At 72.0% G+C, this 42719-nt stretch carries 41 protein-coding genes, 3 tRNA genes and 1 pseudogene; 25 read left to right on the forward strand and 20 right to left on the reverse strand.

Going from position 1 to position 42719, the window contains the following annotated elements; genetic code table 11:
- The first annotated feature begins 130 nt into the window (after nucleotides 1-130).
- Entirely contained in the window at nucleotides 131-553 is a 423-nt protein-coding gene (locus D7I43_RS29680) for a hypothetical protein (RefSeq protein ID WP_240033248.1), read from the forward strand.
- Here D7I43_RS29680 and D7I43_RS29685 read toward each other — a convergent pair.
- Nucleotides 543-1052, reverse strand: a complete 510-nt coding sequence (locus tag D7I43_RS29685; protein WP_240033250.1) for a DUF4326 domain-containing protein — start codon at nucleotides 1050-1052, stop codon at nucleotides 543-545. The two genes, D7I43_RS29680 and D7I43_RS29685, sit on opposite strands and share 11 nt — an antisense overlap.
- A 66-nt stretch (nucleotides 1053-1118) precedes the next feature.
- Nucleotides 1119-1194: transfer RNA gene (locus D7I43_RS29690), tRNA-Lys, on the reverse strand.
- 186 nt (nucleotides 1195-1380) lie between these two features.
- Between D7I43_RS29690 and D7I43_RS29695 the strand changes: the two genes are divergently transcribed.
- Both D7I43_RS29695 and D7I43_RS29700 read left to right on the forward strand, forming a co-directional pair.
- The gene (locus D7I43_RS29695) at nucleotides 1381-2637 is read left to right on the forward strand and encodes a L,D-transpeptidase (RefSeq protein WP_120331895.1); all 1257 of its coding nucleotides are present in this window, start codon (nucleotides 1381-1383) and stop codon (nucleotides 2635-2637) included.
- 317 nt (nucleotides 2638-2954) lie between these two features.
- Nucleotides 2955-4283: a L,D-transpeptidase gene (locus D7I43_RS29700; RefSeq protein WP_120331896.1), complete on the forward strand. Its 1329-nt coding sequence runs from the start codon at nucleotides 2955-2957 to the stop codon at nucleotides 4281-4283.
- 184 nt (nucleotides 4284-4467) lie between these two features.
- Here the strand turns inward: D7I43_RS29700 and D7I43_RS29705 are convergent, their stop codons facing one another.
- The 3 genes from D7I43_RS29705 to orn all read right to left on the reverse strand — a co-directional run bounded on the left by D7I43_RS29705 (nucleotide 4468) and on the right by orn (nucleotide 7004).
- Nucleotides 4468-5745: a Fic family protein gene (locus D7I43_RS29705; protein ID WP_120331897.1), complete on the reverse strand. Its 1278-nt coding sequence runs from the start codon at nucleotides 5743-5745 to the stop codon at nucleotides 4468-4470.
- Between the two features lie 296 nt (nucleotides 5746-6041).
- A tRNA-His gene (locus D7I43_RS29710) sits at nucleotides 6042-6114 on the reverse strand.
- A 293-nt stretch (nucleotides 6115-6407) separates the two neighbouring features.
- Nucleotides 6408-7004 carry an oligoribonuclease gene (orn, locus tag D7I43_RS29715; protein ID WP_120331898.1) on the reverse strand — a complete coding sequence of 199 codons (597 nt, stop codon included), beginning with the start codon at nucleotides 7002-7004 and terminating at the stop codon, nucleotides 6408-6410.
- A gap of 66 nt (nucleotides 7005-7070) precedes the next feature.
- Between orn and D7I43_RS29720 the strand changes: the two genes are divergently transcribed.
- A complete protein-coding gene (locus tag D7I43_RS29720) occupies nucleotides 7071-8486 on the forward strand; it encodes a glycosyltransferase 87 family protein (protein ID WP_120331899.1) in 1416 nt (471 codons plus the stop codon).
- A 509-nt stretch (nucleotides 8487-8995) separates the two neighbouring features.
- Here the strand turns inward: D7I43_RS29720 and D7I43_RS34295 are convergent.
- The 4 genes and pseudogenes from D7I43_RS34295 to D7I43_RS29740 form a co-directional block, all read right to left on the reverse strand.
- Nucleotides 8996-9356: pseudogene (locus D7I43_RS34295) on the reverse strand (hypothetical protein); the annotation flags it as partial.
- 673 nt (nucleotides 9357-10029) lie between these two features.
- Complete coding sequence (locus tag D7I43_RS29730; protein WP_120331901.1) at nucleotides 10030-10767, reverse strand: YcnI family copper-binding membrane protein; 738 nt, start codon at nucleotides 10765-10767, stop codon at nucleotides 10030-10032.
- 17 nt (nucleotides 10768-10784) lie between these two features.
- Nucleotides 10785-12437 (reverse strand): copper resistance CopC/CopD family protein, encoded by a 1653-nt coding sequence (locus D7I43_RS29735; protein ID WP_120331930.1) that lies wholly within the window; start codon nucleotides 12435-12437, stop codon nucleotides 10785-10787.
- 92 nt (nucleotides 12438-12529) lie between these two features.
- Nucleotides 12530-13174, reverse strand: coding sequence for a zf-HC2 domain-containing protein (locus D7I43_RS29740; protein WP_120331902.1), 645 nt, complete (start codon nucleotides 13172-13174; stop codon nucleotides 12530-12532).
- Between the two features lie 107 nt (nucleotides 13175-13281).
- On the opposite strand from D7I43_RS29740, the gene D7I43_RS29745 reads away from it, so the two are divergent.
- The 4 genes from D7I43_RS29745 to D7I43_RS29760 are packed head-to-tail and all read left to right on the forward strand — an operon-like array spanning nucleotide 13282 to nucleotide 16244.
- Nucleotides 13282-13866, forward strand: a complete 585-nt coding sequence (locus D7I43_RS29745) for a sigma-70 family RNA polymerase sigma factor (protein ID WP_120331903.1) — start codon at nucleotides 13282-13284, stop codon at nucleotides 13864-13866.
- A gap of 32 nt (nucleotides 13867-13898) precedes the next feature.
- The gene (locus D7I43_RS29750; RefSeq protein WP_120331904.1) at nucleotides 13899-14423 is read left to right on the forward strand and encodes a MauE/DoxX family redox-associated membrane protein; all 525 of its coding nucleotides are present in this window, start codon (nucleotides 13899-13901) and stop codon (nucleotides 14421-14423) included.
- Nucleotides 14416-15132 (forward strand): DsbA family protein, encoded by a 717-nt coding sequence (locus tag D7I43_RS29755; protein WP_120331905.1) that lies wholly within the window; start codon nucleotides 14416-14418, stop codon nucleotides 15130-15132. The genes D7I43_RS29750 and D7I43_RS29755 overlap by 8 nt, the downstream gene beginning before the upstream one ends.
- Nucleotides 15129-16244: a hypothetical protein gene (locus D7I43_RS29760; protein WP_240033252.1), complete on the forward strand. Its 1116-nt coding sequence runs from the start codon at nucleotides 15129-15131 to the stop codon at nucleotides 16242-16244. Before D7I43_RS29755 ends, D7I43_RS29760 begins: the two co-directional genes overlap by 4 nt.
- Nucleotides 16245-16342: 98 nt before the next feature.
- Here D7I43_RS29760 and D7I43_RS29770 read toward each other — a convergent pair whose 3' ends face one another.
- Genes D7I43_RS29770 through D7I43_RS29785 form a run of 4 tightly spaced genes read right to left on the reverse strand, consistent with a single transcriptional unit; the run spans nucleotide 16343 to nucleotide 19045 of the window.
- Nucleotides 16343-17116 (reverse strand): energy-coupling factor ABC transporter ATP-binding protein, encoded by a 774-nt coding sequence (locus D7I43_RS29770; protein WP_120331906.1) that lies wholly within the window; start codon nucleotides 17114-17116, stop codon nucleotides 16343-16345.
- Nucleotides 17113-17883 carry a cobalt ECF transporter T component CbiQ gene (cbiQ, locus tag D7I43_RS29775; RefSeq protein WP_120331907.1) on the reverse strand — a complete coding sequence of 257 codons (771 nt, stop codon included), beginning with the start codon at nucleotides 17881-17883 and terminating at the stop codon, nucleotides 17113-17115. The genes D7I43_RS29770 and cbiQ overlap by 4 nt, the downstream gene beginning before the upstream one ends.
- A 5-nt stretch (nucleotides 17884-17888) precedes the next feature.
- A complete protein-coding gene (locus tag D7I43_RS29780) occupies nucleotides 17889-18332 on the reverse strand; it encodes a PDGLE domain-containing protein (protein ID WP_120331908.1) in 444 nt (147 codons plus the stop codon).
- On the reverse strand, nucleotides 18329-19045 hold the full coding sequence (locus D7I43_RS29785; protein ID WP_120331909.1) for an energy-coupling factor ABC transporter permease: 717 nt from the start codon (nucleotides 19043-19045) through the stop codon (nucleotides 18329-18331). Before D7I43_RS29785 ends, D7I43_RS29780 begins: the two co-directional genes overlap by 4 nt.
- 166 nt (nucleotides 19046-19211) lie before the next feature.
- Between D7I43_RS29785 and bcp the strand changes: the two genes are divergently transcribed.
- The 4 genes from bcp (at nucleotide 19212) to D7I43_RS29805 (ending at nucleotide 20876) form a co-directional block, all read left to right on the forward strand.
- The gene (gene bcp, locus D7I43_RS29790) at nucleotides 19212-19682 is read left to right on the forward strand and encodes a thioredoxin-dependent thiol peroxidase (protein ID WP_120331931.1); all 471 of its coding nucleotides are present in this window, start codon (nucleotides 19212-19214) and stop codon (nucleotides 19680-19682) included.
- 70 nt (nucleotides 19683-19752) lie between these two features.
- Nucleotides 19753-19838 (forward strand) — tRNA-Leu (locus tag D7I43_RS29795).
- A gap of 65 nt (nucleotides 19839-19903) precedes the next feature.
- Entirely contained in the window at nucleotides 19904-20434 is a 531-nt protein-coding gene (locus tag D7I43_RS29800; protein ID WP_192902305.1) for a GNAT family N-acetyltransferase, read from the forward strand.
- Nucleotides 20435-20498: 64 nt separating this feature from the next.
- On the forward strand, nucleotides 20499-20876 hold the full coding sequence (locus D7I43_RS29805; protein WP_120331911.1) for a nuclear transport factor 2 family protein: 378 nt from the start codon (nucleotides 20499-20501) through the stop codon (nucleotides 20874-20876).
- Between the two features lie 50 nt (nucleotides 20877-20926).
- On the opposite strand, the gene D7I43_RS29810 is transcribed toward D7I43_RS29805, so the two are convergent.
- The 3 genes from D7I43_RS29810 to D7I43_RS29820 are packed head-to-tail and all read right to left on the reverse strand — an operon-like array spanning nucleotide 20927 to nucleotide 22977.
- A complete protein-coding gene (locus D7I43_RS29810) occupies nucleotides 20927-21253 on the reverse strand; it encodes a hypothetical protein (protein WP_192902306.1) in 327 nt (108 codons plus the stop codon).
- A 19-nt stretch (nucleotides 21254-21272) separates the two neighbouring features.
- On the reverse strand, nucleotides 21273-22127 hold the full coding sequence (locus D7I43_RS29815; protein ID WP_120331912.1) for an MOSC domain-containing protein: 855 nt from the start codon (nucleotides 22125-22127) through the stop codon (nucleotides 21273-21275).
- Nucleotides 22128-22131: 4 nt separating this feature from the next.
- Nucleotides 22132-22977, reverse strand: coding sequence for an O-methyltransferase (locus tag D7I43_RS29820; RefSeq protein ID WP_240033253.1), 846 nt, complete (start codon nucleotides 22975-22977; stop codon nucleotides 22132-22134).
- A 129-nt stretch (nucleotides 22978-23106) separates the two neighbouring features.
- On the opposite strand from D7I43_RS29820, the gene D7I43_RS29825 reads away from it, so the two are divergent.
- Both D7I43_RS29825 and D7I43_RS29830 read left to right on the forward strand, forming a co-directional pair.
- A complete protein-coding gene (locus D7I43_RS29825; protein ID WP_120331913.1) occupies nucleotides 23107-24174 on the forward strand; it encodes an LCP family protein in 1068 nt (355 codons plus the stop codon).
- A 110-nt stretch (nucleotides 24175-24284) separates the two neighbouring features.
- On the forward strand, nucleotides 24285-25835 hold the full coding sequence (locus D7I43_RS29830; RefSeq protein ID WP_120331914.1) for a sugar transferase: 1551 nt from the start codon (nucleotides 24285-24287) through the stop codon (nucleotides 25833-25835).
- 34 nt (nucleotides 25836-25869) lie between these two features.
- On the opposite strand, the gene rfbD is transcribed toward D7I43_RS29830, so the two are convergent.
- Nucleotides 25870-26739: a dTDP-4-dehydrorhamnose reductase gene (gene rfbD / locus D7I43_RS29835; RefSeq protein WP_120331915.1), complete on the reverse strand. Its 870-nt coding sequence runs from the start codon at nucleotides 26737-26739 to the stop codon at nucleotides 25870-25872.
- Nucleotides 26736-27749: a dTDP-glucose 4,6-dehydratase gene (gene rfbB / locus D7I43_RS29840; RefSeq protein WP_120331916.1), complete on the reverse strand. Its 1014-nt coding sequence runs from the start codon at nucleotides 27747-27749 to the stop codon at nucleotides 26736-26738. The genes rfbD and rfbB overlap by 4 nt, the downstream gene beginning before the upstream one ends.
- A gap of 83 nt (nucleotides 27750-27832) precedes the next feature.
- On the opposite strand from rfbB, the gene rfbA reads away from it, so the two are divergent.
- Together rfbA and D7I43_RS29850 are read left to right on the forward strand one after the other, a co-directional pair.
- A complete protein-coding gene (gene rfbA / locus D7I43_RS29845) occupies nucleotides 27833-28729 on the forward strand; it encodes a glucose-1-phosphate thymidylyltransferase RfbA (protein WP_120331917.1) in 897 nt (298 codons plus the stop codon).
- Nucleotides 28716-29354, forward strand: coding sequence for a dTDP-4-dehydrorhamnose 3,5-epimerase family protein (locus D7I43_RS29850; RefSeq protein WP_120331918.1), 639 nt, complete (start codon nucleotides 28716-28718; stop codon nucleotides 29352-29354). The genes rfbA and D7I43_RS29850 overlap by 14 nt, the downstream gene beginning before the upstream one ends.
- Nucleotides 29355-29475: 121 nt before the next feature.
- Here D7I43_RS29850 and D7I43_RS29855 read toward each other — a convergent pair whose 3' ends face one another.
- Entirely contained in the window at nucleotides 29476-30195 is a 720-nt protein-coding gene (locus tag D7I43_RS29855; protein ID WP_120331919.1) for a YveK family protein, read from the reverse strand.
- Between the two features lie 273 nt (nucleotides 30196-30468).
- Here D7I43_RS29855 and D7I43_RS29860 point away from each other — a divergent pair, with 273 nt between their 5' ends.
- The 7 genes from D7I43_RS29860 to D7I43_RS29890 all read left to right on the forward strand — a co-directional run bounded on the left by D7I43_RS29860 (nucleotide 30469) and on the right by D7I43_RS29890 (nucleotide 38559).
- Complete coding sequence (locus tag D7I43_RS29860) at nucleotides 30469-31665, forward strand: polysaccharide biosynthesis protein (RefSeq protein ID WP_120331920.1); 1197 nt, start codon at nucleotides 30469-30471, stop codon at nucleotides 31663-31665.
- Nucleotides 31666-31685: 20 nt separating this feature from the next.
- Nucleotides 31686-32519, forward strand: a complete 834-nt coding sequence (locus D7I43_RS29865; protein ID WP_240033255.1) for a glycosyltransferase family 2 protein — start codon at nucleotides 31686-31688, stop codon at nucleotides 32517-32519.
- Nucleotides 32516-33610 carry a glycosyltransferase family 4 protein gene (locus D7I43_RS29870; RefSeq protein WP_120331922.1) on the forward strand — a complete coding sequence of 365 codons (1095 nt, stop codon included), beginning with the start codon at nucleotides 32516-32518 and terminating at the stop codon, nucleotides 33608-33610. Before D7I43_RS29865 ends, D7I43_RS29870 begins: the two co-directional genes overlap by 4 nt.
- On the forward strand, nucleotides 33597-34973 hold the full coding sequence (locus tag D7I43_RS29875) for a hypothetical protein (RefSeq protein WP_120331923.1): 1377 nt from the start codon (nucleotides 33597-33599) through the stop codon (nucleotides 34971-34973). The genes D7I43_RS29870 and D7I43_RS29875 overlap by 14 nt, the downstream gene beginning before the upstream one ends.
- Nucleotides 34970-35896 carry a glycosyltransferase family 2 protein gene (locus tag D7I43_RS29880; RefSeq protein ID WP_120331924.1) on the forward strand — a complete coding sequence of 309 codons (927 nt, stop codon included), beginning with the start codon at nucleotides 34970-34972 and terminating at the stop codon, nucleotides 35894-35896. Before D7I43_RS29875 ends, D7I43_RS29880 begins: the two co-directional genes overlap by 4 nt.
- Complete coding sequence (locus D7I43_RS29885; protein WP_120331925.1) at nucleotides 35896-36765, forward strand: glycosyltransferase family 2 protein; 870 nt, start codon at nucleotides 35896-35898, stop codon at nucleotides 36763-36765. The genes D7I43_RS29880 and D7I43_RS29885 overlap by 1 nt, the downstream gene beginning before the upstream one ends.
- A 228-nt stretch (nucleotides 36766-36993) precedes the next feature.
- Nucleotides 36994-38559 (forward strand): glycosyltransferase family 39 protein, encoded by a 1566-nt coding sequence (locus tag D7I43_RS29890; protein WP_120331926.1) that lies wholly within the window; start codon nucleotides 36994-36996, stop codon nucleotides 38557-38559.
- A 93-nt stretch (nucleotides 38560-38652) separates the two neighbouring features.
- Here D7I43_RS29890 and D7I43_RS29895 read toward each other — a convergent pair whose 3' ends face one another.
- Nucleotides 38653-39927 carry a hypothetical protein gene (locus D7I43_RS29895; protein ID WP_120331927.1) on the reverse strand — a complete coding sequence of 425 codons (1275 nt, stop codon included), beginning with the start codon at nucleotides 39925-39927 and terminating at the stop codon, nucleotides 38653-38655.
- A 152-nt stretch (nucleotides 39928-40079) separates the two neighbouring features.
- Here D7I43_RS29895 and D7I43_RS29900 point away from each other — a divergent pair, with 152 nt between their 5' ends.
- Entirely contained in the window at nucleotides 40080-40940 is an 861-nt protein-coding gene (locus D7I43_RS29900) for a MurR/RpiR family transcriptional regulator (RefSeq protein ID WP_120331928.1), read from the forward strand.
- Nucleotides 40941-40952: 12 nt separating this feature from the next.
- Nucleotides 40953-42608 carry a urocanate hydratase gene (hutU, locus tag D7I43_RS29905; protein ID WP_120331929.1) on the forward strand — a complete coding sequence of 552 codons (1656 nt, stop codon included), beginning with the start codon at nucleotides 40953-40955 and terminating at the stop codon, nucleotides 42606-42608.
- The last annotated feature ends 111 nt before the right edge of the window (nucleotides 42609-42719 follow it).

Here is a 42719-nt window from a genome sequence, read left to right on the forward strand (position 1 = left end):
ATCCCGACGGGCCTCGACCGCCAACCGGGTCGCACGCTCACGCAGCTCATCGTTGTACTTCTTCGGTGCAGGCATCGCTGGTGTTCCTCCCAGGTTTCGATGTCTCCATCAAACCCGGGGCGGGACACGCGTGGCTGACATCTCGGCTCTTCAAGTGAAGCGACATCCCGGCTGGTCGGCGGAGGATCGCAGGAAAATCGCTGGCTACCTCAACCAGCTCGACCTACTGGAACGGGCCAAGCGCAGCCCGCTTCAAGCACCCCGTTTCACCGCCGCTTACCGCTACCGGTGCGCAGACCGTCATTGCCGCGGTCATCAGCAGACTCTCTGGGACTGGGAGTTCGTTGCCCTACAACGCCGTCTGGGCCAGCTCACCGACGCGGAGGCCGCGGAGCAGTTGAGACACAAGTTCCTCACCCAACTTTGCGCCGCTGACCGCGACGTCGCCTTCTACGTAGGTAACCAAGCGGCAAGGCCGCAGTCCTTCAGCATCGGCGGTGTCTACGCACCGAGACGGCCCACTGCTCGGTACCGGCCGCGCGTCAACCGATGATGTCCGCCAGCACGTCGGCATGGCACGCATCCTCGACGCGGCACCAGCACGCCAACTGCTTCCCCGTGAGTTCCCGCCGCGCCCGGTCAACAAGGGCCGGCTGCCCCACAAGCCACTGCCGATAGAGACGTAACGCCTCAGCCCGATCGTGCTTTCGCAGGCTAAACGGATTGGCCCAGGGAGAACGCCGCAACCCGAACCCCTGCCGCCCCACATATACGGCACCGGGCGGCACCACCGGGTGATAGAGATCCCCCTGCACACGAATCCGAGGCTGTCCCCCCACGCCGCCAGCGTAATCGCCAACGACCGGCTCGGGCGTGGCTGCCCGAAGGAAGCCCGTTGCCCCGTGCGAGCGGATGCGCCAATGACCCCCAAGGGCCCGATGCGGGCCGGCCACCTCAGAAATGACGATGAGCGCAGGCGTCCACGGAACAACGATATGTCCCAGCAACGCCGGCCCGGTCCAACGGCTTCCGAGCACCCACCGAGCGACCATCCACCAGCGGCGTACACGAAAAAGGCTCCGGCCGGGTGGAAACCACCAGGCCAGAGCCCTTATTGCTGGTGCGCCGCCAGGGACTCGAACCCCGAACCCGCGGATTAAGAGTCCGCTGCTCTGCCAGTTGAGCTAGCGGCGCTCGTTGGCAACGGGGAGAACCTTAGCACGGCCGCCGAGCGGGGTTCCAATCCGATACCGGGCTCCACCCTTCGGGCGAGCTTAACGCGCAATCCGGTCAAACCGCCCATTCGCTCGAGCTTCGGGTCCTGCCCGAGCGCCAGGATGATGCACGATGTGCGCCAGGCACGCGAGAACAGAGGTGGGGATGGGCAGGTTCACGCGGTCCGGGGCGGTGGTGGGCACCCTGGCCCTGGTGGCGTCGCTGGCGCTGACGGCGTGCGGCGACGAGCAGCAGAAGCCGGCGTTCGTCACGCCGAGTGCGAGCACGAGCGTCGACGCGGCGTCCGGCACGGCCGCGCCGGCCACCCCGTCCGGGCCGCCGCTGCCGGTCAGCCCGGCGGACGGGGCGAAGAACCGGCCGGTCAGCACCGAGATCAGCGCGGACCTGCCCGAGGGCGCCACGGTGTCGGAGGTCACGCTGACCGCCGCGGGCGGCGCCACGGTCGCGGGCAAGATGCGCACCGACGGCTCGTCGTGGGTGCCGAACAGCCCGTTGAAGTACGGCACCACGTACACCGCCACCGTCACCGCCAAGGGCCCCGACGGCGCGACCCGCACGGGCACCAGCACCTTCACCACCATGAAGAAGCCGCGCTCGACGATCGGCTCCGGCCTCTACCTCTTCGACGACAAGACGTACGGCGTGGCCATGCCCGTCGTCGCCGAGTTCCATCCGGGCATCCCGAAGAAGGACCGGGCCGCCGTGCAGAAGCGGATGTTCGTCCGGACGGACCCGCCGCAGCCCGGCGCCTGGCACTGGGTCAGCAACGGCACCCAGGCGTACTACCGGGCGCCGGAGTACTGGAAGCCGGGCACCACGCTCAGCGTCCGGATCGCCCTGGCCGGCATCCCCCTGAGCAACGGCCGGTACGGCGACGTGGACCGGAAGGCCACCGCCAAGATCGGACGCGCCTTCGTCATGAAGGTGGACAACGCCGACAAGCAGATGAAGGTGTACGAGGACGGCAAGCTCGTCCGGACGATGCCGGTGAGCCTCGGCAAGAAGAGCACCCCCTCCTCCAGCGGCACGATGGTCGTGATGGAGAAGAAGGAGAAGACCGTCTTCGACACCCGGGACGACCCCGATCCGGCGAATCGCTACGTCACCGACATCGAGTTCGCCCAGCGGTTGACCTGGGGTGGCGAGTACATCCACGCGGCGCCCTGGTCGGAGCACGTGCAGGGCCGGCAGAACGTCTCGCACGGCTGCGTGAACGTCTCCACGGCCAACGCGCGGTGGCTCTTCGAGCGTACGAAGATCGGCGACCCGATCACCGTCAAGGGCACGGAGCGTAGGCTGGCCGCCGGCAACGGTTGGACGGCGTGGAGCCTGAGCTGGTCGGAGTTCGTCAAGGGCAGCGCGCTACCGGTGCCCAAGAACGGGTCCGGCCCCCTGCTCTAACCCACCCGCCCAACCCCCTCCTCCCCCGGCCCCTCTCCTCCCCGGCTGGCACTCAGCCCGGTGATCATGAAGTTATTGCCGACAAATCGGATGCGGATCGGCAGTAACTTCATGATCACCGGCGCAAGCGCGGCCGACCCGGGGCGGACCCGGCGGGGTGGGTGGGACTGGTGAGGTGGATTCGCAAAACGCGAATTCTAGCAACAATCCGACAAGTTGTCGCCGGGTGTTTCGTTTCACCCCTGGCAACGGGTACCAGTTCTGGTGCGTCTGTGAGAGACGATGGCTTGTGCGGGGACCACGACTGTGAGGGAAACATGCGAGCTGACCAGGACCAGCTGACCCGGCGCCGCGGTGGGCGCGCCGGTGTGCGGCGCCGCGCTCTCGCCGCGGGGGTGATCGCGGCCGCCCTGGCGCTGACGTCCGCGTGCACGAGCGGAGGCGGCGACAAGCCGTCCTCGTGGCGGGGCGGTACGGAGACCCCGCCGCCGAAGGCCGCGGCCACGATCAGTGAGCCGCAGGCCGACGCCAAGGACGTACCGGCCTCCACCGCCATCACCTTCAGCACGAAGGAGGCCGTGGAGACCACCGTCCAGTTGAAGGACTCGGCCGGCGAGACGGTCGAGGGCACGCTGGCCGCGGACGGCAAGAGCTGGTTGCCGTCCGGCGCGTTGAAGTACGGCGAGACGTACACGGCCACGGTGACCGCGACCGGCGACGACGGCCGCCCCGCGACGGCGACCAGCACGTTCACCACCATGGCGAAGCCCACCAAGCAGATCCGGGTGAGCAGTTTCCTCGGCGACGGCCAGACGGTCGGCGTCGGCATGCCGCTGATCGTCAAGTTCAGCCGGGCCGTTCCCGAGGACTACCGCGACGACGTGCAGCGCCGGATGACGGTGACCTCCGTGCCGGCCCAGGAGGGCATCTGGCACTGGATCAGCCCCACCGAGATCCACTACCGCCCGAAGCAGTTCTGGAAGGCGGGCAGCAAGGTCAAGTACCGGGTGCAGGCCGGCGGCCTGCCGATGGGCGATGGCTGGTACGGCCGGGCCGACCTCACCGTGGACATCAACATCGGCCCGGCGCTGATCATGACGGTCGACAACAAGACCAAGCGGATGACCGTGACCCGCAACGGCAAGGTGGTCAAGACCATCCCGGTGAGCCTCGGCAAGAAGAGCACCCCGTCGTCGAGCGGCACGATGGTCGTCATCGAGAAGCTGCGCAAGACGGTCTTCGACACCTTCGAGGAGCTGGGCCCCGAGGAGGGCTACCGGACGAAGATCGACTACGCCCAGCGGCTCACGTGGGGTGGCGAGTTCATCCACGCCGCCCCCTGGTCCGAGGGGCAGCAGGGCAGCGTCAACGTCTCGCACGGCTGCGTGAACGTCTCGATGGCCAACGGTGCCTGGCTGTTCAGCAACACCCGCATCGGTGACCCGATCACCGTGAAGGGCACCGAGCGCAAGCTCCAGAACGGCAACGGCTGGACCGACTGGAACATGAGCTGGGAGGAGTACGTCAAGGGCAGCGCCCTGCCGTACGACCCGGACGCCGGTACCGACGCGGACGCGGACACCGACGCCGGGACCGACGCCACGCCGGACCCGGACGCCAGCGCGAGCACCGGCACGACCGACTGACGAGCCCGGAACGACGAAGGCCCCCCTCCGCGAGGAGGGGGCCTTCGTGTGTGGGGTGACTGATGGGAATTGAAGCCGAATAGACCTCAAGATCAGGAGCCCGTCAGCGCTATGACCAGCAGGTGAGGGGCATGGTCGGGTGTCAACGGGTACGGCCGGGCATCCCGATTCCCCTAGATTTGCCCTAGATTTGCCCTAGAGATGATCCAGAGGTGGGCAAGTCCGGCTCGGCCGGCGGTCGGCGATGATTCATCACTTCTTCGACCGCCGATCGCCATCTCCCGTCGACCGGTGGCATCTCTGCCAGGGCTGCCGCCTCTGTCGCGAGCGCCACGGGCATTCCCGGGTAAGGATCTTCGATGGGGCGCCGCCGCTCGCGGGTGCGCCGGCGAACGTCGTTCAGCGCCGGACCCGCGACATAGTGCCGACCGCGCCTTTCACCGCGCGCCTCGAGCAGACCTTGTTCGGTCAGGCGGGCAAGGTCGCGGGTGGCGGTCCGCTCCTCGACCTCCGCGAGCTTGATGTACAGGGGGCGACGGACCCGGTATCCGAGGACGGCCTCGTAGAGCAGCCCTGTGACCCGTTCGGGCAGCTTCTCGTCCGCCACAAGCGCGTCCAGCTCCGACCAGATGGCAGAAGCCTCCTGGAAGCGCCTTGCGACGGTCTGGGCCTGCATGTGGTGGGCGCGCAGGTTGAACGACACCCACAGGTGCGCCGAACCTTCTGGGTTCCACCGCCCTCTGCCCGTAATAGCCAGCACCCGGTAGTAGTCCTCGGTGTTGCTGCCCAGCCACTCCTCGATGCTGGAGAACGCCGGCTCAACGATGGCGTCCCGGGACAGCACGAGGGTCTGCAGGGCACGAGCCATGCGGCCGTTGCCGTCCCGGAAGGGATGGATCATGACGAGGTTGAGATGCGCCATCGCACCCTTGACCACCGGATCGATCGGCTCGTCCGACCGCAGGTGGGCCGCCAGCTCCTCCATCAGATCGGGGACGTCGTCGGCGTCCGCGCCCTCGTACACCCGCCGGTCGGTCCGCTCGTCGTGCACATAAATCGGTCCGGTCCGGTACTGCCCTGGGCTCTTGGAGAGGTCGTGCGACAGCATCATGTAGTGCATGCCGCGGATGATCGACGTGTCGAAGCGGAAGTATGGGTCGCCAGCGCTCTGCAGTACGTACCCGAGCGCCTGGCGGTAGCCGCGGATCTCGGCGAAGGTCCGCTCATCAGCACTCAGCGGCTCCTCGTCGTCGAGGGCGGCAGCGGCGTCGTCCTCGGCCACGACGTAACCCTCGATGCTGTTCGATCCGAGGATCGCCCGCGCGAGCATCGTCTTGCGTAGTCCGCCCGTCCACCGCCGGGGGGTCCGAAGCACGTCAACCAGGGAGTTTCTCATCTGATAGATCTCGGCTAGGACAGACCGGTCATGGCTGGTCAGTTCGGGTGCTATGTAGATGCCCATCGCTGTCCTTATGTCTCTTTGAATGAGACAACGGTAGCGGCCGGGCGGGGTTTGTCGCAAATAAAGAGACAAAGAGACACGGAAACAGGAGGAAACCACGGAAGATGGCTCCCGCTGCACTCCCCCTCACTGAAGGGCTTGCCACGAAGAAGCCAAGATCAGTTACCCAGACGCTGTCGCGTCGCGGACAACGCCGAGTCCTCCCACGCCTAACCTTTCCCCTACCACGCCCCTAAACGGCTCAGGCCCCCTCCGGAGAGGGGGCCTGAGCTGCGGTGGAGTAGATCCACTAGTCGGGTGACTGATGGGAATTGAACCCACGACAACCGGGACCACAACCCGGTGCTCTGCCAACTGAGCTACAGCCACCACGCCGCCGCGCCCGGTCGAACGCCCCGGGCGGGGTGCGGACCAATAATAGCCCCCTACCCGGCGACCGCGTCCAGCGGGTTGCGGGCCACCGCGAGGCGCGCTCACCGCCGACCCGTACGCCGGAGACCGCCCGCCCGCCAGGGCCGCCGCCGGCCGCGCAGGCCGGAGACCGCCCGCCATGGCCGCCGCCGATCACGTATGCCGGAGACCGCCCGCCCGGCCAGCGCCGCCGACCGCGCGGCACGCCGCGCCACGGCCGCCGCCCGTCCCCGGGCCGGTACCCCGCGCCCTCAGAGTTCCGCGGCGATCGCCTTCGCGCTCTCCACGTCGGGACCGGGCAGCGGCACGAAGATCGTCCGCCGGTAGTACTCGAGTTCCCGGATGCTCTCCCGGATGTCCGCGAGCGCCCGGTGCGCCAGCCCCTTGGCCGGCTGCCCGAAGTACACGCGCGGGTACCACCGCCGGCACAGCTCCTTGATGGAGGACACGTCGATCATGCGGTAGTGCAGGTGGTTGTCGAGGCGGGGCATGTCTCGGGCGATGAAGCCCCGGTCGGTGGCGATCGAGTTGCCGCACAGCGGAGCGGTGCGCGGGTCCTTCACGAAGGTGGTGACGTAGTCCATCACCATGTCCTCCGCCTCGGCCAGCGTGACGGTGGAGCGGCGGACCTCCTCGGTCAGCCCGGACTTCGCGTGCATCGTGGTGACGATCTCCGGCATGGCGTCCAGCGCCGCGTCGTCCGCGTGGATCACCACGTCGACACCGTCACCGAGCACGTTGAGATCGGGGTCGGTGACCAGAGCCGCCACCTCGATCAGCTTGTCCCTGCCGAGGTCCAACCCGGTCATCTCACAGTCGATCCAGACAAGGAGATCAGCCACCGGCACAGACTACGCGCAGCCCACGAGCCGCGGCTGCGGGCTCCACGCGCACCAGCCCGCTAGGGTTTCCCCGTGCCAGCCGAACCCGTCGCACCACCCGCCGTCACCGACGACGATCCCGGTGGCCGTACGGTCCGCCGTCTCGTCACGGTGGTGGCGCTGGCCGCGGTGCTCCCGGCGCTCTACCTGCCCGGGCGGGTGCACGACTTCTTCGACCTGAAGATCTACATGCGGGCCATGCGGTGGTGGGCCGACGGGAACCCGCTGTACGACTACGTCCAGCCCGACCGGGTCCAGGGCGAGCTGTATTTCACGTACCCCCCGTTCAGCGGCCTGCTGCTGCGGCCGTTCGCCCTGATTCCCCTCGGCGCCACCGTGACGGTCTTCACGGTCCTCACCGGCGTGGCCGTGGTGGTGACCACCTGGTGGCTGGTCCGCCCGCTGGCCGACCGGCACGGGCTGCCGCGCGTGTTCACGGTGACCGTGGCGGTGCTGCTGGTGCTCGCCGTGGAGAGCACGCGGGAGACCATCACGTTCGGCCAGATCAACATGTTCCTCGTCGTGCTGATCCTCGCCGACCTGCTGTTCGCGGTGCCGGGGTCGCGGCGGTGGGCCGGGGTGGGCGTGGGGCTGGCGACCGCGCTGAAGCTCTTTCCCGGCATCTTCATCGTCTACCTGCTGGCGAGCCGACGCTGGTGGGCGGCGGCGGTGGCCAGCGCGACGGCCGCGGCGGCCACGCTGCTCGCCGCGGCGGTGGCTCCGGGGGACTCGTGGCGCTTCTGGACCCATGAGCTCTGGGCCACCGACCGGGTGGGGCGCACCGACTACACCGGCAACCAGTCGTTGTTCGGGCTGCTCAGCCGCATCACCGCCCCGGAGAAGCCGGACCGGCTGCTCTGGCTGGCGCTCGTCGCGGTGGTGGCGGCGTACGGGCTGTGGCGGGCCGCGGTGGCGGCGCGTGCGGGGGACCACCTCGCCGGTCTCACCCTCACCGGGCTGGTCGGCGGCCTGGTCAGCCCGATCACCTGGACCCACCACCTGTACTGGTTCATCCCCGCCGTGGTGGTGCTGGCCGACGCCGCCCTGGGCGCCCGCCGCCCGGCCGTGGCCGTCCCGCCCGCCACGGGGACGTCCGCCGGGGCGACGCCCGCCGGGGTGGCGTCCGCCGGGGTGGCCGGACCGGGCAGCCCGGCCGGCGACGACGGTACGTCCACCCTCGACAGCGTGGCGCGGCGGCGCTGGTTCGCGGTGCTGGCGGTCGCCACGACCGCCGTGATCATCTACGGGGTGGTCACGTTCCACGACTGGGGCGTCGCGCCGGTCCGGACGCAGACGCCCGACCAGTTCCTGGTCCGCAACACGTACGTCCTGCTCAGCCTGCTGCTGCTGGCCGCCCTGCCGGTCCGGCGCCCGGCGAGGCCGGCCCCGACGACCCGGCCGACCGCCCCGCGCGAGAAATTGCACCAAATGGACAGAGGCCCCGAGTAGCGACCATCACCGCTAATCTGACCTCACCTACCTCACGGGCATCTCGGGTAGCGGCACCGATCCCCCGGTGAGAGTGGCCCTCCGCGTCGGCAGCGCGGAGGGCCACTCGCCGCAAGGCCCCCGCCCCCTCTCCCCGCCCCCGGCCCATCCCCGACCCGGCGCGCCCCCCGCGCGCGCCTCCGTCCGGTGATCATGAGGTTGACGGGGACGAACTAGGCAATTCGCCCCGTCAACCTCATGATCACCGGATGACACCGGCGGAGCGCCGGCGGGCGCCGGCGGGGTGCCGGCGGGGGGTCACCGGTCGGGGTTCGGGTTGGCAGCGCGTCGCTGTAACGGGCGGCCGCGACCGTCCACGGGGACCGGTCGCGCCGTGCGCTCCGGCTCGACGGCCGGCCAGGCCAGGGTGAGCGTCACCGGCGGCCGGGACGCCCGCTGACCGCTCGGCCGGCGCTCCGCGTCCGCGCCTCCCGCCGATCGGACGGACGCGGGAACCGGGTCGAAGTCCACACTCTCCGCGTCGACGACATCGGCGAGGCTCGCCGGCCGGCGGGCGGGCACCGCCGGGATGGCCGACGGCGCGGCTGGGGAGCCCACCGCGGCGAGCTGCCGCTGGGCCACCACCAGCCGGTCCCCGGCCACCGCGGGTCGGGCGCCCAGGCCGCTCAGCGACGTCACCCCAAGGCGTCCGGCGAGCACCGGCACCTGATCCGGCTCCACCACGAAGACCACCTCCCGGGGCCGCACCGGGCGGAACAGCAGCAGCACGGCGAACGTCACGAGCAGCACGCCGCCCGCGAGCAGACCCCAGGTGGCGGCCGCCGTCCAGCCCACCCGCAGCTCGGCCCGCAGGTCCAGGGTCAGGTCCGCCCGGGCGTCCGGGCGCATCACGACGAGACTCAGCGAGCGCCCGGCCAGGTCGCCGGGCGTCCACTCCAGCGCGCCGATCCCGTCGCGTACCCAGATCGACGCACCGACGGGGTTCGGCGCGACGGTCGGCCGCGCGGCCGTCGGCGCGGCCCCCGCCGCGTCCAGCCACACCGGCAGCGGCCCGCGGGCCGGCGCCACCCGCCGTACCGTCGCGTGCGGCACGGCCTCCAACCAGCGGCGCACCTCCTCGGTCGGCGCCAGGCCGAGGAACGCGGGGCCGTCGGGGGTCCGGGCCTCGATCCGCAGCCCCGCCTGCCCGACCCGGGCGAACGGCACGTCCCTGCGCAGCAGCCGGTCGACGTCCGCGACGACCACCGCGTGACCGGCGGTCTGCACCGTCTCGAACCGCGCGGTGAACGCGCCGCTCGGGTCGGCGTGCCGGGTGACCAGCCAGAGCCCCCCGCCGGCGAGCAGCGCCGGCAGGCCGACGACCAGCAGCAGCAATCCGGCGAACGCGCGTACGAACCGCATCCGTCCCGTCCCCCTCCGTAGCCAGATACCCGGCCGACCTTACCGACGCCGACCCGTCGATCAGGGGATATCCACGGCACGCGGTCAGGGGAAAAGCGCGGGGCCCGCCGGCGGACCGGCGGGCCCCGCACAGGCGTACCCGTCAGGCCTTCGCGGCCGGCTCCCGGCGGGTGCGGGAGTACGCGAGCCCGCCGAGCACCAGACCGCCGAGCCCGGCCACCAGCCCGGCGATGCCGAGCCCGGTGGCGAGGCCGTTGCCCTCGGCCTCGTCGTCGTCATCGTCGGCGGGCGCGGCGTCGGCGGCGACCGGAGCGGCCGAGGCCGACGGCGACGCCGCCGTCAGGGTGAGCACCGGCGCGGGGTTCTCGGGCTCCTCCCCGCCCGGCGTCGGCTCCTCGATCCACCGCGACACGTTGCCGTCCGAGTAGGTCTGGAGCGTCTTGAAGACCATCCGGTCGACCTGCGGCAGCGGCCCGAGGGAGACCGGGAACTCCTGGAACTGCCCGGGCTTGATCCCCGCGTCGCCGCTCGCCGTCCACGTCAGCTTCGACACCGCCTCGGTGATCTGGCTGCCGTGCACCTCGATCGGCGGGTCCACCTTCCGCTTCTCCACGGCCACCGTCCAGCCCGGCACCGGCATGGTGGAGACGGACCCGACCGGCGCGTTCTCCGGCAGCACCACCTCCAGCTTCGTGGTGGACGCGGTGTCGCTCTCGTTCGGCACGCGGAACGCGATCCGGCTGTAGCCGCCCTGCGTCGCGTCCTTCGGGTTCACGGTCACGTGGGCCGACGCGGGCGCCGCGAAGCCGAGGACGGCGGTGGCGACGGCACCGACGGCCAGGGCGGAGGCGCCCGCCAGCGAGCGGCGGATACGGGTCATGGATTCGGGACCTCTCTCTAACGGATCGGCACGGTGGCGGTCACCGTGGCCTGGTCGATGTCGGACGTACGGGCGGTGACCTTCAGCTGCCAGTCCCCGGACGCGGGCAGGTTCACCTCACCCGTGGCGTGGTTGTCGGTCAGCGGCAGCAGCGGAATCTCGATCGGCTCGATACCGGCCGACGGCAGCGCCGCCGTGGCCTTCCACTCCACGACCGGCTGCGGCCGGTTGTCCTTGGTGTACGCGTACAGGTGCAGCGAGTTGTTGCCCCGCTCGGCCGGGTCGAGCTCGACCTGCACGGAGAGGAGCGAGCTGGTGAGGGTGGTGCTGAAGTAGCCGGGAACGGAGTCGGCCACCTCGCTGGCGGTGCGGGCCGGTGGGGTCTGCACCAGGGTCGCGGAGACGCCGAGCACCACGGCGATGATCGCCAGCTCCGCGACGATCGCCCGGCGGATCCGGCTCGGCCGCGGCTCGGCGACCCGCCGGCGCACGAGCTGCCGGGAGTACGCGGCGACGCCGAGCACGAGCCCGAACAGCCCGATCTTGGCGAGCAGCAGCCGGCCGTAGGTGGTGTCGACGAGAGCGCCGGGTGTGCCCATCTCGATGAGTCCCTGCACCACCCCGGCGAGCAGCAGCGCGGAGACCGCCAGCGCGGCCCAGCGGGACCAGATCGGCATGATGGCGCCCAGTTCCCGCTCGTCGGCGCGGGGCAGCAGGAACGCGGCGAGCATCAGCAGGCCGCCCAGCCAGACGGCCATGCTGCCCAGGTGCACGGTGTCGACGACCACGGAGACGGCCGGGGCCGGCGAGGCCGCCGGGTGCCCGGCGAGTGGCCACGTCACGAGCGCGGCCACGCCGAGCACCGTGAGGATGATCGCGTCGGTCCGGCCGACCGGCCCGGCGAACAGCGGGCGGAGCAGGAAGGCGGCCGCCGCCAGCAGGCCGAGCCGGACCAGGTGCGCGGCCCCGAACGTGCTGCCCAGGACGCTGCTCAGCCCCTCACCGGACACGTCGAACAACCCGCCGCCGCCGGTGTAGGGCACCTGCAACCACAGGTCGGCGAGGGTCGCGACGGCGACCAGGCCGAGGCCCGTCCACGCCAACCGGGCCGGGCCGCGCCGGTCCAGCCGCCGGGGCCAGAGCGCCGCGAGCACCAGGGCCGGCCCGACCAGCAGCGCGAGGCCGGCGTACCCGAGGTACTTGGCGACCTTCACGGCGTTGTCGACGACCGGGTTGGCGCGTCCGGTGTCGCCGCTGTCCGTGGGAGGCGCCGACGGGGCGCCGACGGAGTAGGTGAACGCGCCGGACACCGGGTGGCTGTCGGCCGAGATCACCCGGTAGCTGACGAGGTACGTCCCCTGGCCCCCGGCCGGGTCCACCGGGATCCGCACGATCGTGCCGTCGAAGGTCGGCTCACCGCGGTCCGCGCGGGAGCCGTCCGGGGCGATGACGCGGACCTTGTCGGGCACCTTGCGGACCGACTCGCTGAAGGTCAGCACCACCTCCTCCGGTCCGCTCGGCACCACGGCCGAGGCGGCCGGGCTGGAGCTGACCAGCACGGCGTGCGCGCTCGCGGGAGCGGCCGGTGCGATCAGGAGGGCGACGGCGGTGACCAGCAGGCCGGCGGTGGCGCAGAGCCGGGCGAACCAGCGACGAGGGGCGGCAGTCATGCGGATCATGCTCGCCGACCCGAGCGCCCGGCGGCCACCCCGCGGCGGCAGCCCTTCCGTGTCGGCGCCCACCCGCGCCGCGTCGCCGTGACTCATCCGCGCCCCGGCGCCAGCGCCCGCGCCGCCGGCCGGTCGGCGTCCCCGTCGACCCGGCCCAGCGCCCACAGCAGCCCCGCCTGCACGACGGCGGCCAGGTGACCGACCTCGTGCACCAGCGCGGTCGTCGAGTTCGCGATGTCCACCACGCTCGTACCGGCCAGGCACACCGCGAGCACGAGCGCGACCGGCACGAACGCGCGGGCCCGTTCCGGCCGCCAGGCGGCCAGCACGAAACCGACCGCCAGCGCCACGTCGAACGAGGCCATCTCCCGGCTGGTGTGCGGGTCGACGCTCACCCCCGTGCCGGCGAGCAGGATCGGCAGGGCGATGGCGAGCTGCGCCACGGCGGCCACCGCCACCGCGACCCGCAGCACCTGCCGCCGGCCGCGCCGCGCCGCTGCCCGGGCCTGCTCGGCGGCCCGCTCCTCGGCGGCCACGGCCGCCAGGACCGGGGCGGTCAGGTCCGGCACCTCCACCGCCTGGAGCCGGACCAGGCGGGTCACCTCCTCGGCGCGGGCCGACCAGGCCCGACACCCCGGGCAACCCAGCAGGTGCGCCTCCAGCACCACCGGCGCCGCCTGCGGATCCTCCCCGTCGAGCCGTGCCGACAGCGCCGCGCGTACGTCGTCGCATGTCATGACGGGGTAGTCGGGCGGGAGGCGCGGAAAGTTCCCACCGTGGTGCGGACCATGGACAGGTCCAACGACCCTCGCGGCCCGCCGCACGCCGCGTACGCTGGTGTGTCGTGATCCCCGCCCCGCGCGACGCCACCACCGGCCGGCCCGAGAGGGCCGGGGCTGGCCGGGATCCGGCCACCGAGTGGGCGCTGGCGGCGCGCGGCGGCGACCCCGCTGCCCAGGCCGCGTTCGTGCGGCTCACGCAGGTGGAGGTGTGGCGCTTCACCGCGGCGTTGGTGGATCCGGACACCGCCGACGACCTGACCCAGGAGACCTACCTGCGGGCGTTCCGGGCGCTGCCGACCTTCGAGGGCCGATCCAGCGCGCGCACCTGGCTGCTCGGGATCGCCCGCCGGACCTGCGCCGACCACCTGCGCACGGTGGTGCGCCGCCGGCGGCTCGACGCCCGCCTGGCCGTGAACGCGCACACCGACCGGCCGCACCCCGACCCCGCCGGGCAGCTCGGCGCGGCCGACCTGGTACGCCGGCTCCCCGCCGAACGCCGCGGCGCGTTCGTGCTCACCCAGCTGCTCGGCCTCTCCTACGCGGAGGCGGCCGCCGTGGAGGGGGTGCCCGTGGGCACCATCCGCTCCCGGGTGGCGCGGGCGCGCGACGAGTTGATCGAGGCGGTCGGAGACGCCCTCGCCGGGTGACGGCGGAACTTCCGGCGGAGGCGGAACGACTAATGACCGTGACAGCACCGAGCATCCGGGGCCTGCGCTGGCCCGCCGTCCGGCCGTGGCTCGGCACGGCTGCCCGGCTCGGCCTGGCCGCCGTCTGGCTGCTGGCCGGCGCGTCGAAGGTCGACGACCTGGCCGCCTCCGGCCGGGCGGTGAACGCCTACCAGATCCTCCCGTACGACGTGTCGACGGTGGTCGGCGCGGCGCTGCCGTTCGTCGAGCTGGCGCTGGGCGTCCTGCTGCTGCTCGGCCTCGCGACGCGGCTGACGGCGGCCGTCTCGGCGGCCCTGCTGGTGGTCTTCATCGCGGGGATCGCCTCCGCGTGGGCGCGCGGGCTCTCGATCGACTGCGGTTGCTTCGGCAGCGGTGGCCAGCTCGCCGAGGGGCAGGCTCCCAGCTACCTCCCGGAGATCCTCCGGGACCTGGGGTTCCTGGTGCTGGCGGGATTCCTGCTGATCTGGCCGCGTACGCCCGTCTCGGTGGACGGCTGGCTGACGGGCGAACCCGTCGTGGAGGACGAGGATGAGTAGTCGCAAGGGGCAGAAGGGCGCGGCCCGGGTCGTCCGGCAGCAGCTGGCGCGGGAACGGCGGCGCCGGCGCACGCTGTGGGTGTCGGCGGCCGCGGTGGCCGTGCTGGTCATCGCCGGCCTGATCGGCTGGGGTGTGTGGTCCAGCCAGAAGTCGGACGAGTTCACCGCGCCGAAGAACGCCGCCGAGGGAGGCGCCGGTGTGGTGGTCGGCTCCGGCCCGGTGACCGTCGACATCTACGAGGACTTCCTCTGCCCGGTGTGCAAGCAGTTCCAGGACACCAGCGGCGCCACCGTCGACCAGCTGATCAGCGAGGGGAAGATCCGGGTCGTCTACCACCCGGTGGCCTACCTGAACCGCTTCTCCACCACCGAGTACTCCACCCGGTCGTCCGCCGCCTCCGGCTGCGCCGCCGACCAGGGCAGGTTCGCCGAGTACGCCAAGGCGCTCTACGACCGGCAGCCGCCGGAGGGCAGCGCGGGGCTCACCGACGACGAACTGATCGACATCGGCGCCGGCGTCGGGCTGGACCGGGACGCGTTCGGCTCCTGCGTCCGCGACGGCACCTTCAAGCCGTGGACCGAGCACGTGACCGACACCGCCAGCCGCAACAACATCACCGGCACGCCCACCGTGGTCGTCGACGGCCAGCAACTGGCCGACCGCAGCCCCGAGGGCATCCGGGCGGCGGTGGAGGCGGCCGGCAAGTGATCCGCGCACTCCTGGCCCGCGCCGGGCTGGTGGCCGCCGCCGCGGTCACCGCCACGCTCGCCACCGCCGCCCCGGCCGCCGCCCACGGGGCGGACGCGCCCGACGGCACCGACTACCGGACGGTCGTGACCGGGCTCACCCCGGCACGGGACGGGCTGGAGGTGCGGGCCGTCGAGGCGGGCGCCCGGCTCGAACTGACCAACCGCACCGGCCGTCCCGTCGAGGTGATCGGCTACTCCGGTGAGCCGTACCTGCGCGTCGGCCCGGACGCCGTGTACGAGAACACGCGCTCCCCCGCCACCTACCTCAACCGCACCATCGCCGGGGACACCGCCCTGCCGCCGGAGGCCGACCCGGCCGCCGAGCCGTCCTGGCGGCGGGTGGCCGACGGGTCGAGCGTCCGCTGGCACGACCAGCGCGCCCTGTACCGGGAGTCCGCCCCGCCGGCCGCCGTCCGGGCCGCCCCGGACCGGGAGCACCGGGTCCGGGACTGGACGATCCCGCTGCGCGACGGCGGGTCGGAGCCGATGGAGATCCACGGCACCCTCGACTGGGTGCCGCCGCCGGACGCGTACACCTGGTGGGCGGTGTCGATCGTCGGGCTGCTCGCGGTCGGCGCGCTCGGGCTGCTGCCGGCCGCGTCCGTGCCCGGCGGGCGGGCGCTCGCCGGGCTGGGCGGGCTGCTGGTCGTCGGCGGGGCGGCCGGTGTCGCGTACGCCGTGGGTCGGGAGCTGGACGCCGGCGCCGAAGGGCTGGGCGGGGTGCTGCTGGCCCTGCTCACCGGGCAGCTGTGGATGCTGCTGACCGGGCTCGGCGCGATGGCGGCGGGCGCGTACGCGCTGGCCCGCCGGCCCGCCGCCGACTTCGCCGTGGCGCTGGCCGGCACGTGCCTCGCGCTGTTCGCCGGGGTGGCGAACGCCGCCGTCTTCTCCCGCGCGGTCGCGCCGGCGCCCTGGGCGGCCACCTGGGCGCGGGTGCTGGTCGCGGTCATCCTGATCGTCGGGGTGGGTGGCCTGGCCGCCGGCGCCCTCCGCCTGCACGCCACCCGCACCCAAACCCCCACCCCCGGCACCCCCAAAACCCCCCGCGCCGCGACGCCCTCCCCCGCCTGACCCACCGCGATCTTGCAGTTCGTGCCCCTGAGATGCGGCATTAGTCGTATTTGCCGGGGCAGAAAGTGCAAGATCGCGGGGAGGCCCCGCGCGGGGGGTTACGCGCGGGTGGTGGCGCGGGGGTTGAAGCCGTACGGGAGTTCCAGGCGGTGCCGCGCCAGCAGGTCGGCGTCGGTGAGCACGTCGACGGTGGGGCCGTCGGCCACGATCCGGCCACCGTCGAGGATCACCGAGCGGTCGCACAGCTCGGCGGCGTACGGCAGGTCGTGGGTCACCATGAGCAGCGTCACGGGCAGCCCGCGGAGGATCTCGGCCAACTCGCGCCGGGAGGCCGGGTCGAGGTTCGACGACGGCTCGTCGAGCACCAGGATCTCCGGGTGCATGGCGAGCACGGTGGCCACCGCCACCCGGCGGCGCTGCCCGAACGACAGGTGGTGCGGGGCGCGGTCCCGGTGCTCCGACATGCCCACCGCGGCGAGCGCCTCGTCGACCCGGGCGGCCAGCTCCGGCCCCCGCAGCCCCAGGTTCGCCGGGCCGAACGCCACGTCCTCGGCGACCGTCGGGAGGAAGAGCTGGTCGTCCGGGTCCTGGAAGACGATGCCCACCCGCCGTCGCACCTCACCGAGGGTCGCCCGGTCCGGCGTGACGGTCAGCCCGCCGACGCTCACCGTCCCCTCGGTCGGGGTGAGGATGCCGTTGAGGTGCAGCACCAGCGTGGTCTTGCCCGCCCCGTTCGGCCCGAGCAGGGCCACCCGCCCACCGCGCGGGACGGTGAGGTCCACCCCGTGCAGGGCCACGTGCCCGTCGGGGTACGCGTAGCGGACCCCACGGACGTCCAGGCTGGGTGTCGTCGGCTGCACGTCCCCGATCATGTCAGGACGACGGCGGTGGCGGCGATGGCGGCCGCCACCACGGGAACGGTGGCCGCGGCGAGCCACTGCCCGGTCGTGGCCGCGCCCGCGCCCTGCCACACGGCCGGCATCCGCCCGGTGTAGCCGCGCGAGAGCATCGCGAGGTACACCCGCTCGCCGCGCTCGAAGGCGCGGAGGAACAGCGCGCCGACGCCGGCCGCGAAGCCGCGCAGCTGCCAGAGGAAGCGCGGGTCGTCACCCCGCGAGATCCGCGCCACCCGCATCCGCCGCGCCTCGCCGATCAGCACGTCGAGGTAGCGCAGCATGAACGTGGCGATCTGGGTGAGCACCTGGGGGCAGCGCAGCCGGTCCAGGCCGACGATCAGGTCGCGGCTGGTGGTGGTCGCGGCGAGCAGCAGCGAGGCGAGGACCCCGAGCGTGCCCTTGGCCAGGATGTTCCAGCTGCCGTACAGCCCCTCGACGGACAGGTGCAGCCCCGCGACGGCGACCCGCTCCCCCGTGCCCAGGAACGGCAGCGCCACCGCGAAGAGCACGAACGGCAGTTCGATCATCGCCCGGCGGAGCAGCCAGCCCGGACCGACCCGGGCCAGCGCCGCGACCGCCGCCACCAGCAGCGCGTACCCCCCGAAGGCCCAGAAGGCCTCCCGGGGGGTGGCCACCACCGCGACGGTGAAGACCACCATCGCCACGATCTTGACCTCGGGCGGCAGCCGGTGCACCGGCGAGGCGCTCTCGCGGTACAGCACGTGCCCGTGACCGGCGCCCACCGCCGTCAGCTCCGGGTCGCCGGGCCGCCGGCCGCCGGCGCCGCGTCGGGCGCCGTACCCGCGCCCGCGGTCGTGGCGGCGTCGGTCGTCGTGCCCCCACCCGCGGTCGCCGCGGCGCCCCGGCGGCGGAGCAGCCAGAAGGCGCCGGCGCCCACGGCGAAGGTGAGCAGCACGCCGAGCACCCCGGAGAGCCCGGTGGAGAGGAAGGCGTTGTCGATGCCGCGTACGCCGTAGTCGGCCAGCGGGCTGTCGGCCAGCTCGTGGTCCCTGGCCTGCTGCGCGGGGCAGCTGCCGCCGGTGATGTTGTGGTCGGCGTCGACCGTGCAGCCCTTGAGCAGGGAGGAGTCCAGCCCGTCCGGGTGGGAGGAGGCGTAGTTGCTCACCACCCCGGCGAGCAGCAGGGCGACCAGCAGGCCGCCGACGACGAACGCCCAGGGACGCTTGTTCACCGGACACCTCCGACGGCCGGGACGGCGGGCGCGGCGGCGGGACGCAGCCCGCGCAGCGCGTAGACGAGGTCGGGACGCACCTTGGCGACGGTGACCACCGTGGTCGCGGTGATCAGACCCTCACCGATGCCGATCAGCAGGTGGGCGCCGGCCATGGTGCCGGCCAGGCCCACCAGGTTGCCGCCGAGGTCCGCGGTGCCGCCCAGCCAGTACTGCACGATGAAGCCCTGCGAGGCGACCAGCACGCTGAGCACGGAGGACACGAACGCGGTCACCGCGAGGCCCGCGGGCGTACGCGGCAGCACGCGCAGCAGCAGGGCGATGAGCAGGTACGCCGCCGCGGTGCCGAGCAGCGCCATGTTGGTGATGTTCAGCCCGAGCATGGCCACGCCGCCGTCGCCGAAGACGAGGGCCTGCACGACGAGCACCACGGCGACGCAGAGGGCGCCGACCCAGGGGCCGACCAGCAGTGCGGCCAGCGCGCCGCCGAGCAGGTGGCCGCTCACGCCGGCCGTGAAGATCGGGAAGTTGAGCATCTGCACGGCGAAGATGAACGCCGCGACGAGTCCGGCCATCGGGGCGAGCCGGTCGTCCAGGTCCCGCCGGCCGCGCAGCACGCAGACGGTCAGGGCGGCCAGGGCGAGCGCCGCGAAGACCGCGGCCACGGGACCGTTGATGATCCCGTTCGAGATGTGCATCGCAAGGGTTTCCACGCGACCTCCCAGAGCGGCGGGCTCGTCCTCGCCGGCGGCATCAGACTATTTCCCGTGCCTTTTAGTTGCCAAGGGTTGGCAACAAGGCATGCGCTTGATCACGGCGTCGGCGCGGCCGGGGTTCGCCGGCGACCGGACGACCGCGCCCGGCGGTAGGGTCGGGGCCATGACCGACCGCCTCGCCCCGGGTGACCCGGCGCCCGACTTCACCCTCCCCACCGACACCGGCGACACGCTCTCCCTGGCGGACCTGCGCGGCCGCCGCGTGATCCTCTACGCCTACCCGGCCGCCATGACCCCCGGCTGCACGAAGCAGGCCTGCGACTTCCGCGACTCCCTCGCCTCGTTGCAGGCCGCCGGTTACGAGGTGGTGGGCATCTCCCCCGACAAGCCGGAGAAGCTGGCCACGTTCCGCGAGCGCGACGCCATCACCTTCCCGCTCGTCTCCGACACCGACAAGTCGGTGCTGACCGCCTACGGCGCGTACGGCGAGAAGCAGCTCTACGGCAAGACGGTGACCGGGGTGATCCGCTCCACGTTCGTCATCGACCCGGACGGCAAGATCGAGCGGGCGCTCTACAACGTCAAGGCCACCGGGCACGTCGCCAAGCTCCGCCGCGACCTCGGCCTCGACTGAGCCCGGGCGCTCCCTGGGCCGAGGCCGGACTCCGTCCGGCGGTGCGCGGCACCTAGACTCAGCAGCGCACGCGGGAGTGGCGTAACGGCAGCCGCGGTAGGTTTAGGTCCTATTGTCCGAAAGGACGTGGGGGTTCGAATCCCCCCTCCCGCACCAGCGCGCGATGTCGCCCGCGTCACGATCATGGCCGCGCCCCGGACGCGGCCGTCAGGATGGCGGACGTGACCCTGCGCTTCGTCCTCGACCCCGAGCTGACCCCGGACCTGCGCGAGCGGATCGTCGCGCTCTGGGTCGACGTCAGCAACGCCGGCGGCGCCGTCGGCTTCGTGCCGCCGGTGACCGCCGCCGACGTCCGCACCATCGCCGACCCGACGTTCGCCGCGATCGCCGAGGGGCCGGACCGGCTGCTGCTGGGCTACGCCGGTGACCGGCTCGTCGCCGCGCTGGTCTTCGCCGACAACCGGTTCGCCCTCAAGGCGCACTGGTGCGTGCTGAAGCGGGTGATGGTCCACCCCGACACGCAGGGCAACGGGTACGGGCTGGCGCTGATGCGCGAGGCCGAACGGATCGGCCGCGAGATGGGTCTGTCCGCGCTGCACGTGACCCTGCGCGACGGGCTCGGCCTCGACCGGTTCTACCGCCGGCTCGGCTACCGGGAGATCGGGCGGCTGCCCGGCGCGCTGCGGGTGGCCCCGGGCGACGACCGGGACGAGGTGCTCATGTGGCTCGACCTCACCCCGGAGCACGCCTAGCCGCCCGCTCCGCCTGACAGAATCAGGCGGCGGAGGACGTCGACGGAGGGCCGGGAGGCGGCACATGCCGGACAGCGAACTCGAGGCGGAGCTGCTGGTCGCGGAGCGCCGGCTCCAGGCCGCGCAACGCGCCGGCGACGTCGCCGCGCTCGACGACCTGCTCGACGACCACCTGATCGCCGTCGGCCCGGACGGCGGGAGGTACGCGAAGCAGGACGACCTGGCGGCCCACCGCGACCGGACGTCGGTGATCGACGAGCTGGTCGAGGAGCAGCTGGAACTGCTCGTGGAGGGTGGCACCGGGGTGACGTTCCTCGTGGCCCGGGTGGCGGGCAGGTTCGGCGGGTCCCCCTTCGCGGCGCGGCTGCGGTACACCCGCACGTGGATCCACGACGACGACCGCGGCTGGCGGATCCTCGCGGCGCACATCAGCCCGGCCTGACACCGCCGTCGCAGGCGGCGGCGCCCGACGGCCACGACCATGCGCGGCGGCTACGACCGGGACGCCGGACCGGCACGCCGGCGCAGGAGGCCGGCGGCTATCTCGCTGAGCGACTCCAACGGCTCCGCGAGCGCCGGCCGGCGGCGTAGCTCGTCCTCGAGGCGTACCCGCCACCGGCCGACCTCGAGGAGGCCGGACTGCGGGTCCACCGCCCCGCGCAACCGCTCACGCGTCTGGTCGAGGTCCGCCTGGCAGGAGACGCCGAGCAGGTCACCGACCTCGGCGCTGAGCCACCCGTACAGGTCGTCGTCGCGGACCGATCCGACGAACACCCGGGCCGCGTTCCACGCCACCCGGGGCTGGTGGAGCACTCTCATCACGCCACCTCCGGGACCATCATCGATCCGCCGGTCCGGGCCGGACAAGGGGACCGTCGGCCGGCACGACCACCGCGTCACCGACGGCCAGCGGGCCGGTGTCCAGGGGAACGAGGTGGAGTCCGAAGAGGAGCTTCTGCCGGACGTTGCGGTGACGGCCGAGCGTGCGCAGCGGTTCGCGGCCGCGTACCCCGGTCTCCTGGTCGGTGGTGGTCACCACGCAGCGGTCGCACGCTCCGGCGGCGCGCATCCGCACACCGCCGACGCGCAGCGGCCGGCCCACCCAGCCGTCCTCGGCCCACGCGGGAGCGCCCTCCACGACCAGGTTGGGTCGGAAGCGGTCCATCGGCACCGCGTCCTCGCCCGCCTCCGCGAGCCGGTCGTTGAGCGCCGCCAGCGACGCCGCGTTCGTCAGGAGCAGCGGGTACGCGTCCGCGAAGGCGACCTGGTCGCCGGTGTCGTGTTCCCGCTCGTCGGCGGCGAGGTGGCGGGTGGGCTCGGCGAGGAACACCAGCCGGACCGGCCGGCCGAGCAGCGCACCGAGCCACCGGTCGGCGGCCGGCCCGGCGGGCAGCGCCGGCACCGGCAGCTTCCGGCTGCGGAAGGTGCGCACCCGCACCGGCTCGCCGCCGACCGGCTCCGGCACGTCCAGGTCGGGTCGCCCGGCGGCGCGCAGCACGAGACCGCCGTCGCGGGTCGTGGCGTGCAGGGCGACCAGCCGGCTGGTCTCCCGCTGGGTGACGCCGACACCGTCGGCGTCCACCACCATCCAGCGCCGGTCGCCGGCCAGACCCCACGGCAGCACGTGCGCGCCGTCGTGGTCGAGCCGATGGCACCCCTTGACGGGGTACGTGTGGATCGCGCTCAGCCGCATCCGCTCACCATGCCACCCCGATGCCGTCGCCCGGGTACCAGTGGTTGGCCGGGGTCTCCCGGTAGGCGAGGAAGCGCCGGCCGGTGCGTTCGGCGTGCTCGGCGAGGACGTTGGTGGCGGTGACGTTGTCGGTGAGCAGGATCGCGCCGGGGGCCAGCTTGGCCTCCACCGCCGCGAACTCGCGCTTCTCGTGCACCCGGCTGTGGTCGCTGTCGTGCAGGAAGAGGTCGACCGGCCGGTCGAGCGCGCCGATCGAGGCGATCGAGTCGCCGATCACCAGGTCGACGACCTCGGACCAGGGCGCGACCCGGGCCAGGTATCCGGCCTCGGGGTTGATGTCGAGCGAGGTGAGCCGCCCCGGGTGCCCCTCCTGCGCGTTGCGCAGCAGCGCCGCGGCCAGGACGCAGCTGCCGAGTCCCTTGTCCACTCCGGTCTCCACCACGTGGGCCGGGCGGGTGGCGCGGACGAAGGCGTACCAGCCGATCCGGCGCGCGTAGCGGACCTGCCGGTCGGCGAGGCCCCGGCGGGCGGCGCCCGCGGTCGCCTGCTCGATGTGCCGCCGCAGCGCGTCGTCCGACTCGATCTCGGCGAAGTAGCCGCGCACCTGCTTCACGGGCAGGTCGCAGACGACGCTGACGAACCACGCCAGGTGGTGACGGCTGAGCTTCGTCAGGTCGTACGTGTAGTTGTGGTGCTCGCGGGAGGTGACCAGCCACCGGGCCGACGTGCGCAGCACCTTCGCGTCGTGGCGGGCGACCCGGGCCAGGCGCTTGGGGAAGGCGGCCACGGGTGCGAGCGGGGTGCGGGCGATGGCCCGCCGGAGCTTCGTTGCGTCCACGGCTGCGTTCATACCAGGTGATGATGACCAATGGCTGGGAGGTTCGTCCGGCGCGGACGGAAGGACATCGACCCGGGCGGTCACCGATCGTGACCGGACGAGGGGTACGCGAGCCGGGATCGGACTCAGTAGCATCGCGCCATGCGCCATCGCCAGGAGTACGCCGAGCCCGCGACCCAGATCCTCGAGGGGCTGCCGACACCGGACCCGGCCGGACCGGAGGAGTCGCGCCCTCGGCGCCGCCGGTGGCGGAAGGTCCTCCTCATCAGCTTCATCGTGGTGGCGCTGCTCGGCGGCGCCGCCCTGGTCGGCGGTGGCCTCTACGTCCGCTCGATCAACTCGGGCATCGAACGGGTGGACGCGTTCGACGGCGTTCCGGAGGAGTCCCGCCCGCAGGTCGTGGCCAAGGGCGCCATGAACATCATGATCCTGGGCAGCGACTCCCGCGACCCCGAGAACACCGGCGGCTCACGGAGCGACACGATCATCCTGGCCCACCTGCCGGCGGACCGGTCGAGTGCCCAGCTCATCTCGATCCCGCGGGACACCTGGGTGTCGGTGCCGAAGTCGAAGGACGGCCGGGGCGGTCGGGACGCGAAGATCAACGCAGCGTACGCATGGGGTGGCGTTCCGCTGATGGTGCAAACGGTGGAACAGTTCACCGGCGTCCGTATCGACCACGTCTCGATGGTCGACTTCGCCGGCTTCAAGGAGATCGTCGACGCCCTCGGCGGCGTCGAGGTGAACGTGGAGAAGGGCTTCACCACGGCGTACGCGCTCAACGGCAAGCGCACGTTCAACAAGGGCCCGCAGACCATGGACGGGGCGGCCGCGCTCGACTACGCCCGCGAGCGGCACGCCTTCGCCGACGGCGACTTCGCCCGGATCCGCCACCAGCAGCAGGTCATCAAGGCCATCCTGGACAAGGCCGCCTCCGGCGGCACGCTGGCCAGCCCCGGCAAGCTGAACTCGTTCGTCAGGGCCACGGCGGACGCGGTGGCGGTGGACCGGGAACTTTCCCTCGTGGATCTGGCGATGGAACTGCGTGGTCTGCGCAGCGGCAACCTCACGTTCTTCACCTGCCCCACGAAGGGGACGGGTCGCGTCGGCAGCGAGAGCGTCGTGTTCGCCGACAACGCGAAGGCCAAGGTGCTCTTCGACGCGGTCCGCCGCGACGCCGTCCCGGAGATCTTGGCTGCCGGAAAGTAGGATGCCGAAGTGTGCCGTGGGCTCTGGTTTAGCAGCTGACGTGGCCATATCCTTCGATCGCCCATGAGCCGGCACACCCGGCTGGGGGCTTTCACGGGGGAGGACCGACCATGTCAGGCCAATCGGCGATCAGTGATCCGGCTGCCGTGGCTCCGCGCCACACCGACGAGCGGTCGGATCTGGAGGCACCGGACGAGCGAACGGCCGATCCGGGAAGCGTCCCGGCGGTTCGCTCGACCCAGCCAGCGGACGGGCCGCCGGCCGAGGCCGGGAGCCGCAGCGGCCTCGACACGACCGCGGTGCTGCCGTACGCCGGCTCCCGCGCCTCGACGCGCACGCGGTGGCTGCGCTCGTGGATGCTGACCGCTCCCGTCGACGTCGTCGCGCTCCTGGCGCCGCTGCTGCTGACCCAGAACTACTGGCGCGGCACGCTGGCCAACGCGGCGCTCACGGTGGCCATCTTCGCGACCGGAGGGCTCTACGGGCCCCGCCGGCACATCGGCATCCTCGACGAGTTGCCGAGCATCTGCGGGCGGCTGCTGGCGTCCGCCGCCGTCGTGGCGATCATCGCGGCCGAGCGCCACGACTCGGTGGCGTACGTCGGCGGCTTCATGCGCGGCGTGGCCATCTCCGCCGGGCTGGTCATCGTCGGCCGCGCGTTCAGCCGGATGTTCGCGAACCTGGCGCGCAAGCGCCGCTGGGTGGAGCACAACGCCATCATCATCGGCAGCGGCCCGATCGGCGTCGAACTCGCGCGGCTCCTGCGGCGCTACCCGCAGTACGGCCTGCGGTTCGTGGGCTGCGTCGACGCTCCCTCGCGGCAGGGCACGGCCGCCGTTCCGCTGATCGGCACCCTCGACGACCTCGAGAAGCTCACCACGATGCTGGAGTGCGACGTCCTGGTCATCGCCGACCCGGACTGTCCCGAGTCCACCCTCATGGAGATCCTGCTGGCGCCGGCCACGTCCCGCTGCGACCTGTGGGCGGTGCCGCGCCTGTGGGGGTCCCGCTCCCTCGGTCGGTACCCCGACCACATCGGAGCCATCCCCATCGTGAAGATCGGCGACACCACGCTCTCCGGCCCCCGGTGGGCGGTGAAGCGGGCCTCCGACGCGCTGTTCGCCCTGGTGGCGTTGATCGTGCTGAGCCCCGTGCTGCTGCTCTGCGCCATCGCGACGTTCCTCGAAGGGGGCCGGGGCATTTTCTTCTACCAGGAGCGGATCGGCCGGTACGGCAAGCCGTTCAAGGTCATCAAGTTCCGCTCCATGCGCCCGGTCAACGAGCACGAGTCGCAGACGAACTGGTCGATCGCGCACGACCGGCGCGTCGGGCCCGTCGGTCGGTTCATGCGCCGCACCTCGCTGGACGAGCTGCCGCAGCTCTGGAACATCCTCCGCGGCGAGATGAGCGTGGTGGGCCCGCGCCCGGAGCGCCCGTACTTCGTGGAGAAGTTCTCGGCCGAGTACCCCAACTACGCCATGCGTCACCGGGTGCCCGTCGGGCTCACCGGGCTCGCGCAGGTCAGTGGCCTGCGGGGAGACACGCCGATCTCCGACCGGGCCAGGTTCGACAACTACTACATCGAGAACTGGTCGCTCTGGCTCGACATCAAGGTCGTGCTGCGTACCGTCGCGGAGGTGTTCCGCGGCGGCGGTCGGTGACCGGGCGCGGGCGACACCGGGCCGGACCGGCCAGCTAGCCGGCGAAGCCGGAGGCCAGGGCCCGGGCCAGCGCCGATTCCCAGTCACCCATGGGCGGCAGGCCCGCGGCCGCCCACCGCTCGTGCGCCAGGACGCTGTACGCGGGACGCGGCGCCGGGCGGCGGAAGCGGTCGCTGGTGGTCGGGCGGATCCGGTCGGGGTCGAGCCCCCGGAGCGTGAACACCGCGCGGGCGAGGCCGTACCAGGTGGTCTCGCCCGACGCGGTGCCGTGGTAGACGCCGGGGGCGGCCCTCCCGGCGAGCACCGCGTCGGCCAGCGCGACGAGCCGTTCCGCCAGCGCGTACGACCAGGTCGGCTGCCCCCGCTGGTCGTCGACGACGTCGAGCCACTCCCGCTCCCCCGCCAGCCGCAGCATGGTGGCCACGAAGTTGGGACCGTGCTCGCCGTACAACCAGGCGGTGCGCACGATGTGGCCGCCGTCCGGCAACAGCCGGGTCACCGCGACCTCCCCGGCCAGCTTGCTGCGCCCGTACGCGTTCACCGGCGACGGGACGGCGTCCTCCGGGTACGGTTCGGCGGCGTCGCCCCGGAACACGTAGTCGGTCGACACGTGGATCATCCGGGCGCCGGCTGCCGCGCACGCGCCGGCCAGGTGGGCGACGGCGTCCCCGTTGACGGCGGTGGCCGCCGCCTCCTGGGTCTCGGCGCCGTCCACATCGGTCCACGCCGCCGCGTTGATGACGAGGTCGTGCCCGGCGACGGCGGCCCGCACCGCCTCCGGGTCGGTGACGTCGAGTTCGGCGCGCGTCGCGGCCGTGACCGACAGGTCACCCCGTGCGCGCAGGACCGCCAGGAGATCCCGGCCCAGCATCCCGCCGGCGCCGGTGACCAGCAGGCGGCTCACGCGCCGGCCTGGGCCGCGGAGGAGGTCTTCAGCGGTTCCCACCAGGCGCGGTTCTCGCGGTACCACCGCACCGTCTCGGCGAGGCCCTGCTCCAGGTCGACGCTCGGCGCGTACCCCAGCTCCTGGCTGATCTTGGTGATGTCCAGCGAGTAGCGGCGGTCGTGGCCCTTGCGGTCGGCGACCGGCACGACCCGGTCCCAGCCGGCGCCGCAGGCCTCCAGCAGGCGGCCGGTCAGCTCCTTGTTCGTCAGCTCCGTGCCGCCGCCGATGTTGTAGACCTCACCGGCGCGGCCCTTCTGCTGCACCAGCGCGATGCCCCGGCAGTGGTCGTGCACGTGCAGCCAGTCCCGCACGTTGCCGCCGTCGCCGTAGAGCGGCACGGTGCCGCCGTCGAGCAGGTTGGTGACGAACAGCGGGATGACCTTCTCGGGGAACTGGTACGGCCCGTAGTTGTTGGAGCAGCGGGTGACGACGACGTCCAGCCCGTGGGTGCGGTGGTAGGCCAGGACGAGCAGGTCGGAGGCCGCCTTCGAGGCCGAGTACGGCGAGTTCGGCGACAACGGCCAGGTCTCCGTCCACGAGCCGGTCTCGATCGAGCCGTACACCTCGTCGGTCGACACGTGCACGAACCGCGAGGTGCCGTGGCGCAGCGCGGCGTCGAGCAGGGTCTGGGTACCCACGACGTTGGTGGTGACGAACGGCGCCGCCCCGGCGATCGAGCGGTCGACGTGCGATTCCGCCGCGAAGTGCACGATGACGTCGTGACCGGCGACGACCTCGTCGACGAGGGCGGCGTCGCGGATGTCGCCGCGCACGAACCGCAGCCGGGGGTCGTCGGCCACCGGTGCGAGGTTGGCCATGTTGCCCGAGTAGGTCAGGGCGTCGAGCACCGTGACACCGGTCGGGTCGAGCGCCGGCACGTCCGCCGCACTGCCGCCGGGGGCTCCGAGGAGCATGCGGACGTACTCCGACCCGATGAATCCGGCTCCGCCGGTGACGAGGATCCTCACGAGTCAAGAAGTGTACGCAGACCAGCCTCGTCGCAAAGGTGACCCGGACCTCGGATTCGCGCTGCTGCCGGTAGCCTCCCCGTGTGCGCGGAATCCTTCTCGCTGGCGGCACCGGCTCACGGCTCTGGCCGGTCACCCGGGCGGTGTCCAAACAGCTGATGCCGGTCTTCGACAAACCGATGATCTACTACCCGCTCTCCACGCTCGTGATGGCCGGGGTGCGGGAGATCCTGGTGATCACCACCCCCGAGGACCAGGCCCAGTTCCGGCGACTGCTCGGTGACGGCAGCCAGTGGGGCCTGCGACTGGAGTACGCGACGCAGGCCCGCCCGGAGGGCATCGCCCAGGCCTTCCTGCTGGGCGCGGACTTCATCGGCGACGAGTCGGTGGCGCTCATCCTGGGCGACAACATCTTCTACGGCGTCGGCCTGGGTCGGCAGCTCGCCGCCGAGGGCGACCCGGTCGGCGGGCGGGTGTTCGCGTACCCGGTGGCCGACCCGACGGCGTACGGCGTCGTCGAGTTCGACGCCGACGGCCGGGTGCTCTCGATCGAGGAGAAGCCGGAGAAGCCGAAGTCCCGGTACGCGGTGCCGGGCCTGTACTTCTACGACAACCGGGTCGTCGACATCGCCCGGGGCCTGAAGCCCAGCGACCGGGGCGAGCTGGAGATCACCGCGGTGAACGAGGCGTACCTGGCCACCGGCGAACTGGCGGTGACCGTGCTGGACCGCGGCACCGCCTGGCTGGACACCGGCACGTTCACGGCGATGATGCAGGCCGCCGAGTTCGTGCGGGTGATCGAGGAACGCCAGGGCCTGAAGATCGGCTGCGTCGAGGAGGTCGTCTGGCGGGCCGGCCTCATCGACGACGAGCGGTTGCGCGAGCTGGCCCGACCGCTGGTCAAGAGCGGGTACGGCGACTACCTGCTCAACCTGCTGGACGATGCGCATGGGAAGCCGGTGGCGCGTGAAGCTGCGTGAGTTGGGCGTCGAGGGCGCCTGGGAGATCACGCCCCAGCAGCACGGCGACCCGCGCGGGCTGTTCATGGAGTGGTACCGCTTCGACCACCTCGCGGCGGCGGTCGGCCACCCGCTCCGGCTCGCCCAGGGCAACCTCTCGGTCTCCGCGCAGGGGGTCGTCCGGGGCATCCACTTCGCCGACGTCCCGCCCGGCCAGGCCAAGTACGTCACCTGCGTACGCGGGGCGGTCCTCGACGTGATCGTGGACATCCGGGTGGGGTCGCCGACGTTCGGCCGCTGGGAGGCGGTCCGCCTGGACGACGTCGACCGCCGGGCGGTCTACCTGAGCGAGGGTCTGGGGCACGGCTTCTGCGCCCTGACCGACGACGCCACCCTGACCTACCTCTGTTCCACCACGTACAACCCGACGGCCGAGCACGCCGTGCACCCGCTCGACCCGGAGCTGGCGATCGACTGGCCTGCGGAGACGCCGCAGTTGTCAGCCCGGGACGCCGCCGCGCCGAGTCTGGCCGAGGCGCGGAAATCGGGGCTGCTTCCGGACTACGAGACCTGTCAGTCGTTCACGGCCAGCCTACGTTCGGGCATCGCCTCCGCCCGTGCGGGCGGCCCTGCCTCCGCCCCGTGACGGCTGGTCGGCACCGGAACCCACCAGGGGGAAGGTGCCGGAGGGCACAACGGTCAGGAGGCCCGTCCGATTGCGGCCGACGCCGCTCAGAGCTGCGCCAGGGACCGGAGCAGGCCACTGTTCAGCCGGCAGATGCAGCGGTCTCCGCCTCGTCGGCACCGCCCTCCGACCGCTGCGACGAGCGCCACCGTTCCCGGGCAGCCTTCCAGACCGTTCTCACGTCGGCTTGGACCGGCGTGCCGTCCCGCCGGTAGGAACGGGCGAGGGCCACACCGACCCCGATCAACAACCCACCGAGCACCCCGCCGGCCACGTGCAGCGGCCAGGGCACTGCCTCAGGCCGGTCGGGAACGGCAGGAGGCTGGACCACCGATGCCTTCGCCTTGGCGCCGAGGCCGGCGGGCGCCAGGTCGCGGTCGGCGATCCGCTGCAGCTCGACGGCGAGCGCCTCGGCGATCGCCGCGGTGGTCTGTGCGTCGCGGTACGTGACGCTGACGTCGATCGCCAGGCTGTCCAACGGTGACGACGCCACGATGGCGTCGGCCAACTGCGCCGGGGTGTCCGGTAGGCCGAGCGATTCGATCACGGGAACCGTCAACCGGGGCGTGTTCATCATGCTGGCGTAACTCTTCACCCGCCGCTGCATCAGCTTGCCCGCGTCGGGTGGCGGAGAACTCGCGGCTTCCCCCGCACCGTCCGCCACGAACGTGACGAGCAACTGCACCTCGGACCGGTAGCTCGGAGGCTGACGTGCGGCCAGGACGCCGGTCGCGACCCCACCCAGCAGCGCGAGCAGGACGACGGTGATCCAATACGCGCCGAGGTTGCGGGCGAGGTACATGCGGCTCCATGTCGATCGGTCACCGAAGAGCGCCAGCCTACCTCTCCGCTCTCCCGGCTCGGGCGGGCCACGGGCGGTTCACGTCGCACGCCACCTCGGCCTTACGGTCGATTGCGGTGACGAACACGGTTCGGGTAGAAAGTGCCAGCGACGGGGGACTCGTCGTACCCGCACATCTACCACATTTCGGGGGAGACGAGTGGAAGGCGTGTCGCTGGTCGGCGCTGCTCGGTCATGGTCAGGCTCTGACCCGGTGGGCGCTCGGGACAGCGGGTGCTGAGTCTGGTTCGGGGGCTCGTCTCACCCGAACGTCTGTACATCGCCGCACTCGGCCTGACCGGCCTCGCCGCGCTCGTGTCGGTGACGCTGCCGGCCGCGGAGCGCGGCGAACTCGCCGCCAACATGGTGAGTGCCACGATGGGTGCGGCGCTCGGTGGTCTGTCCCTCGACACGTTCCTGCTCTCCCGTCCCGCCGGTTGGGTCTTTTCCCGGGGGCGGTTGTGGATCCTCACCATCCTCGGAGTCTCGCTCGGGTTGACGGCCGCCACGGCGGCGCTACTCACGGCGTTCGCCGGCATCGGTAGCTACGCCGTCGGCATCGGCGCGGGTTGCGCCCTCACCGTGTTCAACACGGCCGCGTCGCTGGGTCTGCGGCTGAAGAAGTTCTGGTTCGTGTACTCGATGCGCGCGGCAGGAGGCGCGGTGCTCGTGGCCGGCTACGCCATCCTCTTTGTGCGTGGCAAGGTCGACGGGAGCCTCTGGAGCGTGCTCTGGCTCCTCGTGCAGCTCGCCACCGCGGCCGTCCTGGCCATGACGGTCCTGGTCTGGGCGCGACGGTTCCGGCCACTGCCAGCGGGAACGGCCGGTCGCGCCGAGTACCGCGCGGACGCCGTCGCCGTCGGGCAACTGCACGTCGGTGTCTGCGCCCAGATGCTGACCTACCGGTTGAGCCAGATCCTCGTCGCCCGGTTCGCCGGCGCGGGCCCGCTCGGCGTCTACGCCCTGGCCGTGGCCGCGCTCGAGTTCGCTCAGTCGGGCGCGGTGGTCAGAGCTCAGCGGATCCTCGCCGAGCGGGACCCCGACGCGATCCAGGACCAGAGCCGGGCGGTGGTGAGGACGGCGCTGCCGGTGGCGTCCCTGGCTGTGATCGGGCTCGCTGCCCTCGGCCTTCTGGCTCCCGACTACGGCCAAGCGTGGATCTTCGGCCTGCTTCTGCTGCCAGGAACGCTGGCGCTCTCGGCTGGCAAGACCTGGAGTGCGGCCCTCCTCAAGCGCAGCGGCGAGCGGGCGACCACCGCGGTCGCCCTCGTGACGATGTCCGTCTCGGTCGTCCTGTACTTTCTCCTCATCCCATGGGCCGGCGCAATCGGCGCCGCCCTGGCGTCGTCGATGGCGTACGGCGTGTACGCGTTCCGAACCCGGCAGAGCCTGCAGCGATCGTCGCACCTACTCCTCAATCGGATGGCATAGCGGTGGATGTCTCAATCGTCGTGTTGACCTGGGAAGACTTTGAGCGCACCAACGGTTGCGTCAAATCGCTGCCCCCCGACGCGGAGATCATCGTCGTGGACAACGGCAGTGCTGCGGAGATCAGTGCGGCGCTGCGCGCGATGTGCGACGAGACCGGCGCCCGTTACGTCCGGTCCGAGACGAACCTGGGCTACGCCAAGGGTATGAACCTCGGCGTACGGCACAGCACCCGCTCGCGGGTGATCTTGTCGAACAACGACATCGTCGTCCAGCCCGGCGCCATCGAGAAACTGCTTGCGCGACTCGACGACCCGGCGGTAGGGGCCGCCTTCCCGAAGGTGCTGGATGTCACCGGGAAGGATCAGACGGCGGCGGGACGATTCCTGACGGTGGCCACGGGCCTCGGGCACGCCACTGGACTCAGCGTGTTGTTTCCCCGCCTGCGGATCGTTTCGACGCCGGAGCACGGTGACTGGCTTTCCGGGCCGTTCGTCGCCATCCGTCGACAGACGCTCGACGAGATCGGTGGCGTCGACGAGTCGTCCTTCTTCTATTCAGAGGATCTGCGTCTCTGCTGGGCGATCCGGCGGCGAGGGCTGCGGCTGGCCTACGTTCCGGAGGCCGTCGTGACGCACGAGGACGACGCGAGCGCCAAGGTCCGATGGGGGGCGGAGGAGATCTCCCGCCGGCAGACCCGCGAGTTCATCCGGGCCAGCCGGGAGCTGGCCGGCTGGCGCGGCACGATCGCCTGCTCCGCCTACACGTTCGGAGTACTCCTGCGCGCGGTGGTCGGTGGCGGTCCCGCCCGGCGAGCGGTAGCCAGAGGCGCCCTCGAAGGGATGAGCACCCGATGAGGATCCTGTTCGTGTGCACGACGGGCGGCTCTGGACGGCGGCAGCTCGGCGGCGCCGAGCGCTTCCTCATCGAGATGCTCCCGGCGTTGTCCGAGCAGGGCGTGCAGGTCGTCGCCGCGACCCCTGACGACGAGGTGGCCGAATCGCTACGCGCGTCGGGTGTCCCGTGGTTCCCACTGGGTGCCCGACGGCGGATCGACCTGGCGTACGCGCGGGAGATCCGGCGCCTCGTGACCGAGGTCGAGCCGGACGTCGTGAGCGCCCATCTGCTGTCGGCGGCGATGCACGTGCGAGCGGGGCTGGGCATCCAGGGGCGGAGGACACCGCTGGTAGTGGCGCTGCACAACAGTCTGTGGCAGTACCGTGATGCCGCGGAGTCACTGCGGGCGAAGGCCGCGGTACAGGCGAACATCACCACGGACCTGCTCTCCCGCCGGCTCCGGCCGCACGCGACCGTCGCGGTCTCCGCCTTCGAGGCAGAAGAGCTGAGGGTACGCGGACACGTCCGTGACGTTCATGTCATCAACAACCCGCTGCCCGCGGTGTGGCCGAGCGTGGACGACGCAGCGGACCTCCGTACCGGGGAACCTGTCCGGGTCGGATTCCTCGGCCGGATCGAGAAGGAGAAGGGCGCCGACCTCCTGGGGGACATCGCTACCGCGCTACCCGAGATCGAGTTCCTGGTCGCAGGCGCGGGAACCGTTCCCCTGCCGCCGCTTCCGAATCTCGAGCTCGTCGGTCGGGTGGACGCGGCGGCCTTCCTGCAGAAGATCGACTGCCTGCTCGTGCCGTCCCGAGTGGAGTCCTTCGGACGCAGCGCCCTGGAAGCGATGTCCCTGGGGGTACCGGTCGTGCACTCCGGCGTCGGCGGACTGGCCGAGATCACCCGGCGGGCCACCGGCGTTCTCGCGTATCAAGCGGACATGACGGCACCGGCGATGGTGGCGGCCATCCGGATGGCGACGACGAGCTCCGCCTACACCGACCAACGCCGTGAACTGGCGCGCGAGTACGCACTGGAGTACTCGTTCCAGCGATGCGTACAGAACTGGCTCCAGCTGTACCGAGCGGTCGCCGATGACCGCCGCTGAGAAGCGGCTCTGGTCCGTCGGCACACCCGTCGTCGCCGGTGTGCTCCTCCTCCTCGGCACACAGAACGCTGGCGTCGCGGTCACGTTCGGGCTCACGGTGGCTGCCCTCTGGGCCGCCCGGCGGCGCATGTGGGCGCTCGCCGCCTGCGCGGCCGCCTGGAGCGCCGCCTTCCTCGCCGTACTGGCCCTGCCCGGGCCGTACGACTCCTGGGCCGGCAGCGCCGTGCTGCCCGTTCTCGCCGGATACGTAACGATCTTTCTTGTCGCGTGGTCCGTCGGGAGGCGGGTGAGCGGCTCGTCGTTCTCCGTCGTCGCGCCGCCTCGGCCCCGCCTCTCCTGGCCGTCCGAACGGCGACTGCTCACGTACCTCGCCGTGCTGCTCGCCATCGCGGTCGTGACGGCGGCGGTGCGGTATCGGGGTGTGGTTCCGCCCCTTCTCGCCGACAACCCCGACGCCGCGCGGCAAGTGCTGCGGCAGCAGTCGAACGTCGTCGTCGGGCTGCTGTCCGAGGCGTGGACGCTCGGCATGGCAATCTCCCTCCTGCGCGCTCTGACCGGGAGCCTGCGAGGATCGCTCATTTACTACGCGCTCGCCGGCGTGTTCACCGTCGGAGCGGCCCTCGGGGCGAGCAAGAACTCGGTGCTGGTCGGCATCGCGCCCGCCCTCATCACCGCCCTGTCGGTACGTCGTCCACCGTGGCGGGCAGCGAAGCTCCTTCCGGCCAGACTCCTCCCAGCGAAGCTCCTTCCGCGGAAGTCCGTCCCGAGAACGGCCGCCGTCCTCCTCATCGGCGCCGTGGCTCTCGGAGCCGCGGTCTACCTCGGTGGTCAGCGCACCCTCGCGGGCACGGGCACCTTCGAGACCGAGTTCCGGTCCCGGTACGGCAACAACGCCCTGGCCAGCAGCGCTGGCTCGCTCGACCTGTCGCTCAGCTCCTCGACAGAGACGTTCGGCCGGCTCTGGTCGCAGCGAGAGCACCTGGAGCCGGCGTACGGCGCCTATTCGCTGACCTTCCTGGGTTCCCGGGTGCAGCCACTCGTCGGCGAGGTCGACCTGTACGGCGTGACGGCGCAGCTCAGTCAGCCGTACTTCATGAACACCGCGACGTTCGCGGCCATCCCCCTACTCGACTACGGTCCGGTCGGCGCTCTGTTCTTCTTCGCCGCGCTGGGGCTGGCCGTCGGGGCGAGCGAGCGCTGGTTCGAGTTCTCGACTCAACCGGCGGAGCAGTTGGGACGGGGCTTCATCGTGTACTTCGCCCTGTTCGGCATATACGAGCTCTATCCGCTCATCTATCCGACCTGGCTGAGCCTGGTGCCCGGGCTCTGGGTCCTGTATCGGCTGGGGAGACCCGCGAGATGAATGCCTCGCCCGTCACGGGCCTCACGATCGTCACCGTCCTCTACCGGTCCGGCGAGATGCTGGCGCAGACGCTGCCGACGTGGGTACGCAGTGCCCGTGAGCTGCCGGTGCACTTCATCTTTGCCGACAACTGGCCGGAGGACGGGTGCGAGAAGCTCATCGCCGAGCACCTGGATGACGGGCGGTACCTGTACCTCCCGGACTCGTCGAATCCCGGCTTCGCGGCAGGCTGCAACCGGGCGGTCACGGCCGCGACCACGAGCCACGTGCTGCTGCTGAACCCGGATGTCTGGCTGCCCGACGACGCGCTCGGCCGGATCTTCGCAGCCGTCGCGGACCACCCGGCCGAACCCGTCGCGGTCGGGCTCGCCATGCACGGGGGCGAGTACGTGGGCATCGACATCAACCCCATCTCGCTCTTCATCGACCGGCCCGCGACGTCCGCACGTCGACCGCTCGGCCCGTCGGGCGGCGCCGCCGTATTCCCCACCGAGCTCTTCCAACGCTTCGGCGGGTTCTACGAGCACCTCTTCGCCTGGGGCGAGGACGCCGACCTCGCCTTCCGCCTCCACGCCTCCGGATCCCGCACCCGGGAACTCGATCTCGTGCTCCCGCACGCCGGCGGTCACAGCGTCGAGGGCGACAACAAGCTCCAGGGCTTCCGCGCCTTCCTCCTGGCCCGCAACCGGCTCCTGGTAGCGGCCCGGACCTTCACCTGGCCGCTGATGCTCGTGGCGATTCCCGTACTCGCGGTGGCGCACCTCGCACTGGCAGCCCGCCGTGCCCGCCAGGGCCTGCTACGGCCGTTCCTCCGCGGCGTGGGGCGCGGCCTCCTCGACGCGCCAGCCGCCCGGCGGCAGTGGAAGGGCAAGCGGTTCGGCTTCGCATCCCTGTACAGCTACCTGACAGTTCGGAGAGCCTGATGGCAGGACATCGCTGGAGCGTCGTGACGGTCACCTACAACTCGGCCGACACCCTGCGCCGATGCTGGCACGACGAGGCCAAGCCGTACGAGTGGATCGTCGTCGACAACGCCTCGTCGGACGACTCCGCCACGGTGGCCAAGGAGTTGGGCGCCCAGGTCATCCGGCTCCCGGAGAACGTCGGCTTCTCCCGTGCGAACAATGTCGGGCTTCGCCAGGCGGCTGGAGACTACCTCCTGTTCGCGAACCCGGATCTGGAGATACACCCAAGCGGCTTCGACGTGCTGGCGGGGCACCTTGACATGCACGGTGGGCTGGCGGCGCCCCAACTACTCTCGTCGGACGGCGTCGCCCAGCCCAACGGCCGCGGCTTCCCCTATGCCACCGCGAAGGTGGGCAACCGCAAGGTCTGGCCGTTGTCCCGACTGCACGCCTCGTACCGTCTCACCGCCGGGCCGGGTGAGGCCCTGTGGGTGGCCTGGGTGATGGGCGCGGCCGTCGCCGCACGGACGGCGGATTTCGTGGAACTGGGCGGGTGGAACGAACGGTTCTTCCTCTACTACGAGGACCATGAGCTCGGCCTGCGGGCATGGCGCAGGGGACTGCCCGTCGCCCTGATCGGCGACGTCCGGTGGATCCACCACTGGGGAAGGGCCACGAACTCCTTCCGGTGGTCGCGCGCGCACACGCTGGAGCTGCAGAGCGCCCGGACGTTCTTCGGGATGTTCCCCGAGTTCCTGGTGGGCCTCCCGCCGGCTTCCCGGCGCCACCGGCACGCGGCCCGCATGATCGGTTCACCGGTGCCGCCCACCCCAGCCGCCGTGCCACGCGACCCGGTGCCCGCGCCTCCGCGGCCCGCGGCTGACTGAGCCGTGTTCGTCGTCGCCCGTGCCCGCAGACGGGATGCTCGTCTGACCGCTGAGGACCCTTGGTAGCGTCGCGCCGTGTCCGAGTCGCGCCCGCCTTGGGCCCTAACAACTTCCACACCCGCGGTGGGCGCACGGCAGCCGGTCGCAGCTCCGCTGTCTGAGCGCCCAGCTCCTCCAGCGCCGGAACCCGGGACGCCCGCGCCAGCGGCGCAGAGCTCGCCGGCCCCGATGCCGTACTGGCCGTTCGCCGGCCTGATCATCGCACTCGGCGCCGTACTGAGGATCCGCCAGTGGTCGTTCGCGCGCAGCTTCTGGGGCGACGAACTCTATCTGGTGCACAACCTCCGTGACCGGGGCTACCTCGACCTGCTTGAACCGCTGGCGTTCAGCCAGACGGCACCGCCGGGGTGGTTGTGGCTGGAACGGCTCGCACTGCAGCTCTTCGGTGCCACGGAACGGTCGCTGCGGCTCGTACCCCTGCTGTTCGGGCTGGCGCTGCTACCCCTCGTCGCGTACCTCGGGCGCCGCCTCATGCCGGCACCGTCGGCGCTCGCGGCGCTGCTGCTCGTCGCCATTGCGCCGTTCTTGGTCGGTTACTCGAACGAACTCAAGCAGTACAGCGCCGACGCGTTCTGCGTGACGCTGCTCGTAGGGATCACCCTCCTGCTCACCCGTCAAGCGCTGACATGGCGTGCTGGTCTGGTGTTCTGGGCGACGTCGCTGGTCACACTGGTGCTGAGCACGTTGGCCATTCCGGTCGTCATCGCCCTCGCTGCGTTGCTCACCGTGGATGTTCTGGCACGTCCACGCCGCCCCTCTGGAGAGCGGTGGCAGGAGTTGGCGCGCTTCGCTGCGCCCGCGCCAGTCTGGATCCTCGGTGCGGTCCTGGTGTACGTCCACCTGTTGGCGCCAGGGCTGCGCGATCCGCAGCTAAAGGCCTACTGGCGGGGTAAGTCCATCTATCCGGAACACTCGCTGGGCGACCTACCGGCCACCCTGGACTGGATCGGCGCGACCTACCGGACCTTGGCCTCCGTGCCGTTCGTGATCTGGTCGGCATGGGTCGTCGTGCCGTTGCTGATCATCGGTGCGGTCCTGTGCTGGCGCCGGCTGAATCCTGTTGCCGTGTTCATCCTGCTCGCCCCGCTGGCCGTCGGTCTCGGCGGCGCCGCCCTCTCGATCTACCCCTTCAACGGCCGCTTGGCGCTCTACGCGGTGCCGTCCTGGTTGATGCTGATCGGCTTCGCGCTCGCGTCGCCGCGCGCCCGGCAGGTGGTTCTCGGTTGGATCGGCTGGGCCACGGGGGCGGCTCTGGTGGTCGCGCTGGCGGTGCCGCAGCTGGCGATGGATGTGGTCGTCACCGCGAATCCGGCGCGGGCCTTCAAGCAGGGCGGCGGCGCCAACGTGGCGGACTACCGGTCCGCACTGCGTTACCTGAGCGCCGAGATGCGCCCCGGCGACGTGGTCCTCGCAACCCCCGTGTCGTGGAACGCCCAGGCCCACTACGGCCCTCCGGCCGATGGCTACGTGGTCCCGGCCGAGCCGACCGGCTGCTCGAGACAGCCGGTGTCGACTCTGCTGGCGGGGCGGTCGCGGGTGTGGCTCTTCCAGGCCACCGACTGGGACGAGCTGCAGAACCGGGACCTCATCGTCCGGCTCGGAAGTGGCGGAGCGGCCGTCACCGAGCGGGCCTTCCAGGGTGCCCGTGTCGTGCGGTTCGACCTCACCGGCACCGGGCCCGTCGGCAGCGACGTTTGCCTGGTGCCGCCGCCGAGAGGCGGAGTCGTGCGCTAGCCGGCGATGGACATCGCCCGGCGCACGGGCAGGACCGGTTCCGGTCGCGCCGAGGAGGAGCCGTCGGCCACGGACGTCACGTCGTCCGCCGCGTCAGCTGGTCCGCTGCCACACGTCGCGCAGCGCGTCCCAGTTGCCGGCGATCCCCGCCGCGCACGGAGTCTCGAAGTAGACAGCGGTCATACTGTCGTCGCGGTCCCACCAGATCCCGCAGACTGGCCGTCCGTCGTGCCCGTTGCCCGCGTACTCGACGTAGTTTCCGGGGGCCTTGCTGACCCCGCCCGTTGCCTGCGACGCCTCGCGCAGCCCCGGCGCGAGCGCGCGGTTGACGACACCCATCTCCTGCCGGTAGGCACGCGCAGCGTTCTTCTTGTCCGGCGACTCGTAGAGGGCAAAGTGCACGGACAGGCTGAGGTACCGGCAGAAGACATGCCGCTTCTCGCCCTCCGGCAGCTTCGGGCCGCCGACCTCGGTGTCGATCGCGCATCCGCCGACCTCGGGTAGCCAAGGCTCCGCGATCGGCATGAAGTCGGCATCGAACTTCGCCTTGTTCAGCGAATGCTGCGTGGCCTCGTACAGCGGCGGCGCCGCGCTGGCCGCCGGGCTGGTCGGTTCGTCGTCGCCGAGCGCGCCACCCGCGAGGAACCCGGCGCCGCCAGCCAGGACGGCGGCCAGGATGACCGCTCCGATCCACAGACCGGTCCGGTTGCGTGGCGGTCGCTCGACCGGGGTGATCCGTCGCCCGCCGGAGGTGTCGAACGGGTCCGGAGCGGCAGGGGCCGCGGGCGCGGGGGGAACGGACTGGATCACCGGTAGGTGGACCGTGCTGTCGGCGGGCGGCACCGACGTCACGGGCGCGGCGGTTGGCGACGGCACGGTGGGCGGAGCCGGGACGGAGGGCGCGGACGGCGACACCGGCTCGGGCGGCACGGTAGGCAGCGGGCCGGCGTGCAGAGCCCAGGGAGCACCCGGCCCGCCCGACGTCGGTGCCCCGGAGACCGGCGGGCTCGAAACCTGCTGCGGCACCCCGGACGCCGGCCTTCCGTCCTCATTGGTCGGTGCCGGCTCGAACTCCTGCCCGAGCGCACGGAACAACATCTCCGCGCGCGGGCCGGCCTCGGCCGGATAGGCCACCCACGGCTCCGCCGCGGAGAAGTCGGCGTACGTGTAGGCCCGACCTCCCAGCATCTGAGACATATTGTTGGCGGCGCCGGCGAAAGCCTCCCGCCAACCGGGAGTGTTCGCCGCGGTGGCGTCGAGTACGGCAACCGTGACGAGCCGGCCCTGCCCGTCGATGGCGGCCCAGGCCTTGCCGACTGGACAGCTGCCCAGCGCGTGGGTGAACCGGTACGGGCCAACCGACTGCATGCTCGCTCCCTCTGCTCTACCGCCTCGGGGATCCTACAGAGGTGGCGCTCGTGCGGTCGCCCGCCGGTCGGCCGCCCGACAGCCCGTGGGAGGTGATCGCGACCTGCACGGACGGGTTGCGCTCTGAAAGTTTTCATGCATAGAGTCGCGGAGTGAATGAAGGAGGTGTCGGCCCGTCCACCGATCCGGTGCTCGACCTGTTCCACGGAATTCGGCTGACGCCCACCCAGCGCCGGATCGCTCACTGTCTGGTGCAGCAGCTACCGGCCGCGGCGTACCTCTCCGCCGCCGAGGTCGCCGAGCTCGCAGAGGTCAGCCAGCCGTCGGTCACCCGGTTCGCGATGGCGCTGGGCTACGACGGCTACCCGGCGCTACGCCGCCGGCTACGCGAGATCGCCACCGCGGGGAACGGCACGCCGGCCGCCGCTGGGCCCGCCGGCACCGAGATCCAACGGGCGGTACGCGCCGAGGCCGCCAACCTGCGGCAGCTCGCCGACCAACTCGCCGACGACCAGCGGGTCAGCACGGCCGGCGCGTTGCTCGCGGCCAGCCGCCCGCTACCGGTGCTCGGGCTGCGCGCCGCCGCGCCGCTGGCCGCCTACTTCGCCTACTTCGCCGCCAAGGTCCTGCCGGACGTGCGCACCCTCGACTCCGGCGGCAGCCTGCTCATGGACCGGCTGGACCAGGCCGCCTCGGCCGGGGCGAGCGCGCTGCTCGCGTTCGTGCTGCCCCGCTACCCCCGGGAGACGCTGGATGCGCTGCGCGAGGCCCGCGACGCGGGACTGGCCGTCGTGGCGATCACCGACTCCCCGGTCAGCCCGGCCACCGACCACGCCGAGGTGGTGCTCCCCGCCGCCGTCGGCACCGACCTGGTCTTCGACCTGCACACCGCCCCGATGGCCCTGGCCATGGTGCTCCTCCAGGCGATCTGCGACGCGGCACCGGCCGAGACGCAGCGCCGGCTGGAGGCGTTCGAGGCGTCCGCCGCCCGTCGACAGTTGTTCCTCGACTGAGAGGAGTTCGAGATGCACCAGCCCGTCCGCGCCGCCCGCGGCACCGAACGCACCGCGAAGGGGTGGCCGCAGGAGGCCGCGCTGCGGATGCTCATGAACAACCTGGACCCGGAGGTCGCCGAGCGGCCGGAGGACCTGGTGGTCTACGGCGGCACCGGCCGGGCCGCCCGGGACTGGCCGTCGTACCACGCGCTGGTGCGTACGCTCACGGACCTGCGCGACGACGAGACGATGCTCGTGCAGTCCGGGCGGCCGGTCGGCGTCCTGCGCACCCACGAGTGGGCGCCGCGGGTGCTGCTGGCCAACTCCAACCTGGTCGGCGACTGGGCGACCTGGCCCGAGTTCCGCCGGCTGGAGGCGCTCGGCCTCACCATGTACGGGCAGATGACGGCCGGCTCCTGGATCTACATCGGCACCCAGGGCATCCTCCAGGGCACGTACGAGACGTTCGCGGCGGTGGCCGCCAAGCGGTTCGGCGGCACCCTCGCCGGCACGCTGACGCTGACCGCCGGGTGCGGCGGGATGGGCGGCGCCCAGCCGCTCGCCGTCACGATGAACGGCGGCGCCTGCCTCATCGTGGACGTGGACCGGTCCCGGCTGGAGCGCCGGGTCCGCGACCGCTACCTCGACGAGATCGCCGACGACCTGGACGACGCCGTGGACCGCGTGCTCGCCGCGAAGCGGGAGCGCCGGGCGTTGAGCGTCGGCGTGGTCGGCAACGCGGCGGTCGTCTTCCCCGAGCTGCTGGTGCGGGGCGTCGAGGTCGATGTGGTCACCGACCAGACGAGCGCGCACGACCCCCTGTCGTACCTGCCCGTGGGGGTCGAACTCGCCGACGCCCGCGACTACGCGGCCAGCAAGCCGGCCGAGTTCACCGACCGCGCCCGGGCCTCGATGGCGCGGCACGTGGCGGCCATGGTGGGCTTCCTCGACGCCGGCGCCGAGGTCTTCGACTACGGCAACTCGATCCGGGGCGAGGCGAAGCTCGGTGGGTACGAGCGGGCCTTCGACTTCCCCGGCTTCGTGCCCGCGTACATCCGGCCGCTGTTCTGCGAGGGCAAGGGCCCGTTCCGGTGGGCGGCGCTCTCCGGCGACCCGGCCGACATCGCCGCCACGGACCGGGCGATCCTCGACCTGTTCCCGGAGAACGAGTCGCTCGCCCGGTGGATCCGGATGGCCGGCGAGCGGGTGGCGTTCCAGGGCCTGCCGGCGCGGATCTGCTGGCTCGGCTACGGCGAGCGGGACCGGGCGGGCGTGCGGTTCAACGAGATGGTGGCCTCCGGTGAGCTGTCCGCGCCGGTCGTCATCGGCCGGGACCACCTCGACTGCGGCAGCGTGGCCAGCCCGTACCGGGAGACCGAGGGCATGGCCGACGGCTCCGACGCCATCGCCGACTGGCCGCTGCTGAACGCGCTGGTCAACACGGCCAGCGGCGCCTCCTGGGTCTCCATCCACCACGGCGGTGGCGTGGGCATCGGCCGCTCCATCCACGCCGGGCAGGTATGCGTGGCCGACGGCAGCGCCCTCGCCGGGCAGAAGATCGAGCGGGTGCTCACCAACGACCCGGCGATGGGCGTCATCCGGCACGTGGACGCCGGCTACGACGCCGCCCGCGAGGTCGCCGAGCGCACCGGCGTACGGGTGCCGATGGCCGAGGTGGCGGCATGAGCGAGCGTCAGCGAGCGAATCATCGGCGCAGCGCGGAGGTGCCTCATGCCGGCGCCGAGCGGAGCGAGGTGGCGGCATGAGCGAGCGTCAGCGAGCGAATCATCGGCGCAG

This window comes from Micromonospora globbae (assembly GCF_003610785.1).
Classification (GTDB): Bacteria; Actinomycetota; Actinomycetes; order Mycobacteriales; family Micromonosporaceae; genus Micromonospora; species Micromonospora globbae.

Coding starts and splice junctions, on each gene's coding strand:
- D7I43_RS29755 (WP_120331905.1), top strand. CDS start 14,416: ATGAGTAGTCGCAAGGGGCAGAAGGGCGCGGCCCGGGTCGTCCGGCAG.
- D7I43_RS29880 (WP_120331924.1), top strand. CDS start 34,970: ATGAATGCCTCGCCCGTCACGGGCCTCACGATCGTCACCGTCCTCTAC.
- D7I43_RS29770 (WP_120331906.1), bottom strand. CDS start 17,116: ATGATCGGGGACGTGCAGCCGACGACACCCAGCCTGGACGTCCGTGGG.
- D7I43_RS29805 (WP_120331911.1), top strand. CDS start 20,499: ATGCCGGACAGCGAACTCGAGGCGGAGCTGCTGGTCGCGGAGCGCCGG.
- D7I43_RS29730 (WP_120331901.1), bottom strand. CDS start 10,767: ATGACCCGTATCCGCCGCTCGCTGGCGGGCGCCTCCGCCCTGGCCGTC.
- D7I43_RS29870 (WP_120331922.1), top strand. CDS start 32,516: ATGAGGATCCTGTTCGTGTGCACGACGGGCGGCTCTGGACGGCGGCAG.
- D7I43_RS29875 (WP_120331923.1), top strand. CDS start 33,597: ATGACCGCCGCTGAGAAGCGGCTCTGGTCCGTCGGCACACCCGTCGTC.
- D7I43_RS29815 (WP_120331912.1), bottom strand. CDS start 22,127: ATGCGGCTGAGCGCGATCCACACGTACCCCGTCAAGGGGTGCCATCGG.
- D7I43_RS29820 (WP_240033253.1), bottom strand. CDS start 22,977: ATGAACGCAGCCGTGGACGCAACGAAGCTCCGGCGGGCCATCGCCCGC.
- hutU (WP_120331929.1), top strand. CDS start 40,953: ATGCACCAGCCCGTCCGCGCCGCCCGCGGCACCGAACGCACCGCGAAG.
- D7I43_RS29685 (WP_240033250.1), bottom strand. CDS start 1,052: ATGGTCGCTCGGTGGGTGCTCGGAAGCCGTTGGACCGGGCCGGCGTTG.
- D7I43_RS29825 (WP_120331913.1), top strand. CDS start 23,107: ATGCGCCATCGCCAGGAGTACGCCGAGCCCGCGACCCAGATCCTCGAG.
- D7I43_RS29830 (WP_120331914.1), top strand. CDS start 24,285: ATGTCAGGCCAATCGGCGATCAGTGATCCGGCTGCCGTGGCTCCGCGC.
- D7I43_RS29890 (WP_120331926.1), top strand. CDS start 36,994: ATGCCGTACTGGCCGTTCGCCGGCCTGATCATCGCACTCGGCGCCGTA.
- D7I43_RS29695 (WP_120331895.1), top strand. CDS start 1,381: ATGGGCAGGTTCACGCGGTCCGGGGCGGTGGTGGGCACCCTGGCCCTG.
- D7I43_RS29810 (WP_192902306.1), bottom strand. CDS start 21,253: ATGAGAGTGCTCCACCAGCCCCGGGTGGCGTGGAACGCGGCCCGGGTG.
- D7I43_RS29735 (WP_120331930.1), bottom strand. CDS start 12,437: ATGACTGCCGCCCCTCGTCGCTGGTTCGCCCGGCTCTGCGCCACCGCC.
- D7I43_RS29740 (WP_120331902.1), bottom strand. CDS start 13,174: ATGACATGCGACGACGTACGCGCGGCGCTGTCGGCACGGCTCGACGGG.
- bcp (WP_120331931.1), top strand. CDS start 19,212: ATGACCGACCGCCTCGCCCCGGGTGACCCGGCGCCCGACTTCACCCTC.
- D7I43_RS29700 (WP_120331896.1), top strand. CDS start 2,955: ATGCGAGCTGACCAGGACCAGCTGACCCGGCGCCGCGGTGGGCGCGCC.
- D7I43_RS29855 (WP_120331919.1), bottom strand. CDS start 30,195: ATGTACCTCGCCCGCAACCTCGGCGCGTATTGGATCACCGTCGTCCTG.
- D7I43_RS29705 (WP_120331897.1), bottom strand. CDS start 5,745: ATGGGCATCTACATAGCACCCGAACTGACCAGCCATGACCGGTCTGTC.
- D7I43_RS29895 (WP_120331927.1), bottom strand. CDS start 39,927: ATGCAGTCGGTTGGCCCGTACCGGTTCACCCACGCGCTGGGCAGCTGT.
- D7I43_RS29750 (WP_120331904.1), top strand. CDS start 13,899: ATGACCGTGACAGCACCGAGCATCCGGGGCCTGCGCTGGCCCGCCGTC.
- D7I43_RS29885 (WP_120331925.1), top strand. CDS start 35,896: ATGGCAGGACATCGCTGGAGCGTCGTGACGGTCACCTACAACTCGGCC.